Origin of the sequence: Methylomonas sp. LWB (assembly GCF_001856095.1) — a bacterium.
GTDB lineage: Bacteria > Pseudomonadota > Gammaproteobacteria > Methylococcales > Methylomonadaceae > Methylomonas > Methylomonas koyamae_A.
Genome location: NZ_MKMC01000010.1, coordinates 1 through 57,671 on the forward strand (window position 1 = coordinate 1; position 57,671 = coordinate 57,671).

Annotated in this window: 56 protein-coding genes (1 of these 56 running past the window's edge); 29 read left to right on the forward strand and 27 right to left on the reverse strand. The window is 56.1% G+C overall.

Going from position 1 to position 57,671, the window contains the following annotated elements; all coding sequences use genetic code 11:
• Window positions 1-37: 37 nt before the first annotated feature.
• On the reverse strand, window positions 38-1,669 hold the full coding sequence (locus BJL95_RS05020) for an IS1182 family transposase (protein WP_175463649.1): 1,632 nt from the start codon (window positions 1,667-1,669) through the stop codon (window positions 38-40).
• Between the two features lie 45 nt (window positions 1,670-1,714).
• Between BJL95_RS05020 and BJL95_RS23640 the strand changes: the two genes are divergently transcribed.
• The 6 genes from BJL95_RS23640 to BJL95_RS24480 all read left to right on the forward strand — a co-directional run bounded on the left by BJL95_RS23640 (window position 1,715) and on the right by BJL95_RS24480 (window position 7,021).
• A complete protein-coding gene (locus tag BJL95_RS23640) occupies window positions 1,715-2,599 on the forward strand; it encodes a TonB-dependent siderophore receptor (protein ID WP_254786689.1) in 885 nt (294 codons plus the stop codon).
• A gap of 199 nt (window positions 2,600-2,798) precedes the next feature.
• Window positions 2,799-3,323: an RNA polymerase sigma factor gene (locus tag BJL95_RS05030; protein WP_083385665.1), complete on the forward strand. Its 525-nt coding sequence runs from the start codon at window positions 2,799-2,801 to the stop codon at window positions 3,321-3,323.
• A gap of 53 nt (window positions 3,324-3,376) precedes the next feature.
• Window positions 3,377-4,354 carry a FecR domain-containing protein gene (locus tag BJL95_RS05035; protein ID WP_071155993.1) on the forward strand — a complete coding sequence of 326 codons (978 nt, stop codon included), beginning with the start codon at window positions 3,377-3,379 and terminating at the stop codon, window positions 4,352-4,354.
• A gap of 304 nt (window positions 4,355-4,658) precedes the next feature.
• Window positions 4,659-4,949: a DUF1778 domain-containing protein gene (locus BJL95_RS05040; protein WP_071155995.1), complete on the forward strand. Its 291-nt coding sequence runs from the start codon at window positions 4,659-4,661 to the stop codon at window positions 4,947-4,949.
• Window positions 4,946-5,446, forward strand: coding sequence for a GNAT family N-acetyltransferase (locus BJL95_RS05045; RefSeq protein WP_071155997.1), 501 nt, complete (start codon window positions 4,946-4,948; stop codon window positions 5,444-5,446). Before BJL95_RS05040 ends, BJL95_RS05045 begins: the two co-directional genes overlap by 4 nt.
• Window positions 5,447-6,058: 612 nt before the next feature.
• The gene (locus BJL95_RS24480) at window positions 6,059-7,021 is read left to right on the forward strand and encodes a hypothetical protein (protein WP_139306138.1); all 963 of its coding nucleotides are present in this window, start codon (window positions 6,059-6,061) and stop codon (window positions 7,019-7,021) included.
• Window positions 7,022-7,100: 79 nt separating this feature from the next.
• Here the strand turns inward: BJL95_RS24480 and BJL95_RS23645 are convergent, their stop codons facing one another.
• The 3 genes from BJL95_RS23645 to BJL95_RS05055 form a co-directional block, all read right to left on the reverse strand.
• Window positions 7,101-7,760: a hypothetical protein gene (locus BJL95_RS23645; protein WP_083385669.1), complete on the reverse strand. Its 660-nt coding sequence runs from the start codon at window positions 7,758-7,760 to the stop codon at window positions 7,101-7,103.
• 586 nt (window positions 7,761-8,346) lie between these two features.
• On the reverse strand, window positions 8,347-8,661 hold the full coding sequence (locus BJL95_RS24485; protein ID WP_139306139.1) for a hypothetical protein: 315 nt from the start codon (window positions 8,659-8,661) through the stop codon (window positions 8,347-8,349).
• Window positions 8,662-9,016: 355 nt separating this feature from the next.
• Entirely contained in the window at window positions 9,017-9,382 is a 366-nt protein-coding gene (locus BJL95_RS05055; RefSeq protein WP_139306140.1) for a hypothetical protein, read from the reverse strand.
• An 890-nt stretch (window positions 9,383-10,272) separates the two neighbouring features.
• Between BJL95_RS05055 and BJL95_RS05060 the strand changes: the two genes are divergently transcribed.
• Both BJL95_RS05060 and BJL95_RS05065 read left to right on the forward strand, forming a co-directional pair.
• On the forward strand, window positions 10,273-12,810 hold the full coding sequence (locus BJL95_RS05060) for a TonB-dependent receptor (protein ID WP_083385672.1): 2,538 nt from the start codon (window positions 10,273-10,275) through the stop codon (window positions 12,808-12,810).
• Window positions 12,811-13,123: 313 nt separating this feature from the next.
• Complete coding sequence (locus tag BJL95_RS05065; protein WP_071156005.1) at window positions 13,124-14,401, forward strand: PepSY domain-containing protein; 1,278 nt, start codon at window positions 13,124-13,126, stop codon at window positions 14,399-14,401.
• A 52-nt stretch (window positions 14,402-14,453) separates the two neighbouring features.
• Here BJL95_RS05065 and BJL95_RS05070 read toward each other — a convergent pair whose 3' ends face one another.
• Window positions 14,454-14,735 carry a type II toxin-antitoxin system RelE/ParE family toxin gene (locus BJL95_RS05070; protein ID WP_071156007.1) on the reverse strand — a complete coding sequence of 94 codons (282 nt, stop codon included), beginning with the start codon at window positions 14,733-14,735 and terminating at the stop codon, window positions 14,454-14,456.
• Window positions 14,732-15,016: a type II toxin-antitoxin system Phd/YefM family antitoxin gene (locus BJL95_RS05075; protein ID WP_071156009.1), complete on the reverse strand. Its 285-nt coding sequence runs from the start codon at window positions 15,014-15,016 to the stop codon at window positions 14,732-14,734. Before BJL95_RS05075 ends, BJL95_RS05070 begins: the two co-directional genes overlap by 4 nt.
• Window positions 15,017-15,130: 114 nt before the next feature.
• Between BJL95_RS05075 and BJL95_RS05080 the strand changes: the two genes are divergently transcribed.
• The 6 genes from BJL95_RS05080 (at window position 15,131) to BJL95_RS05105 (ending at window position 24,391) form a co-directional block, all read left to right on the forward strand.
• Window positions 15,131-15,856, forward strand: coding sequence for an ABC transporter ATP-binding protein (locus BJL95_RS05080; RefSeq protein ID WP_071156011.1), 726 nt, complete (start codon window positions 15,131-15,133; stop codon window positions 15,854-15,856).
• Window positions 15,856-17,280, forward strand: coding sequence for a DUF3526 domain-containing protein (locus BJL95_RS05085; RefSeq protein WP_071156013.1), 1,425 nt, complete (start codon window positions 15,856-15,858; stop codon window positions 17,278-17,280). The genes BJL95_RS05080 and BJL95_RS05085 overlap by 1 nt, the downstream gene beginning before the upstream one ends.
• Window positions 17,277-18,740 carry a DUF3526 domain-containing protein gene (locus tag BJL95_RS05090; RefSeq protein WP_071156015.1) on the forward strand — a complete coding sequence of 488 codons (1,464 nt, stop codon included), beginning with the start codon at window positions 17,277-17,279 and terminating at the stop codon, window positions 18,738-18,740. The genes BJL95_RS05085 and BJL95_RS05090 overlap by 4 nt, the downstream gene beginning before the upstream one ends.
• 86 nt (window positions 18,741-18,826) lie before the next feature.
• A complete protein-coding gene (locus tag BJL95_RS05095; protein WP_175463650.1) occupies window positions 18,827-19,864 on the forward strand; it encodes an efflux RND transporter periplasmic adaptor subunit in 1,038 nt (345 codons plus the stop codon).
• A 2-nt stretch (window positions 19,865-19,866) separates the two neighbouring features.
• On the forward strand, window positions 19,867-22,956 hold the full coding sequence (locus BJL95_RS05100) for an efflux RND transporter permease subunit (protein WP_071156019.1): 3,090 nt from the start codon (window positions 19,867-19,869) through the stop codon (window positions 22,954-22,956).
• Window positions 22,946-24,391, forward strand: coding sequence for a TolC family outer membrane protein (locus BJL95_RS05105; protein WP_083385678.1), 1,446 nt, complete (start codon window positions 22,946-22,948; stop codon window positions 24,389-24,391). The genes BJL95_RS05100 and BJL95_RS05105 overlap by 11 nt, the downstream gene beginning before the upstream one ends.
• 243 nt (window positions 24,392-24,634) lie before the next feature.
• Here the strand turns inward: BJL95_RS05105 and nirJ are convergent, their stop codons facing one another.
• The 13 genes from nirJ to BJL95_RS05170 all read right to left on the reverse strand — a co-directional run bounded on the left by nirJ (window position 24,635) and on the right by BJL95_RS05170 (window position 32,794).
• Window positions 24,635-25,810 (reverse strand): heme d1 biosynthesis radical SAM protein NirJ, encoded by a 1,176-nt coding sequence (nirJ, locus tag BJL95_RS05110; protein ID WP_071156021.1) that lies wholly within the window; start codon window positions 25,808-25,810, stop codon window positions 24,635-24,637.
• 3 nt (window positions 25,811-25,813) lie between these two features.
• A complete protein-coding gene (locus BJL95_RS05115; RefSeq protein WP_071156023.1) occupies window positions 25,814-26,311 on the reverse strand; it encodes an AsnC family transcriptional regulator in 498 nt (165 codons plus the stop codon).
• Window positions 26,308-26,574, reverse strand: coding sequence for a hypothetical protein (locus BJL95_RS05120; RefSeq protein WP_071156025.1), 267 nt, complete (start codon window positions 26,572-26,574; stop codon window positions 26,308-26,310). The genes BJL95_RS05115 and BJL95_RS05120 overlap by 4 nt, the downstream gene beginning before the upstream one ends.
• Window positions 26,571-26,780 (reverse strand): ribbon-helix-helix protein, CopG family, encoded by a 210-nt coding sequence (locus BJL95_RS05125; protein WP_064031144.1) that lies wholly within the window; start codon window positions 26,778-26,780, stop codon window positions 26,571-26,573. Before BJL95_RS05125 ends, BJL95_RS05120 begins: the two co-directional genes overlap by 4 nt.
• A gap of 104 nt (window positions 26,781-26,884) precedes the next feature.
• Window positions 26,885-27,328 carry an Lrp/AsnC family transcriptional regulator gene (locus tag BJL95_RS05130; protein WP_071156027.1) on the reverse strand — a complete coding sequence of 148 codons (444 nt, stop codon included), beginning with the start codon at window positions 27,326-27,328 and terminating at the stop codon, window positions 26,885-26,887.
• Between the two features lie 2 nt (window positions 27,329-27,330).
• Window positions 27,331-27,897: an AsnC family transcriptional regulator gene (locus BJL95_RS05135; RefSeq protein WP_071156029.1), complete on the reverse strand. Its 567-nt coding sequence runs from the start codon at window positions 27,895-27,897 to the stop codon at window positions 27,331-27,333.
• A complete protein-coding gene (locus BJL95_RS05140) occupies window positions 27,890-28,345 on the reverse strand; it encodes an Lrp/AsnC family transcriptional regulator (RefSeq protein WP_071156030.1) in 456 nt (151 codons plus the stop codon). The genes BJL95_RS05135 and BJL95_RS05140 overlap by 8 nt, the downstream gene beginning before the upstream one ends.
• Window positions 28,346-28,348: 3 nt before the next feature.
• On the reverse strand, window positions 28,349-29,521 hold the full coding sequence (locus tag BJL95_RS05145) for a cytochrome D1 domain-containing protein (RefSeq protein ID WP_071156032.1): 1,173 nt from the start codon (window positions 29,519-29,521) through the stop codon (window positions 28,349-28,351).
• A gap of 15 nt (window positions 29,522-29,536) precedes the next feature.
• A complete protein-coding gene (locus tag BJL95_RS05150; RefSeq protein WP_071156034.1) occupies window positions 29,537-30,142 on the reverse strand; it encodes a Uma2 family endonuclease in 606 nt (201 codons plus the stop codon).
• A gap of 51 nt (window positions 30,143-30,193) precedes the next feature.
• Window positions 30,194-30,592, reverse strand: a complete 399-nt coding sequence (locus tag BJL95_RS05155) for a DUF3465 domain-containing protein (protein WP_064031138.1) — start codon at window positions 30,590-30,592, stop codon at window positions 30,194-30,196.
• Window positions 30,589-30,909, reverse strand: coding sequence for a cytochrome c (locus BJL95_RS05160; protein ID WP_254786690.1), 321 nt, complete (start codon window positions 30,907-30,909; stop codon window positions 30,589-30,591). Before BJL95_RS05160 ends, BJL95_RS05155 begins: the two co-directional genes overlap by 4 nt.
• A complete protein-coding gene (locus tag BJL95_RS05165) occupies window positions 30,906-31,214 on the reverse strand; it encodes a c-type cytochrome (RefSeq protein WP_071156036.1) in 309 nt (102 codons plus the stop codon). Before BJL95_RS05165 ends, BJL95_RS05160 begins: the two co-directional genes overlap by 4 nt.
• Window positions 31,211-32,794, reverse strand: coding sequence for a cytochrome D1 domain-containing protein (locus tag BJL95_RS05170; protein ID WP_071156038.1), 1,584 nt, complete (start codon window positions 32,792-32,794; stop codon window positions 31,211-31,213). The genes BJL95_RS05165 and BJL95_RS05170 overlap by 4 nt, the downstream gene beginning before the upstream one ends.
• A gap of 212 nt (window positions 32,795-33,006) precedes the next feature.
• Here BJL95_RS05170 and BJL95_RS05175 point away from each other — a divergent pair, with 212 nt between their 5' ends.
• The 5 genes from BJL95_RS05175 (at window position 33,007) to BJL95_RS05190 (ending at window position 35,913) form a co-directional block, all read left to right on the forward strand.
• Window positions 33,007-33,570, forward strand: a complete 564-nt coding sequence (locus tag BJL95_RS05175; protein ID WP_064031135.1) for a MarR family winged helix-turn-helix transcriptional regulator — start codon at window positions 33,007-33,009, stop codon at window positions 33,568-33,570.
• A gap of 27 nt (window positions 33,571-33,597) precedes the next feature.
• Window positions 33,598-34,590 (forward strand): 4-hydroxythreonine-4-phosphate dehydrogenase PdxA, encoded by a 993-nt coding sequence (pdxA, locus tag BJL95_RS05180; protein WP_071156040.1) that lies wholly within the window; start codon window positions 33,598-33,600, stop codon window positions 34,588-34,590.
• Window positions 34,591-34,730: 140 nt separating this feature from the next.
• Window positions 34,731-34,889, forward strand: coding sequence for a hypothetical protein (locus BJL95_RS25065; RefSeq protein ID WP_168033175.1), 159 nt, complete (start codon window positions 34,731-34,733; stop codon window positions 34,887-34,889).
• 209 nt (window positions 34,890-35,098) lie between these two features.
• Complete coding sequence (locus tag BJL95_RS05185; RefSeq protein ID WP_071156041.1) at window positions 35,099-35,380, forward strand: DUF5710 domain-containing protein; 282 nt, start codon at window positions 35,099-35,101, stop codon at window positions 35,378-35,380.
• Entirely contained in the window at window positions 35,377-35,913 is a 537-nt protein-coding gene (locus tag BJL95_RS05190; RefSeq protein ID WP_071156043.1) for a YgjV family protein, read from the forward strand. The genes BJL95_RS05185 and BJL95_RS05190 overlap by 4 nt, the downstream gene beginning before the upstream one ends.
• Window positions 35,914-36,179: 266 nt before the next feature.
• On the opposite strand, the gene nifS is transcribed toward BJL95_RS05190, so the two are convergent.
• Genes nifS through BJL95_RS05205 form a run of 3 tightly spaced genes read right to left on the reverse strand, consistent with a single transcriptional unit; the run spans window position 36,180 to window position 38,676 of the window.
• A complete protein-coding gene (gene nifS, locus BJL95_RS05195; RefSeq protein ID WP_064031131.1) occupies window positions 36,180-37,394 on the reverse strand; it encodes a cysteine desulfurase NifS in 1,215 nt (404 codons plus the stop codon).
• Complete coding sequence (gene nifU, locus BJL95_RS05200; protein WP_064031130.1) at window positions 37,387-38,301, reverse strand: Fe-S cluster assembly protein NifU; 915 nt, start codon at window positions 38,299-38,301, stop codon at window positions 37,387-37,389. Before nifU ends, nifS begins: the two co-directional genes overlap by 8 nt.
• Before the next feature lie 18 nt (window positions 38,302-38,319).
• Entirely contained in the window at window positions 38,320-38,676 is a 357-nt protein-coding gene (locus BJL95_RS05205) for an iron-sulfur cluster assembly accessory protein (protein ID WP_064031129.1), read from the reverse strand.
• Window positions 38,677-38,873: 197 nt separating this feature from the next.
• Here BJL95_RS05205 and BJL95_RS05210 point away from each other — a divergent pair, with 197 nt between their 5' ends.
• The 4 genes from BJL95_RS05210 to BJL95_RS05225 all read left to right on the forward strand — a co-directional run bounded on the left by BJL95_RS05210 (window position 38,874) and on the right by BJL95_RS05225 (window position 46,428).
• A complete protein-coding gene (locus BJL95_RS05210) occupies window positions 38,874-39,152 on the forward strand; it encodes a nitrogen fixation protein NifZ (protein WP_064031155.1) in 279 nt (92 codons plus the stop codon).
• Window positions 39,153-39,306: 154 nt separating this feature from the next.
• A complete protein-coding gene (locus BJL95_RS05215) occupies window positions 39,307-40,905 on the forward strand; it encodes a SagB/ThcOx family dehydrogenase (RefSeq protein WP_071156045.1) in 1,599 nt (532 codons plus the stop codon).
• Window positions 40,906-41,133: 228 nt separating this feature from the next.
• Window positions 41,134-42,393 (forward strand): ATP-binding protein, encoded by a 1,260-nt coding sequence (locus BJL95_RS05220; RefSeq protein WP_071156047.1) that lies wholly within the window; start codon window positions 41,134-41,136, stop codon window positions 42,391-42,393.
• 3 nt (window positions 42,394-42,396) lie between these two features.
• Entirely contained in the window at window positions 42,397-46,428 is a 4,032-nt protein-coding gene (locus BJL95_RS05225) for an NACHT domain-containing NTPase (protein WP_071156049.1), read from the forward strand.
• 107 nt (window positions 46,429-46,535) lie between these two features.
• On the opposite strand, the gene BJL95_RS05230 is transcribed toward BJL95_RS05225, so the two are convergent.
• From BJL95_RS05230 to BJL95_RS05240, 3 genes are all read right to left on the reverse strand, one after another.
• On the reverse strand, window positions 46,536-46,943 hold the full coding sequence (locus tag BJL95_RS05230; protein ID WP_064031125.1) for a hypothetical protein: 408 nt from the start codon (window positions 46,941-46,943) through the stop codon (window positions 46,536-46,538).
• Window positions 46,944-47,318: 375 nt separating this feature from the next.
• Window positions 47,319-49,136 carry a hybrid sensor histidine kinase/response regulator gene (locus BJL95_RS05235; protein WP_071156051.1) on the reverse strand — a complete coding sequence of 606 codons (1,818 nt, stop codon included), beginning with the start codon at window positions 49,134-49,136 and terminating at the stop codon, window positions 47,319-47,321.
• Window positions 49,136-49,789: a response regulator transcription factor gene (locus tag BJL95_RS05240; protein WP_071156053.1), complete on the reverse strand. Its 654-nt coding sequence runs from the start codon at window positions 49,787-49,789 to the stop codon at window positions 49,136-49,138. Before BJL95_RS05240 ends, BJL95_RS05235 begins: the two co-directional genes overlap by 1 nt.
• A gap of 451 nt (window positions 49,790-50,240) precedes the next feature.
• Here BJL95_RS05240 and BJL95_RS05245 point away from each other — a divergent pair, with 451 nt between their 5' ends.
• Window positions 50,241-50,654: a hypothetical protein gene (locus tag BJL95_RS05245; protein WP_071156055.1), complete on the forward strand. Its 414-nt coding sequence runs from the start codon at window positions 50,241-50,243 to the stop codon at window positions 50,652-50,654.
• 272 nt (window positions 50,655-50,926) lie between these two features.
• Complete coding sequence (locus tag BJL95_RS05250) at window positions 50,927-51,469, forward strand: hypothetical protein (protein ID WP_139306142.1); 543 nt, start codon at window positions 50,927-50,929, stop codon at window positions 51,467-51,469.
• Between the two features lie 32 nt (window positions 51,470-51,501).
• Here the strand turns inward: BJL95_RS05250 and BJL95_RS05255 are convergent, their stop codons facing one another.
• Both BJL95_RS05255 and BJL95_RS05265 read right to left on the reverse strand, forming a co-directional pair.
• Entirely contained in the window at window positions 51,502-52,137 is a 636-nt protein-coding gene (locus BJL95_RS05255) for a DUF998 domain-containing protein (RefSeq protein ID WP_071156057.1), read from the reverse strand.
• Between the two features lie 324 nt (window positions 52,138-52,461).
• Entirely contained in the window at window positions 52,462-52,854 is a 393-nt protein-coding gene (locus BJL95_RS05265; protein WP_071156059.1) for a hypothetical protein, read from the reverse strand.
• A gap of 350 nt (window positions 52,855-53,204) precedes the next feature.
• Here BJL95_RS05265 and BJL95_RS05270 point away from each other — a divergent pair, with 350 nt between their 5' ends.
• From BJL95_RS05270 to BJL95_RS05285, 4 genes are all read left to right on the forward strand, one after another.
• On the forward strand, window positions 53,205-53,915 hold the full coding sequence (locus tag BJL95_RS05270; protein ID WP_071156061.1) for a DUF1566 domain-containing protein: 711 nt from the start codon (window positions 53,205-53,207) through the stop codon (window positions 53,913-53,915).
• 60 nt (window positions 53,916-53,975) lie between these two features.
• Window positions 53,976-54,554: a hypothetical protein gene (locus BJL95_RS05275; RefSeq protein WP_071156063.1), complete on the forward strand. Its 579-nt coding sequence runs from the start codon at window positions 53,976-53,978 to the stop codon at window positions 54,552-54,554.
• Window positions 54,555-54,679: 125 nt separating this feature from the next.
• Complete coding sequence (locus BJL95_RS05280) at window positions 54,680-55,108, forward strand: hypothetical protein (RefSeq protein WP_071156064.1); 429 nt, start codon at window positions 54,680-54,682, stop codon at window positions 55,106-55,108.
• 521 nt (window positions 55,109-55,629) lie between these two features.
• A protein-coding gene (locus BJL95_RS05285) for a dockerin type I domain-containing protein (RefSeq protein ID WP_071156066.1) crosses the window boundary here: on the forward strand, window positions 55,630-57,671 show its 5' portion. The gene runs 607 nt beyond the window's last position; only the first 2,042 of its 2,649 coding nucleotides appear in the window; it begins with the start codon at window positions 55,630-55,632; the stop codon falls past the right edge of the window.

A 57,671-nucleotide genomic window follows, 5' to 3' on the forward strand; every position in this document is an offset into this window, starting at 1 on the left:
GAGGCCGTCGTAAAACCCCAGTTTTTCGTTCCAACCCTCAAAAACCGGCCCTATTTTCCTGGACCAGCCGAGATCCGTGGTGGGTTGCGGGCAAATGCCAAAAATGCAATATGCGCGCAAACCAGCCCGCCATCCAGCGCAGCCATTGATATAGAACGCTAAAAATGGCAACAGCCAAGGCGCGACCCAGGTTGTATGCCATGGCATGCAAGGCGAACTCGACTTTGACGCCGGCCAAGCCCTTGCGGCGAAAGCGGTTTAAACCCTGCCGGCCCCGGAGCTGACTAAAAACGGGTTCCACCATCGCTTGGCGCTGCCGGTAGCGCTGGCGCGGTTCGGGCTGGGTCATTTTCCGGCGCAGGGCGTCTTTTTGGTCATCGCTGGCATAGCGCTTGAGTGTGCGACCGCCCTTGCCACGGATACATTGGCTTTTCAGCGGGCAATCGTTACAGGCGTCACAGGTGTAGACGGTATAAGCCCGGCCGCGTTTGCCGCCGTTGCAGGTGTGATGCGGGGTCAGCCGTTGTTGGTTCGGGCACAGATAGCTATCATCGTCGGTTTGATAGATGAAGCGGCTTTTGGGGATTTGTTTGTCCGATTGTTTGTTCCAGTCTTCGCCTAGGCTTTGGCCTTCTGGACAGAGCAGTTCGATGCCGCGTTGCTCGGTCGCGTCCAGGATGCCGTCGCTGAAAAAACCAGAGTCGAACAGGGCGGTTTCGACCAGGCCCAGGGCTTGGGCGCGATCCAATAAGGCCGGGATGACTTCGGTTTCGCTGGAGGGATGCACGTCGCAAGCGACGATGACCCGGCTATCGTTGGCCAATACCGTTGGCTTGTAACTGCCACGGAAGTCCTTGGAATTCTTTTGCGGTTGCAACACCGCCTCCGGTTCGTTGCTTTGCACTTGAGTCTTGGCGGGGTCCTTGCCCTTGGCGGCCTGTTTTTGCTGACGCGCCGTGAGCTCGACTTGCGCCTGTTCCAGCACGTTCAATCGCTGCGCAGCGGCGGTATCGCTTGGATGGGCCCGTACCGTTTCCTGTGCTTGGACCAAGGCTTGCTGGAGCGCTTCTTCCCGCATCAATTGAAACCGCGAGGACATGGCTTCGATGATAGTGCCGTCGCCGGCCAGCGTGGTCGTCCCGGAGCCGGTGACTTTCAAGACCTGACGGGTCACGCCATCGAAAAACTCGGTCGTCAACAGGGTTTCGTGTTGACGCACAAACCGGCCGATGACCGAATGATCCGGCATGATGCCGCCGCTCAACCACCAGCAACCCACGTCGGACCGGGCCAAGCGCTCCAGATCGCGCAAACTGCTCAAGCCTTGCAAAATCCCATACAGAATGATGCCGACCATCGCCCGCGGCGCATACGGCGGACGCCCGCCGGGCTGGTAACGGACTTCAAAGTCCGCGAAGGACAACGATTCCAACAGAGGACGCAATTTCAGCGGCGTGGTTAAGCCGGTCTGTTGCAGATGTTCGCGCAACGGCTTGCCATTGATCGACAATCCGCGTGGATCGGGGGCTTCGAAACGGATGTAGGGCTTTCCAGAGGCGGATGGGGCGATAGACTCGGGCACCTCTTCAATCACGACGTCATCGAATAGCGAAGATTGCCGGCTGCTACACAAGGTTTTGACGGGTCTACTGATCGATTCGGCTGTCACGACTGATTTCCGGCGGGTTGGCGTGCGGATATTTTATCGTATCTCGTGTGGGCTAGCTTTTACGACAGCCTCCATCAAAAGCAGTCATCGCAAAACTACACCGGCACGGTGACTTCACAAGATCCAACGACCCAAGATGCGGTGACACCGCGCGTCGGGATCCTGTGGCAACCGCAAAGTTGGCTCAGCCTTTACGCCAACTATGTTGAAGGTTTTGGCGCCAACTCCGGCAGAGCTTATGTCAGTCCAGGTATCAGTAAAACAATTGACCCAACCAGTGCTACTCAATATGAAGGAGGCGTAAAAACCGAGTTCTTCGACGGTCGTTTGCGTGCAACTTTGGCGTATTACGACTTAACCAAAACAAATCTCGCTTCAACCGATCCGAATGTGTCGCATATATGTGGTGGCGGACCCTGCCAACTTGCAGTTGGTGAAGTGCACAACCGAGGTCCAGAACTGGATATTCAAGGCGAAATCTTGCCGGGCTGGAGTGCGATAGCCACTTACTCGTATACGGACACCACTATCAGCAAAACCAATCCGGAAAATGAAGCATTTTTGGGCTTGTATCCGGTCGGGACTCGCTATTGGGGCGTACCGCGCAATACCGCCAGCCTTTTCAGTACTTATGAATTTCAGAGCGACACACTGAAAGGCTTCAAATTGGGTGGCGGAGTTAATCTGCAAAGCAGTCAATTGACGTGCTGTCTCGCGCCGCAATTTACGATCCCTGGCTATGCAACCGTTGATTTGCTGGCGGCCTACAGTATCAAGGTTGGAAAAACCAAAGTCAGTGCTCAGTTGAATGTGAATAACTTATTGGATAAATATTATTTCACCGGCGCCGGTTTTGACAGTCCAAGCATCATGTTTCCAACCTTCGGTCAACCACGATTTTTTATGGGATCAATCAGCATTCAATATTAGACCTAGCAAAACGGAACGCCACGTTGGTCCCGCCCTTGGAAGACGGCGGGCGTTCTGCGCCATAGTATGCCGGCAGCTAGCAAACAACAGCACCGCGGACATCGATTGCGAATCGGCGTATCTCGTTGGCGCGGCGACAATTTGCGGTGTACCATGCGTCGAGAATTCACGCATTCACTAGCCGCATCCATCCCAACCCATGAACGACTTGGCAAGGCACAGGGTTCAGTGCCTGATAGAAACCCACCAGAAGGATTTGCAGGCCATGTTGCGGCGGCGCCTGGATTGTCCGCAGGATGCCGCCGACGTGGCCCAGGAAGCCTATCGGCGCCTGTTGAAGATCATCCCCGCTCAAGACATCCAAAGCCCCAAGGCCCTGCTGTTTCATATCGCCGGCCAATTAGCCGTCAACGTACTGAACCGCCGGGACTGGCACGACGCCAAACACGACGGCGACGCGGCACTCGAGGAGCAAACCAGCCGGGACCACAATCCCGAACAACAATTAAGCCTGTCGCAAACTCAAGCCGTGATCCGCGCCGCAATCGACGCCATGCCGCCGCGCCGGCGCGAAGCCTTCGTACTGCATCGCTTTCATAATCACACCTACCCGCAAATTGCCGACATCCTTGGCATTTCGGTCGCTATGGTGGAAAAGCACGTCAGCGCCGGCCTGCTGACTTGTCGGCAGTACCTGCAAGATGCCGGCTTGCTGGAACCATGACATGAATCGCCACGGCATTTTAGCGACGCGCAATGACTCGACGGCGGCCGGCAATGTCTGACCACCCCAGCGCGCCATCGCCAGCCGAGGCCGCCAGCGTTTGGTTTGCCCGACTGCGTTCGCCGGGTTGCTGCGCGGCGGACCGGCTGGAATTCCAGCGCTGGCTAGCCGCCGATCCGCACCACCGCCACGAATATCAAACCCTGGAAACGCTGTGGCAAGCCATGAGTCCGTTGCAGTCGGTCTATGCAGGTCCGCTGAGCCGTAAACCCGTCCGCCGCGCCGCCGCCAACCGTTTTTATCCTGTCGGTATCGCGGCGGCGCTGCTGTTGGCGGTTGGCCTTCTCTGGCGAAGCCCTTATTTCGGCGAGCACTATCAACACTACCATACCGACATCGGCGAACGGCTCAGCGTGACCTTGGCCGACGGCAGTTTGTTGGAATTGAACACCGCGACCGACGTCACGGTTCGATACGGCAAAGGCCGGCGCGAGTTGGAACTCGAACGCGGCGAACTGTTCGCGCAAGTCGCCCACCAACCCTGGCGACCTTTCGTGGTCAAGGCCGACGGCGGCGAAACTCGCGACATCGGCACCCAATTCGCAGTGTATCGAGGTCCGGAATCCACCACGGTCAGCGTGTTCGAAGGCGAAGTGGAAGTCCGCTCCGGCGCGGATGCCCAAGCGCTCGCCACCTCCTCGCTGCGCAGCGGCGAGCAACTGGCCTATAGCGCATCCGGGCGCCAATCCGCACCGATCGCCATCGACATTGAAGCCCGTCAAGCCTGGCGGCGCGGCGAAATCATCTGGCGCGACCAAAGCTTGGCCCAGGTGGCCGCCGAAATCGAGCGCTACCATCCAGTCCGCATCCAACTGGCCTCGCCCGGACTGGCCAGCCAACGCATCAGCGGCGTGTTCAAGGCCGACGACCTGAACGGCATCGTCTCCGCCATCGCCGCGTTGCTGAACGCCGAGGCGCGCCGGCCATCGCCGGAGGTCGTGGTATTTACCGAAAACCGACAACGCTTGTAACCGCTTAACGCAAAGCGCAATTTTGCCTCTCGGCGGAATTCAATTTTAGCGATCGCAATTTCAGAGGCGGACGTCGAATCGGTAGTGGTGTTCGCGCTGCTTTATTTAAAGCAGAGTTGGATGGCAAATAATGGCATGGACTGGTTTCAGCGAAGGTTGGATAATGCGGTTTATCAGCGATAAGAAGGGCCGTTCGTCACCGACGAACATCCGGCGTTTTCAGACCTCGTGAATCCACTTTGGATATAATTGTCATGACAACGTCTGACGGCTATACTGCTCTCCTCTGTGTATAGGAGGCATTATGGCTATTCAATCGACTCGCACCACCAAACTTGACCTGCGATTATCGCCCGAAGCCAAGCAGACCTTGAGCGCGGCAGCCCAGGCAGCCCATTGCTCGGTCAGTCAGTTTGTATTGGCGAGTGCCTTGGCACGCGCCGCCGAAACGCTTACCGAGCGACAACGCTTTGAACTCAATGCCGAGCAATGGGAAAAATTTATGTCCGCGCTCGATGCGCCGCCACAACTTGTACCCCAGATTCAACGCTTGCTTCGCGAGCCGAGCCCCTTTGATCTGCCGACGACCGAATGACGGGGTTTCGGATTGAGAAGCTACGGCGCGATCATCCCGTTGATCGCTTTACCTGTGGGCACGAGGAGCTTGACCGCTTTCTGATTCGCTATGCCCTCGGCAACCAGCAAGCCAACGCTTCGCAAACGTATGTCGGTCTACATGACCAGGACGTCATTGGCTTCTACAGCCTGGTTGTGGGCGAAGTCGCTTTTAACGATGCGCCGGAGCGCTTGACCAAAGGCTTAGCCCGTCACCCTGTGCCGGTCATGTTGTTAGCGCGGCTGGCCGTGAGCACCGCCTGGCAAGGCCGTAAGATTGGTTCAGGCCTGTTAAAAGACGCGATGCTGCGCACGTTGCAGGCTGCCGACATTGGCGGTATTCGTGCTTTTGCGGTTCACGCCAAGGACTCCCCCGCAAAACGGTTCTACGAGCGGTTTGGTTTTGCCCCCTCACCGACAGATTCATTGCACCTCTACCGTCTCATCAAGGATTTGCGCCGTTCTCTCGAACAGTAACAACGTATTCCGATTAAAACCGCCAGTCGTTCCGATCGCAAAGCCGCCACGGGTTACAATTCAAACCCCGCCAGATTTTGAATGTCTGTGATCGGCCAATAAGCGACATTCAATTATTTCATCAAATGGGCAGTTGCTAGCCATAAAGCTGTCAAACAAGGTCGATTTATGAATAGACTTTGTGAGTTTAAAATCGCAAACTATAGCTACATGTTTTTTAGGGGGCAATCTGCAGATATTTCTGCTTACCCGCATGAATCAGAAATGTTTAATAAAAGCTAGAAAGCAAAAGAGATAAGAGAGTGTATTTTTGAAAACTTTACAACTTCAGCCACTATGGATTCAGCGGTTATTTGTTAACCTAGTGGAGATGCTTAATGTTCTTCAGAAAATTTAAAAAATATAAACCGTGAAGTTATTCAGGTTTTTTGATTCTAACAGGTTAGTGCAAAACTATTTTTCAGTCTTAAGAGAAATTATATTTAGTGCAGGCAAAACATAACTGACTACTAGATATTGATTAAATTCTGAAATATTGTTTTTAGCTAACCAAATAATGAACAGTAATTGTATTCAGTGATATATTGATCATTATTTCCGTATAATTATTAAATGCTTACATTGCAACATAAAAAAATGATTTCAAAAAAAGTATTGTTCTTGCTGTTGTTTGGATTTGGATGTTCTAAGCAACATATCAATTCACAATATGCTGCAAATGACTATAGTCAAAATAAATATAAGTACTATTCACAAGCACAGCCAAACAGTACATTGAAGAGCGCTATTTCACCAGTCAGTATCGATAGATGGGAAAGTATTCTTCCTTTGAATCGTTATGAAAGGACAGCAACATGGATGCTGGATAAATCGACTGATCTTTCAAAACAAGCAACAGTGCTATTGAAAAATGGAGCAGATGAATCAGTATTGAATTTATTAGTACAATCCATGACGCTATCAATTTATGGTTCAGAGTTAACTACAAATGAAGATAAATCAAAGCTTGCCGATGCACAAGCAGCCATGAGAAGTGCCTTGGAAAGCAAAGGGGTTGATTTTAAAATAATAGCATCATCACTTGATAATCTGAAAATTGCTTTTAAACGTGAAATTCAATACATACTTGAAGCCGAACCAGTCACAATCGAAGGAGCTAACCAGTATTTTGACACAAAACTAATACCGAACTGCAGTGCTGATGGAATTTGTAATTCTTTTGTTTTAGAAATAAAAAATAAATCTGATAAAAATATCGAGTTAAACTGGAACAAAACACTTTATATTCATAACGGCCAAACCTCTGGTGGTTTTATGTTTGAAGGTGTTCTTTATGCTGAAAGAAACAATCCAAAATCGCCGGATATCCTTTTTTCAAAAAGTACTTTTTTAAAGGAAATATACCCAAATAATCTTGTTGAATATGTTTCAGGAAGGCACGGTAGTTGGAATAATAAAGTTTTCCCATTAGGTGAGAACGGTATATTTTTGACTTTGGTAATAGATGATAAAGAAGTTACACAAAAACTTACTACACGGGTACTTGAACGACAGGTTGTAGTTAATGTGCCATAATCTTTGAAGAAAAAAATCAAAATAATATTTTAAGATATGAGGAATACGTTGATCTATGTTGTCGTATTTAGCGTTTTAACTAATTCAATAACTTGTTTAGAATCTTTATTTTTCGATCCAGATTATATTCTCTAATTTTGTTAACTAAAAATATAAGTAGCCAGATAGCAATTACTATGAAAATGATAGAAAAAGCAACCTCTGAATATGCTCCTGAAAAGTAATGAAAATTTTGAATCAATGAATAAATTGAGGTTTTTCTAATTATAAGATAAAAAATGCACCAAATAAAACCCATAACTGATGCGAACAACAAAAGGTTAGAAATTGGTGATCTGGCTTCATTTTTTGCCCTTTCCCAATCATGTTTAAGCAAAAGCGAAATTTTCGTTTCCAAAACGGTGAAACGTTCATAATTTGGCTCGGAGCATAGTTCGGTTATGCACGTTAATATTTGCTTATCTAAGATATGATTGGGGTCTGGATTCAGACTAAGCTTTAAATAAGTTGATGTCATCCTTGTTTTATTTAGACGTTCTCCATTTAATTTTGGCAAATTCACTGCTTCACTCAATAAGCACATCGTTTCCTTTATCTTCTCCCTCCATTTGGCTCTTTCTTCAGTTATGTATTTAAGTGCAATCGTTTCTTGATGCGATTTTCTGGTAAAAAAAACAGTTACTAGTGCTGCTAAAACACTAGAGCTTAAAAATATTGTTACAATATTAACTATTTCCAATTATTATATCCCTAAGGCATTACTTAAGTTAAAAAAATATTATGCTTTAAAACAGCAAAAGATCTGATAGATAATTAACTCAATAGCGACAAAAATAATTCATTTATAACGACTTATAGTATGTACGAAAAGTACTTATAAAATAGAATTGCTTTTTATAATTGAATTGGAGAAATGTAAAATTTATTGCCTTACTTTCACTATCATTAACAGATTAGTGAAAAACCATGCACTAGACAATAAATTTAACTGAAAGAATTTTTTACTTAGTGCCAAATCTAACCTTGCAGCGCTAAATATAGTGCTATATTGATTGCAAAAAATAGTTTTTCACCAACCTGTTAACAGGTTGTTGAAAAAATGAACTTATCCGTTAGCCAGGTACTATATACAGTACAAATCATAGATGTAGACCGCTATATCTAGTGATGGAAAATTTGATTTTTGCAAAAATCAACAGCCTGTTAAAGACTTATTTATTTCTTAGGCAGGTTACCTAATTATAAAATTTAGGGCGAAAATATTTAAATCAACAGCACAGCTGTTTCAATCCACTAACTATATAACACACTCAAGGCATTAAAACTCACCTACGATATCGATAAGGATCTGAATAAGAAACGCTACTCACTCTGCCATCCATAAAGGTTATCATTATTTGACTAACCGTGTTTGCAAGAACTTTATATTCCAAATGATTATAGGTCCAAACATCAATTTTATTTGCTCCCATATAGCTTGTATGTGTCGAATCTGGCTTTCCATAGCGTTCGACAATAGTATTTTGAGAAAATCCAACCAAATTTGGCCGTTCCTTTGCTAAATTTTCTAATTTTGGGGTAATCGCGCAAGCCGATAATGTAAATGCGATGAAAATATAATATACTAAGGTCAGTCTCATTTAATCTCCATTTTGATTGAGTAATTACCTGTATGGGTTCTTAGATTGGTTCAATCTCTACAACCCCCTGTAAGCCCGCGTAGATCCGATTAGCTACCCCGGAATCTTAACTTCGAATTGTGCAATTCGCAAGCTAACCGCACCAATATACTGAATGGCAACTTAGGAACCCATTTCTGTCACCGCAATTTACACCTCATCTGACAACAATGGGTCGATCTCGCTCATTGCGCCCACGCCGTTGCTCCGTCGGAGCGCCAACGCTATCCACCAAAACTTCGACGAACCTTACCGGCACCGTAACTTGTCGATCGCGGCGCTTGGCGAGGCGAGCGTCGGCGCGACGGACCCGGAGCTACAGGTTGCCGAGCCAGAAGGTTGCCACCGATCTGGCGGATTCTTGCTCGATCCTTCGCGGTTGGGGCGAATCGAAGCTGTTCAGGGTCTTTATCACTCGACGAGTTACCATTACAACACCGAACAATCCATTGCGGACACGGACCGAGAACATCGAGCGACGCCTGATCAACAGGCAAGCTTCTAATGCAAACACCGAGTGACGCGTGTTTAACAGCGGCGCTCCGCAACTCGACACCGGACATCCGCCGATGAACAGGCGACGATCTCGATTAAACATCGAGCCGTCGCTGATTAACAGGCAGCCGTCTCTGCCAAACAGCGGCGCGTGTCCGATCAACAGTGGCGCTTGCGTGTTAAACAAGCGGCGCCCACTGTCCATATTAGAAGACCGCGTGTTCAGCGTGAAGGTCTACACCTTCGTCGCGGAACCCTGGATGTTTAATTGGCGACACTGCGTGTTGAGATAAGAACGCTGCCGGTATCAACGGCAACATAGCCTGTCGCGACGACACCGCTGCCGATCGAACGCGGACACCTGACTGCTCAAACCGCACTGCGGCGGGTTTCGATGGGAACGGTGCGATTTATCGGCGGCACCGGCAATGAAGGTCATGCAAGCCCGGAATTATTTCCCCATCAAGACGGTGTCGTAAAAGTCGAAACAGAACCCTCTCCCGCAAGGAGAGGGGCTTTTACGACACCCTCATCAAGCGGGTGTAAATTCGGCTGGTCCGGCTGCCGCTGGTTTTCGGCTTGCCGAAAACTCAAACCCAAAGTCCCGAATTTTTGCATCGATTGCTTCAGTGAATAAGCCAGCCCGCTCCGATTAGCAGTAACGTAATCGGAGGAATTGTTGGCTTCGAAATGTGCGATTACAGAAGCTAATCGCACCTAAATTTTGAGTAACTATTCAGCGCGAAGTAAAAACGCCTTCTCCCAACGGAGCAGGGGAATGAACACCTCAACGTCAGCTACGCCGCTCGCTGAGCGGAGTCGAAGCGAAATCGCTGGCTTCGGCTCCGCTCAGCCAACGCCTTATTCCTACTCCGCTTAGCCAAACCGTTACAATTTTGAATGACAGCGTATTGCCTTATTCCCGTCTCCGCAAATTTCATCTCATGTGATTGCAAAGCGTCGTCAGCGTCCGATGCATTCTTTTTTTCACGCTTGAGGTAGGGTAAGCAGCCACTTCGTTTGGCTTAGTGCGCATAGGGATCGAAAACCGAGTCCCGGTCATCAAGGAGATAGCCCATGCCGAACCACCATCGCCCATCAAACCATCAGCCATCCGCTCGGGGCAAGTCCAAAACAATGCGCTGGGCGCTGGCGGCGGCCCTGGCCGGGTTGCAGTTGGCTAGCGCCCACGCGGTGGAAGCCGATCTGGATTTGCACATGCCGGCGCAACCGCTGGCGGCGGCTTTGGAAGCTTACTCACGCGCTACCGGCCTGCAACTGATCTTCCGCCCGGAAAGCGTAACCGGCCTGAGCAGCCCGGCCATCGACGGCCGCTACAGCCGGGCGGACGCCCTCCGGCATTTGCTGAAAGGCACCACTTTGAACGTGCAAACGGTTGACGACCATACCTTGGCAATCAAACCGAGCCAGCAAAATCCGGACAATCCCGAGACGCCCGACGCGGCGGCTACCTTACCGGCCGTCAAGGTGGTCGGCCAAGCCGCCTACGACGCCACCGATCCCTACAATCCCGATTACGCGTTGCCGAACGCCAGCTCCGGCACCAAAACCGATACGCCGATTATGGCGACGCCGCTGAACGTGCAGGTGATTTCCAAGCAAGTCTTGAAGGACCAGCAAGTGATACGCCTCGATCAGGCCTTGAAGAACATCAGCGGCGTCAGCGTCGCCAACGGCAACAACAATTCAGCCGGCCCCAGCAACGCCGAGCAATACACGCTGCGCGGCTTTGCGACCAGCACCTTGTTCCGCAACGGTTTTCGGATGGATGGGGGCAGCACCTGGTACGGCAACGGTCAACAAATGGCCAACGTGGAAAGCGTGGAAGTCCTGAAAGGGCCGGCCGCGATTCTGTTCGGCCGGGTCGAGCCCGGCGGGATGATTAACGTCATCACCAAAAAACCCAGAGCCACGCCCTACTACGCGATCAACCAACAGTTCGGCTCCTACGATTTGTTTCGGACCAGCGTCGATGCGACCGGCGCGATCAACCCTGACGCGAGTTTGCTGTACCGGGTCAACGCCTCGTTTCAAAGTAATCATTCCTACCGCGATCTGGTCGAAAGCGACGACAAATTCATCGCGCCGGTCATCCAGTGGCAAATCGGCGCCAAAACCCAGGCGACGCTGGAAATGGAGTATCAGCATAAGCGGGCCAGCGAGGATTTCATGATTTTGCCGATCGACGGCAACAACCGCTTTATCGACCTGCCCCACCAGCGCAACCTCGGCGAAAAAAACCTGGCCACGACCGACGGCTACTTCGCCGGCTTCAACTGGACGCATCAGTTCAATGAAGATTGGAGCATCAAACATCAAGTCAACTTCCGGCGCCGCGAGGTGCGGCAAGGCCCCAGCACCTTGCCGTTTTTCCTGGCGGGCAACACCTTGAGCCGGGTGGTTTACGGAATCAATCCGGAGACCAACGACACCTTGGCCAATATTCTGGACCTGACCGGCCATTTCACGACCGGCGCGTTGAAACACACCTTACTGATCGGCGGCGACCACTACGCCACCGATTATTTTCAGGACCTCACCTTTGGCGGCATCGGTTTCACGCTTTCCGACATCAACATCAACCAGCCAGCCCACCCCGGTCCGGGCGTGGTATTGGACCCCAGTTTGCGCCAGCTGTTCGCCCAAAAAACCGACAATTTCGGCGCCTATTTACAGGACCAAATCGAGCTTCCGCATAATATTCATCTGCTCGGCGGGTTTCGCTACCAGTATGTGCATTCGAAAATATTTCGCGGCGGCGCGGACGGCGTGCTGCGGCCGGACGAATTCGGCCTGCCGCAAACCGACGACGACGTGACCCCACGCGTCGCGGTGCTGTGGCAACCCGCCACATGGCTCAGCGTCTACGGCAATTACGTCGAGAATTTCGGCGCCAATACCGGCCGGTTTGCGTTCGTGGAAGGCGCGGCCTTCGGCAAGGCCTTGGCGCCGGAAACCGCCCAACAATGGGAGCTGGGCGCCAAATCCGAATGGTTCGACGGCCGGCTGCGCCTGTCTTTGGCGTATTACGATTTGACCAAACAAAACGTTGCCACGTTGGACGTAGGCCGCGGCACGGCGTGCGGCGGCAATTTTTGTTATCTGTCGGTCGGCGAAGTCAATAGCAGCGGTCCGGAGTTGGACATTCAAGGCGAAATTCTGCCCGGCTGGAATGCGATCCTGACCTACGCCCACCAAGACGTGCGCGTCACCAAAAGTTCGGACATCTCCGGCCAGATCAAAGTCGGCAACCGCTTGCAGTTTGTGCCGGAAAATACCGCCAGCGCCTGGACTACCTACGAAATCCAACAGGGGCCGGCCAAGGGCTTGAAATTCGGCGGCGGCGTAAGCTTGCGCGATTATGTCGTGAATGCCAATAACCAAACCCGCTCGGTCGGCAATACCTTGGTCGGCCTGATGACCGGCTACAGCTTCAAAGTGGGCAAATCGAAAGTGACGGCGCAACTGAACGTCGACAACTTGCTGGACCAACGCTATTTCACTGACGCGTCGCCGGTGACCGACTCCGGTTACGGCTACGTCAGTTTCAGCAACCCGCGCAGTTTCATCGGCTCGGTCAACGTCGAGTATTGACGGTCCTCGTTGCCGATTCTCCCGGCCGTGTTGGCGGGTTTTCCGTTCGGCCGTGCCGGGAGAACACTGCCGAGGATTAACGGGGCTTTCGAGGCGAAGTTGCTTTATCGAGCATCAAAAGTCGTAGGGAAAATTACGGACACACGCCTATCCGAAGGGGCTTTCGATCGCGGCTGAAGCCGCTGCCGGGCCCATCTGTTCCTGCTTCGAGACAATGACCGTTAGGTCGCTAGATGCGATAAATCGCAAATTTCTGTCTGGATTTAACGCCGAGATTCGTCTTATGGATTAAACGACCTTTAACAAACTTTATATGACGCGACACTTCTGGGTTTTGGTACACCGTTACGCCGGCTTGTACATGGCGTTCTTTTTGAGCGTGGCCGGTCTGACCGGTTGCGTGCTGGCCTTTTACCACGAATTGGACGACTGGCTGAATTCCGACCTGTATCGGGTGGAACTTCGCGATCAAGCGATGCTAGACGAGTTTATATTGCGCGACCAAGCCTTGGCACTGGAACCGCATGCGTACATCAACCAACTGATGTTAAGCCGGGAATCCAACCGGGTTTTCGAAGCGGGGTTGACGCCGCGCACCGATCCGGCCACCGGCAAACCCTACGAACTGGCTTATCAAAACCTACGGCTGGATCCTTATACCGGCGAGTTGCTCGGTTACGGCAAGGACGAAGGCTTGTGGCCGCTGACCCGCCACAACATCCTCCGGGTAATCTACAGCTTGCACTATTCGTTGGCCTTGGACGAAGTCGGGGTCTGGTTGTTCGGCATCGCCGCGCTGATCTGGACCGTCGATTGCTTCGTCGCGTTTTACCTGACCTTCCCGGTGCGCCGCAAATCCCCTCACCCTAACCCTCTCCCTGAAGGAGAGGGAACAACTTCGCGCGGCTTTTGGTCGCGTTGGGCGATTGCCTGGAAAATCAAATGGCCGGCCTCGGCCCTTCGGCTGAATTTTGACTTGCACCGGGCCGGCGGTTTGTGGACCTGGCTGATGCTGTTCGTGTTCGCCTGGTCGTCGGTTGGCTTCAATTTGAGCGAAACCGTCTACCAACCGGTGATGGCCGCGCTGTTCGATATGCCGGATTTACGGCAATTTCCGGTCCCGAATCTGCCGGAACCGCGCCCGGAACCGCGCATTGCCTGGCGTGAGGCGCACGCGATCGGCCGGCGTTTGATGGCCGAACAAGCCCAAGCGGCGCACGTGCAGGTGCTGGCGGAAGAGGCGCTGGCCTATCAACCGGAGAAGGGCATGTTTTTGTACGTGGTAAAAAGCGACCGCGACCTCAGCCCGGACCACGCCGGCACCGCGATCTGGTTCGACAGCGACAGCGGCCGGTTTGGCGGTCTACTGTTACCGACCGGCGAAAACCTCGGCTTGACCTTGAGTATGTGGCTGTTTGCGTTGCACATGGCAAAAGTCTGGGGACTGCCGTTCCAAATCTTCGTTTGCGCGATGGGCTTGGTGGTCGCGATGCTATCGGTCACCGGCGTCTATATCTGGCTGAAAAAGCGGAGCGCTCTGCGGTCGTCCAAAGCCAGACAAGCCAACATCGCCGGGCGTGTCGATGCTTAAGTGTTTCGCCGTCTCCATCGAAGAAACTACCGAGCGAATGCAGCCAGGGAGTTTAGAGCTTAAGCACGCGATGCCCTTCGAATACAGTCAATACCGATATGCCGTCGTCTTCGACGCGATAGACGATTCGATAGTGCTCGACAAACACTTCTCGAATATCGGCTTGGCCCAGCTCCGGCACAATCCTGCCAATCAATGCCGAGTGAGCGGCATCTCGAGCACGCTTTCGGAGTTTGTCCACCCACTGCTTGGCGTTTTGGGGATTGTTACGCGCGATATACCAGTAGATCTCGGCCAGATCGTCCGTGGATCGATCGCTCCAGCGCAACTTCACAATTTGGCAATTTTATGTTCCAGAACTTCCGCCAGTTGCTCGTCCTCTATGACCCGTCCCGCCTGAATGTCATCCAAACCTTGCCTCACGGCGGAGACAAATCGGGCTTGGCTATTAAGCCGGTCGAATTCGCTAGGCGACAGTACCACGGCGGCCGGCTTGCCGTTCTGGGTAATGACGATGGAACGGTTACTGGAATTAATGCTTTTAATCAATGCGGAAGCCTGTGTTTTGAACTGCCCCAGCGGCAATATATCTTCGGAAACTTGTATGGTTGACATAACGATAAACGCTCGAAACGGATCGAAATTAAGCGTCGAATATAGGTTTTATATCTCCGGGAAGCAAGGCCTTTCGCGGCAGTCTTTTTTTCATTGCCGAGGTGCCACGTTCCGATGATAGAAGCCCGAGAACTGACCAAACACTATGGCGCGATCCGAGCCCTGGACGCGTTGAATCTGCAAGTTGCCCCCGGCGAAATCTTTTGTTTGCTCGGCGCCAACGGTGCCGGCAAAACCACGACGATTCATCTGTTTCTGGACTTTATCAAGCCCAGCACCGGCGTGGCCAGGATAGCCGGCCTGGACGTCAACCAAAACCCCGATCGGGTTCGGCAACGGGTCGCCTATTTGCCGGAGAACGTCGCGCTGTATCCCAGGCTCTCGGGCCTGGAAAATTTGGACTATTTCAGCCGCTTGTCGGGCCATCGCTATGACAAAACCCGCTTACGCGACTTTCTGTGCCGGGCCGGCTTGCCGGACGAAGCCGTCGACCGTCCGGTCGCCGCTTACTCGAAAGGCATGCGCCAGAAAGTCGGCATTGCAATGGCTTGCGCCAAGGAAGCCCAGGTTTTATTGCTGGACGAACCGACCTCGGGCCTGGACCCGCAAGCCGCCTACGAGTTTTCCAACCTGCTCGTCAAACTGGCGGACGCCGGCGTGGCCATCTTGATGGCGACCCACGACTTGTTTCGCGTCAAGGAAACCGGTCACCGGGCCGGTATCATGAAGGCCGGTCAACTGCTGACGGTACTTAAAACCGCCGACACCAACGCCGCCGAACTGGAGCGGATTTACCTGGACTATATGCGGGCCGGTTTGCGCGCCACGGAGCCGGCCTGATGATTGCCGCCATCGCCGAAAAAGAGTTCACCGAATGCCGCCGCGACGGCCGTTTCAAGCTAGCGGCTGCGTTGATACTGGCATTATTCATCGCCGCCAGTTGGTTTGGTTGGCGCAACTACCTGGATTTGCTGAATCAAGCCGACATCGCCGCCGAGCACGACTATCGGCGTTTCGGCCAACAAGACCCCAAACACCCGCACGACGCCGCTCATTACGGGGTGTACGCCTTCAAAACGCCGCGGCCGCTGACCATTGTCGATGGCGGGATCGAGCCGTACGTCGGCGCCTCGATCCTGAATGGTGCCCACATCCAAGGCGAAGTGGAATATCCGCCGGCCCAGGACATGAGCGCGCTGCAGCGCTTCGGCGACTTGAACCCGGCCAATGCCGCCCAAACCCTGCTGCCGCTGTTGGTGATACTGCTCGGTTTTTCGGCTTTCGCCGGCGAACGCGAGCAAGGCACCTTGCGACAATTGCTGAGTCTCGGACTGCGGCCTTCGTTGCTGCTGTGGGGCAAGGCGGCCGGCATCGCGCGGGCGCTATTGCCAATACTGTTGCCGCTTGCCGGATTCGGTATCGCCACTGCCGGCTATCTAGCGCCGGCCGAATCGCGCGGCGACGAACTGGCCCGCGCCGGTTTACTGGTGGTGTTGTACGGACTGTATCTGACTCTGCTGTTGTTTCTGACACTCGGCGTGTCCGCCTGTTGCCGCTCGGCGCGCACCGCGCTGGCAGTGCTATTGGTGTTCTGGGGCGTCACGGTGTTCGCGCTTCCCCGCATGTTGCTGGATGTCGGCGGCTACGTTTATCCGGTCCCGTCCACTCATCAGTTTTGGGTCAATTTCATGACCGATCTGAGCCAATCCTGGGAAAGCGCCGAACAGACCTTGCAAAAGCAGTTGCTCGCCGAGTACCGGGTCGAGCGCGTTGAGGAGCTGCCCTTCGATTACACGGGCCGGAGTATGCAAGTCGGCGAGGAAGCGGCCTGGGCGGTGTGCGAACGTTACGACCGCCAACGCTACGATATTTACGCCCGGCAAAACCGCTTGCTGGAATGGGGCACGCTGATCGCGCCGAGCGCCGGCGTCTCGCTGTTATCGATGGCCCTGACCGGCAACGATCCGGCGCAGCATCAAGCCTTTACCCGGCAAGTCGAACACTATCGTCGCCACTTGAACCGCCTCCTCAACGATTACGTCTCCCGCCATCAAACTCGGAACGCCAACGGTTGGGACAGCACGTTAATCAAAGCCGACGCGAGCTTCTTCCAACGCGTTCCGGCGTTTCGTTATCGGCCGCCCGATTGGCGGGAAGCACTAAGCCCCTATCCCAGAGCCATCGCTTTATTACTAATTTGGACGGCCGCGGCGGTAACGTTTGCCCGCTACGCGGTTTCCCGGCTATCGGGGGCCTCGGTATGAAAAGCTTGAGCTTATGCCGCATCGAGTGCCGGCAACTGCGTCACGACCGGGTATTTTGGGCGACTAGCTTGCTGTGCGCGGCGGCCTTACTGTTCGGTTTCAACAACGGCAGGCAATGGCAAACCGGCCAGGATGCCTTGATCGCCGAATACGCCCAACAGAGCCGCCAAGATTTCGAGGAATTGTTGAACATGGCCAAGGAGCTGCGCGCTAAAAACCAGCCGCCGGCCAAAACCGTCGCGGAGCGGGAACGCGATCCGCGCTACGCGCTGACCCTGGGCGGCATGGCGCAACATATCTGCCGGCAAAACGGTGACTTGGCGGCGCTGACCGTCGGCCAAACCGATCTGTACAACGCCTGTATTCTGGTCAACGCCTGGGAAGTCGGCGGCGCTTACGACGAGCGTTTGCATCGCACGCTGGAAAACCCGCTGCGCTTGCTGTTCGGCCGCTTCGACGCCGCGTTCGCGATCCTGACGCTGTTGCCGATCGCGATTTTGCTGCTGACGTACAATCAACTGTCCGCCGAACGCGAGCTAGGCACGCTGGCCCTGCTCGGCTGCCAACCGGTTCCGCCGCGGCGCATCATAGCCGCCCGCTTCGCGGTCAGGGCCGCGTGGTTCGTCGCGTTAACGCTGCTCCCGTTGAGTCTGGCCCTATGGCTGGCGGAACCGCCCGCCGATGTGCCAAGCTTTGTCGCGGCCTGGGGCGGCTGGCTGCTGCTCAGTAGCGTTTATCTGTGGTTTTGGTTTGCCTGCGCCTTTTGGATCAATTCGCGCGGTAACGGCAGCGCCGAGAACGGCTTGCTATTGGCGGGACTGTGGCTGTTCTTGGTGGTTGTGTTGCCGGGCTGCCTGAATCTAGGTTTGAAACAGTGGTATCCGCTGCCCTCGCGGATGGCGTTCATCGACGCCAGCCGCGAAGCCACTATTGAAGTCGGCAAGCGCAAGAGCGAATTGTTGGGCAAATACTTGATCGATCATCCCGACCGGGTGCCGCAAACCCGGAGCGTCAATGTCGACGACTACATCCAGACCCGCCTGGCCTTGGACGAGGAAACCCAGCGGGTACTGGCACCCGGCCGGGCCGAATTCACGGCCCAGCAAGGCCGCCAACTCCAGTTGGTCGAACGGCTGGGCTTTTTGTCGCCGGCCATCGTCTATCAGCACGCGGTTCAGCAACTGACCGGTCAGGGCCAGGACTACCAACAAGCCTTTCTGGAAGCCGTCGCCGAATATCACCAACGGCTGCGGGCTTTTTATTTTCCAAAATTTGTTCAGGACGGGCCTGAGTTCAGCGATTACCAAGCCATTCCGCAATTTCGGCACCCGCCGCCGGCCGATGCCTTTCGACGCTCCAATCTGCTGGCGGCTTGCGTCGGCGTGGGCTTGCCAAGCTTGCTGTTGGTCGTTGCCGGCTGGCGGAACATGCGCCGAATCCGTTTTAAAGTCGGCGCATGATGGGCATGACCGTTTTCCCGACTCCCAACCAACCACCCCGCCGCGCGGCGCACGCTAAGGCAACGGCCCGCGCATCCAGGTTTACATTGGAAAAGCCGATTGCCGCGTGGTTGGCGGCGTCGTGGTTAACCCTATCGGCTGCCGCATGGGCGGACGATCCGGTTGCCGTGCGGGTCGCGCCGCTCGCCCAAGTCGCCATTTACCCCGAATCCGCCGCGCCGGCGCTGGTCGTCAGTTTGAATCACTCGCCGATCGCGGCAGAAATCGACGCCTCGGTCGTCGAGCTGCCGGTCAGGGTCGGCGACACGGTCAAGCCCGGCACGGCCCTGGCGCAACTGGCCTGCCGGAACTTTGAACTGGAACGCGCGCGCCTGCAGGGCGAAAGGCTAGCCGCCCAAGCCAAACTGGAACTGTCGCAATGGCAGCTCAAGCAAGCGGAAACCCTGGCCCAACAACAGACTCTGCCCGACGAGCAGGTCCAGGAAAAACGCGCGCAATTGGCGGTCTTGCGCGGCGAGCTGGCCGCGAATAGCGCCCGTCTGGAAACCACCGACCAACAAATTAAGCACTGCACCGTGCGTGCGCCGTTTGCCGGGGTGGTGACCGAACGTTTGATCGCCATCGGCCAATTCGCCGCGCGCGGCACGCCGTTGGTGCGCTTGCTCGACACCAGCCGGCCGGAAGTGTCGGCGCAAATCCCCGATCAGGAAACCCAGGCCTTACGGCAGGCGAGCGACTTGAGTTTTGAACACAACGGCAACCGCTACCCTCTAAAACTGCGCAGCGTTTTACCGGCCATCCGCACCGAAACCGGCACGCACGACGCCCGGCTGGATTTTGCCGCTACCGCCGCCGAAGCCGGCAGCGCCGGCCGCGTGCTATGGAGGGATAAACGAATGCACGTCCCGGCCGAATTCGTCGTCAAGCGCGGCGAACAATTGGGCGTGTTTTTGAACCGGCAGAGTACTGCGCAGTTTCACGCCTTGCCGACCGCGCAAAGCGGCCGGCCGGCGGCCATCGCGTTACCGGGCGACAGCCAGCTCGTCGTCACCGGTCAATTTGCGCTACGAGACGGCGCCGCGATCACGGTCGAAGCAGCGCCCGCCGCCAAGAGCAAGCCTTGAACATGCGGCTGGATTCGCTGTACCGCAACCACGTCCTCGCCAATCTCAGCTATTTGATGGTGCTGATTCTGGGGGGCTTGGCCTATCCGCAACTCCCCAAGGAAAAAGCGCCGGATACGCCGGTTCACGCCGCCAGCATCGCCGTGGCGCTGCCCGGCGCCGGCGCCGAGGACGTCGAGCGCTTGATCGTCGACCCGATCGAACGCACGCTGCGCGGCAAAATCCGCGACATCAAGCACGTCAGCAGCAATGCCCAAACCGGTATCGCAACGATCACGGTCAGCTTCGAGGAACTCGACAAACCGGTCTACGAACGCCGCATGATGGAGCTGCGGCGCGAATTGCAGACCTTGGCGCAGTCGGAATTGCCGAAGTCGGCGGCGGCGCCGGACATTTTCGAAGGCAATCTGGGCTCGGACTGGTTCAAGATCTTGGTGTACGGCCCCGGCGAAGACGAAAACTTTCGCCGCCAGGCCCGCCAAGTCAAACTCGATTTGCAGCGCCTACCCGGCGTGGCGACGGTGGAGACCAAGGGCCTGGAAGATCCGGAATTACAAGTGACGTTTCATCCGGAACGTTTGGCCGGCCTGGGCATCAGCCCCACCGCCCTGGCCGATACGGTCGGCGCGTATTTCCGAGACATCGCCGCCGGCATCGTCAAGGTCGACGACCGCGAGTGGCTGCTGCGCCTGACCGGCACCGAGGACGCGGCAAGCCGGCTGGCACAGTTGCCTATCCTCGGCGCCAAGGGTGAAGTCAGGCTGGGCGATTTGGCCGACATCAGCCGCGCCAGCAAAGCCGTGAAACTGGGCGCGCGGTTTCGCGGCCAACCGGCGGTGGCGGTGATGCCTATCAAGCAAGCCGGCGCCAACACGCTGACCTTGATCGATCGACTGAAAGCCTATATCGATGCCCGCAACCGGGTCGGCGCCCATACCGGCGTGCAACTGTTTTTACTGATCGACCAGTCCGATCAAATCAGGAGCGCCATCGCCACGATGGAGGAGCACGCCTGGTCCGGTATGTTGCTGGTGTGGGCGGTGACCTGGCTGCTGTTGGGTACCCGCTTGTCGCTGCTGACCACGTTGGCGGTGCCGTTCTCGTTGGCCGGGGTCTTCATCGCGCTGCAGATGACTCACCAATCGCTCAATCTCAGTGTGTTGCTGGGGGTCATCATCGTGCTGGGGATGCTGGTCGACGATGCGGTGGTGGTGATCGAGGCAGTCGGCCAACAGTTGCGGCGGGGTCTGCCGCCCTTGTCCGCGACGGTGGCGGCCTTGCGCGAAGTCTGGCTGCCGGTCGCCACCTCCTCGCTAACCACGATCGCCACTTTTGTGCCGCTGATGTTGATGAGCGGCTATCTGGGCATTTTGATGGGCGTGGTGCCGCAAGTAGTCTGCCTGGCCTTGCTGATCAGCATCGTCCAGGCCTTGTGGATTTTGCCGGCCCATGCTGCCGCTACCGTCAGGGCCGAAGCGCCAAATTCCGGCAAAGCCGCGACACATTGGCGAGAACGGATGCGTTTAAGCCTGCAACGCCGCTACGGCCATGCCTTGGTTTACGTGTTACGCCGCCCCATTCAGGCCTTGCTGTTGTTGCTGGCCTTCTTCGCGGTGGCCGGCTCGGCCGTGGCTTTTTCCTGGGTAAAATTTAATTGGTTACCAACGCCACCCGATTACGGCTTTGTCGTCACGCTGGAAATGGCCAGCGGCACGCCGTCCGCGAAGACCCTGGCCACCTTGGAGGAAATCGAACGACGCATCGCCCCGTTATTCGAGCCGGGAGAATTGCGAGCCAGCGCGGCCGAAAGCGGCGCTATCGCCAAGGAAGGCCAATATTTGTACGGCCACCAATACGGCGATTTGTGGTTCAGCTTGAACCATGGCAGTCGCGATGCCGCCAGCTTGATACCCTCGGTGAAACCCCTGCTGACGAATCTGGACGGGGCGATCGAGGCTTGGGTCGAGGGCGAAGGCTCGGCATTGGGCGGCGGCGTCGGCAAGGCGATTAACCTCAACATCCAAGGCGGCGCCGGCGCCCAACTGGATGCTGCGGTCGCCGAATTGAAAAGCGTGCTCGCCGCGACGCCCGGCGTCAGCCAAATCCGGTTGGACCGGATCGCCGGACTCAGCGAATTGAAATTAAGACTGGATAGCGCGGCGATTCAACGGACCGGCCTAAGCCCGGATACCGTGTCCCGCACCCTGCAATTACTGGCGGACGGCGAGAGCGTCGCCAGCTATACCGAGCAAGGCGAGCCGGTCGGCGTGCGGGTACGCGCGTATCAAAACGACATGCGCGACATCGGCGAGCTACTGCGTTACACGGTGGCCCGCACCGACGGCTCGAGCGTGCCGCTCGGCCAATTGGTCAGCGCCGAGCCGCGTATCGGCCCCGCCAGCATCAATCATATCGATTACCAACAGATGCTGACCCTGCAGGCCGATCTCGATAAAAGTCAAATGGATACCCTGGCCGCCAACCGCGAGATTCAGCGCCGTTGGGAATGGGTCAAGGATCGTTATCCGGACATCAAGGTGAGCTTCGGTGGCGAAATGGAAACCGTCGAAGAAGGCCTAAAACAGCTCTGGCAGTTGTTGGCGCTGGGTTTGGGACTGATCTTCATCATCGTCGGCGCGCAATTTCAAAGCTACGGCTTGCCGCTGCTGGTGTTGCTGAAAATCCCGATGGCCTTCGCCGGCGTCATCCTGGGGCTGATGCTGTCCGGGGAAGCGGTCAGTTTGTACACCTTTTACGGCGCCGTGGCTCTAGCCGGCATCGCCGTCAACTCGGCGATCCTGATGTTCTCGGCGGCCCACGATCGCTTGCAATCCGGCATGGGCGTGGTACATGCCAGCATCTGGGCGGCGCGGCGGCGATTACTGCCGATTCTAATTACCTCGTTGACCACCACGGTCGGTCTGTTGCCGCTGGCGCTGAGCGAGGACCAGTCCGCGACCGCATGGCGGCCGGTGGCGACCGCGATCGTCTGGGGAGTGGGCTTTTCGACGCTGTTTACCTTATTCCTGATGCCTTTGCTGTACCGCTTGGGGATGGCGTGGGCCTTGCGGGGTAAAACGCATGGCGCTTAACCGCGCGGCTCGGCCGGCGGCTGCCCCAAGCCCATCCGGCCAGCGCCATGCCAGGCCGGCTCCGCGCCGGGCTTGCTCAATCGGCTGGCTGCTGGCCGCCGCGCTAGCCGCTGTTCCGGCAAGCGCGCAAAATTTGCTGGCGGTGTATCGCGACGCTCTGCAAGACAATCCCAGTCTGGAAAAAGCCCGCGAAGGCGTGGAAGCCGTCGTCGAAAGCCAATCCCAGGCGCAAGCCGCGCTGTTTCTTCCGGAGGCCAGCTTTAGCGCCAACGTTGCGCGCGACTACCAAAATATTCGTTACGGCGGCGCGGCCGCGATCGGCTTGGGCGGTCGTAGCGAATTCATGACCGGCGCCTACAGCTTATCGATCAGCCAACCCTTGCTGCATATCGACCGCTGGGTCGCGCTGGAGCAGGCCGACAATCGGGTCGCCCAAGCCGAGGCCGACAGCAGCGCCGCCGAAATTGCGCTGATGCTGACGGTTTGCGAACGTTATTTCGACGTACTGGCCGCCGAGGAAAACCTGAAATTCGCCCAGGCCCAACAACAATCGTTGCAGCGCAAGCTCACCGAAGCCGAACAACGGCGAGCGGTCGGCTTTCTGGCGTTGACCGATGTCCAGGAGGCTAGAGCCGGCCACGACCGGGCCGTGGCCGACGCCATCGCCGCCGATCACCAACTGCGCGACGCTCGCGAGGGGCTGCGGGAAACGGCCGGCCAGCACTATCCGCAATTGGACGCACTCAGCGCCGACATGCCGTTGTTGGCCCCGGAACCGGCCGACGAACAGCGCTGGGTCGAGTTGGCGCTCACCCAAAACTACGGTTTGCTAGCGCAACAAAAAGCTGTTCAGGTCGCCCAAGATGAAATCCAGCGACAGCGCGCCGGCCACCTGCCGACGCTGGATGCCAGCGGCAGCCACGGTTTTGCCACCTCCGGCGGCCGATTCGGGTCGGCGGATGTCGAGGACGACGTGATCGGCCTGAATCTGAACCTGCCGCTCTACCAGGGCGGCCGCACCGAATCCCGGACCCGCGAAGCCGAACACCGCTACCGCCAGGCGCTGGCCGATCTGGCCCAACAAAAGCGCGCGGTGCGGCGCGGCGCCAGCAATGCCTATCTGGGCGTAGTGGCGGGCATCAGCCGCGTCAAGGCATTGCAGCAAGCGCTGAAATCCGCCGAAACCGGTCTCGCCGCCACCCAGGCCGGTTTCAACGCCGGCCGGCGTACCGCGTTGGACGTCATCGTCGCCGAACGCGAATTGCTCGGCGCTCAACGCGACTACGCCCGCGCCCGTTACGACTACTTGCTTGACAGTCTACGCCTGAAACAAGCCGTGAGCAGTCTGTCGCCGGCCGATCTGGAACAAGTGAACCGCTGGCTGATACCGGCTAAAACAAACGAGCGCGAGGATGTAGGCACGCCGCTGCCTTAGCATGTGTCGCGGGAAAAAAGGTTGGGGCCAAACCTTGGTTACGTTTTCAGGACGACTGACGGGGAATCAAGGGTTGATGGCGCTGAAAGGCAGCGGCCGCATAGGCGAGACACCGGTGTCGGAACGACATCGATCGCGGCTAAAGCCGCTCCTACACCAGTGATTTTTGATTTTCCGGGCTACCCGTTTGCCGATCGCCAGGCTAGGGGCATTGGTTGCTCCCGAAGTGCGGAGTGTTTCGCATCAGCCGTTTACGGCCGCTCTATTCAGCGGATTCGCTGGGTCGGCGATCTCCGCGTCGGTCAGATAGCAACCGGGATCCTCGGCCCAGCAATCGCCGGTCAATTGCTGGGCGCGGACCCGTGTGTTGCCGTTGCAGATGGCTTGGTAGTCACAGGTACCGCAACGGCCTTGTAGCGGCCGAGGCGAGGCTTTCAATCCGGCCATCAGCGGATCGGACAGATCCTGCCAAATCTCGGAAAACGGCCGTTGCCGGACGTTGCCGAGCCCGTAGTGCCACCAAAAAGTATCCGGATGGACATTGCCCAAGTTGTCGATATTAGCCACGTTGACGCCGGAAGCGTTACCGCCCCATTGCCGCAGTTTGGCCTGGATATGGCCGGCGCGCTCCGGGAAGCGGCGTGCGACCCAATGCAGAAAATACACCGCGTCGGCATCGTTGTTGCCGGTAACCACTTCGCGGTGCAGGCCTTGCGCCTCCCAGCTCAACGACTTTTCGAACAGCGCATCCATGATCCGGCGCGTCAGTTGAAACTCGGCGTCGTCCTTGCGATTTTTGTTACCGCGCCCGCCGTAGTTCAGATGCGACAGATAAAATTTGTCGATGTCTTCGTCATCCATTAATTGCAGCAGGGCTTCGAAATCGTGGGCATTGTCCTGGGTTAACGTAAACCGAATCCCGGCCTTGATGCCGTGCTCGCGGCACAGGCGAATGCCGGCCAACGAAGCGTCGAACGAGCCTTGCTTCCGGCGAAATTTATCGTGGGCCTCGCGCATGCCGTCCAGACTGACGCCGATATATTGGTAGTCGATCGCGGCAATCTGAGCAATGTTGGACTGGTCGATCAAGGTCCCGTTGCTGGACAAGGCGACGTAAAAGCCCATGTCGCGGGCCCGCCGCGAGATCGCGAAAATATCCGGGTGCAGCAAGGGCTCGCCGCCGGACAGGATCAATACCGGCACCTTGAACGCCTTCAAGTCGTCCATCACCGCGTAAATTTCCGGCGTGGCCAGTTCGCCGGGGAAATCGATGTCGGCCGACGTGGTATAGCAGTGCTTGCAGGTCAGATTGCAGCGGCGGATCAGATTCCAGATCACCACCGGACCCAGCGGCTTGCGCGCCGGTGTTAACGGCGTCGGCGCCAGCACTTCACGCATGAATTGACTCAGTCTGAACATGGTTTAGCCGCCAATCCTCAAGCCGGTTTTTTTTAAAATTTTGGTGCTGTACAACACCTCGTGGGCGCGGGCATGTTCGCCCAAGCGTTCGGCAATCATCGCCACCTGCCGCTCGGCATCCTGCTCGGTTTTCGCGTGCACCATCGCGAACAGGTTATAAGGCCAATCCGGCAAATGCCGGGGGCGCCGATAACAATGGCTGACAAACGGCAGCTTCGCTACCTGTTGTCCAAGCGCGTCGACTAGACGATCCTCGACGTCCCACACCGTCATGCCGTTATAGCGGTAGCCCAGCTTGTAGTGATTGGGCACCGCCGCGATACGCCGAATCACGCCGGTCTGTTGCATTTCGGCCAGACACAACATCACGGTGCGCGCGGACAATCCCAGTTGCTCGGCAACGGCTTGGTAAGGCTCGGCCACCAAGGGCAAGCCGGATTGGGTAGCCTGGATGATTTGGCGATCGATAGGATCGAGCGCGCTGGGACGGGACACGGTCATTTGCGGATCAGATAGCCGATCAAGCCACCGGTGGCCGCGGAAAGAATCGACATCGCCCATTTCTTTTCCTCGGCACTGGCTGAAGCGGACAGCAACGTGGAGTAGCACAAGGTAGCAATCGTGATCACAAAGCCCAGCGCCACCACGAACAGGGCCAAATCCTTGAACAATCTTACCCGCCGCTCGCCGTCGGTTTCTTCCCGATTGACCGAAACGCTGAAAGTATGGTTGGGCGGCGGCTGGTTGAGATCGATATGGTTCATAAACCAATGATTTCGGTTTCCAATTTTTGGGTGGTCGGCTCGACCAAGCCCAGCTTCAACCCACGCCGGCGACCATCTTGCGCGGCCAGATACAAGGTCATGGCCTTGCGCATGATCTCGCTTTTGTTGGTCTCATTTTCCTGGGCCACGCGATCGAGCTCGCGGTTGAGATCGTCCGACAACACGACATTAAAACGTACGGACATGGCAGACTCCTATTTAATAAATGATGTGTATTTTATACACTCATTCCACACACCAAACAACGTTACCCATGACTCGGATATTCGTATTTCGAGACTCGGCCACGCTAAGCCTCCAACTGCAAACCCACGAAATATTCGTTGATCTTCGGCATGTTGTAGACGACAAGACCGGTGCGGCGCTCGATTTCGGCGATCACGTCCGCCACTTGCTCGGGTTGTTCGGTGGCCAGCACGAACCACATGTTCAAGACATGGTTGCGGGCGTAATTGTGGGCGACTTCCGGGAAGGCGTTGACGATCTCGGCGACTTCGTCGAAACGCTCCTCTGGCACTTTCAGCGCCGCTAAACTTAACGCGCCACCCATTTGCTCGGCGTGATACATCGGTCCGAACCGCGATAACACGCCGTCGGCCAACAAGGCTTGCAAACGGCTCAGTAAATCCGCTTCCGCGATGCCCAATTCGTCCGCGATCCGCCGGTACGGCGACGCGCAAATCGGAAAACCTTGCTGCAAACGGTTGACGATGGCTTTGTCGGTGGCGTCCATATTCAAGCCAATTGCAGGTCGAAGTTCAACGTGGCCGCGGCCGCTTCGGCTCGGCCCTCGCCAGCCAAAACCGGGCTTTGCCGATGAGCGGCGTGACGAGCATACAAGGCCCCGCGCTGCTTGAAGCACTGCCGGCTAAACAACACTTCGAAGGTGTACTCGTCCAAGCCGCAGGCATCGCGCAACGCCGCCCACTGCGCCAACACCACGTCGCGGCTCTTGCCGTGAATCATGCAATACAGGTTATACGGCCAGACCTCGCCTTGCCGCGGCCGTTGATAGCAAAGATTGACGCAGGCCTGCCGGCTGACCAAGCCGCCAATCTCGGCAACCCGCTGGTCGGGCACGTTCATCACGATCATTGCATTGGCGCGATAGCCCAACTGCCGGTGTTTGACGACGACGCCCCAGCGCTTGATCAGACCCTGCTGTTTCAGTCTGGCCAAGCGGCTGAGCACTTCGTTTTCGCTCAAGCCCAAGCGCTCGGCAATCAGCGCATACGGCCGGGCGGCAATCGGCAGACCGGCCTGTACGGCGGCAATCAAACGGTAATCGACGGCATCAATCATGCAAATTCAACTCGAAGCCCAGGTTGATGAAGTAATCGGCCAGCATCGGCAGCACCATGGCCGGATAGCCGGCTTGCGCTTCGATAGTGGCAATCACCGCGTTAAGATGGTTTTCGTCATCGGCGATCAGCACAAACCACAGATTGAAGCGATTCTCGCGCTCGTAGTTGTGATTGACCTCCGGATACGCACTGACCAATGCGGCGACGCGGGCCAGATCGGCGCCCGGAACAGCCATCGCCACCAACGCACTGCTGCCGATACTGTTTGGCGCGATCACCGGGCCGATACGGCTGATCATTTGCTGCCCGGCCAACTGTTCGAAGGCCTGCAACACTTGGTCCTCGCTGACGCCAAGCTGCGCGGCGATGTCGCGATAGGGTGTCGGGCTCAACGGAAAATCCTGTTGGTAATCGTTGAGCAGACGTTGCTGCAAGGGGGTCAACATGCGCTACCAGCCTATCCGATTCGCGCGGTCCGAGAAGAAAATGCCGCTGGGCTTTTGCGCCGGCAGACGGGCGGTTTCGGCGAAGGTTTCGGTGTCGTAAACCATCACCCGGTCCTCGTCGCGCACCGCCAGCCACACCGCTTCGCCGCGCGGGCTGAATTCCATGTGCAACACCGCCTTGCCCGGTTGCAGGGTTTTGACGAAATTGAAATCCTTGACGTCGATGACTTGCACGGTCTGATTATCCGGAAAGGCAAAATTCACCCAAATCTGCCGGCCGTCGGGCCGGCCGCTGACGAACACCGGCTGGCCGGCCACCGGAATCCGCTTGACCAATTCCCAGTCCTTTTTATCAATAACCAAGACTTCATGCGCACCGATTGCCGGCACGAACAACCAATCGCCAGCCATGGTCCAGCCTTCCAGATGCGGCATTTTGTAAACAGGCAGTTGTTCGTCGTCCTTGCCGTAGTCTTCGAGGATATGTTCGACGCCCTTATCCGGCTGCCACAAGTCCAGCAAGGCCAGGCCTTTTTCGCCGAACAGGCCGGCGGCGTAGAAACGGCCGTCCGGACTCAGTAAGGCATCGTAGGGTTGTTTGCCGATGTCTTTAAACTTTTTGACCACGGGTTGGCGAGGATTTTTGGCGTCGATCAGCCAGATTTCGTTGGCTTCGAACAAACTGCAAACGAAACGCTGACCCGGCGCATCGACCAGACCGACCACCTTGGAAAGCTTGTTATCTTCACCGTAGACGGCCGGAATTTCGGCTAGCAGTTCCAGCGTTTCGGCATCGAACAGTTTCACGCCACCCGGCGTGTAATTGGATGCGGCGATGACCTTGCCGTCCTGGGAAATCGCGCCACCTATGCTGTTGCCGGCTTGCACAATGCGCTTGGCTATCTGGTCTTGCAGCAAATCGAGCTTGGTCAATCCGCCGTCGCGACCGAACACGTAGGCGTAGCGCTGATCGCGCGAAAACACCACCGAAGCATGCGACAGATCACCCAAGCCTTCGATGCGGCTCAGCATCGCCGGCTTGGTAGTGTTGACGATTTGCACCGTACCGGCCTCGCGCTCGATGACTACACCCAGATCGCCGGTGGCGCGCAAATCGGCGCTAGCGGACAGGGTGTAAAAAGCGAAAGCGCCAGTCAAAGCAATGAGTCGTTTCATGAAAAACCGTAAAAATTATTCGGCAAATACTTCCTGCAAATCGACCATACAATCCGGAAACATATGCGGTGAAGCGGTATCCTCGCCGGCAAACATCGCCAACAACCGGTATTGATCCTGCTCATCGTCGAGCACGAATTGATGCACCGCTTGCTCGAACGGGTAAACGATCCAGTATTCCTTGACGCCGCTTTCCCGGTACAGCTCGAATTTGGTCTGGATTTCCTTCTTGGAATTACCCTTAGACAAAATCTCGATGATCCAGTCCGGCGCTCCCAGACAGCCGCGCGGGTCGAGTTTTTCGACATCGCAAATCACACACAAGTCGGGTTGAACAACGGTGTAAATATCCTGGTTGGCGGCTACCGATTTACGGCGGTCGTATAGACGCACGTCGAACGGGGCGGCAAATGCCCGGCAAGGTTTCTTCCGAAAATACTCGAAAAGCAAACCATTCAACTGCCAGGAAACTCGTTGATGATCCAGACTCGGCGCCGGACTCATCAGGCTGATCTTGCCTTTAATCAGCTCTATGGTTTCGTTCAGGCTCCAGCTCAGGTAATCGGCATAGGAATAATGACCGTTCGGGTCCAGTTGCGAGAGTTCGGTAATCGTGGTCATGGCTGTTCCTCTGAAATCGAAAAGCAAGGTCCGATTGTAAATGGCGAGGTCTTATTGATAAACCCTGCCGCCATGCTTCAACCATCCAGCTGCGTGCCGCCCACCCGGATCGCGATGGGTCCAGTGCAACGTGCCGCCTTTATCGCTCCACTCGTATTCGCCGGCAAAAGCCAGCTTGTCGCCAACCTTGAGGCCTTCGATTTTCGGCGCCAGGTCAATGTTATGCGCCACCAACAGGGTTTGTCCGGACTCCAGGCGAATGATGAAACGCTGATGACGGCTACCTCGATTGTCGTCGGCCAGCAGCTTGATCACCGTGCCTTCGCCTTCGATTTGCAGGTCGCTACGCTGCTGGCGGTAAGCCTGTTCGATTTGCGCGTTGTCCGCCCAAGCCAAGGGCTGGACGGCGAGAAATAGCGCGCAGCCCAGAACCAGCGCATTGCGTGTCATGGCAGCCAACCTTGCCTCAATCGCGCGATCAACCAACGGCTTTCATTGATGCTCAAAAACGGCTGCCAAGGCGGCATCGCCGTGCCGGCTCGACCTTTCTGGATCGCGTCCAGCAATAGATCGTCGCTCTTGTCGGCCAATGCGTCCGGCATCAACGACGGCCCCAAGCCGCCTTTCGGCGGCAGGCCGTGGCAGGAACCGCAATCATGCTTGAGCATGTTCAGCAATTCCTGCTGGCGAGCCGGGCCGGGTTGGTCCGCCTGCGCGGCAACGCCGACGCTCCAAGCCAGACAGCAAGCGGCCGCGCGCGCGATCAAGGCTTGACGCTAGCGTAATACGCGGCGATGTCGTTGATCTCGCTATCGGTCAACGAGCCGGCAATCGCGTTCATGATGTCCGATTTCCGGGTTTTATCGCGGTATTGCTTGATCGCGGTTTTCAAATACTCGGGATCGCGGCCGCCCAGCGGCGGAAACGGTGCGTCGGCGCTCGGCATCCGAATACCGTGGCATTGCGCGCAAACCGCGCCGGCCTTGTTTTGGCCGACGTACAAACTGGTGGCCTGTCCGGGACCGGCCGCGATTAAGCCGCCTAGCAGGATCAAGAAAATTTTCGCTCTCATTTGCCTTGCTCCATTTCGTCGGGCGACAAGCCACGAGTCATGTATTTGACCCGGCCTCTGGAGAAAATGCCGGCCGGGCTTTCCATCGGAATGCTCGCGACTTTTTGCAGGCTGTTGGAGTCGTAAACCACCACTTCGTCGCCGTTATAACCGGCGCTGATATACAGAAACTTGCCATCGGCGCTGTATTCCGGGAAGTAGGCGTGGCCGCCGACATCCAGGGTTTTGACGACTTCAAGCGACTTTTTGTCGATCAACTGTACTGTGCGGGCGCGTCTGTCCTTGCTGATGATGTCCACCGCGACGTAAGGCGCGTTGGCGTGCGCCGCCGGCGATTCGGTGCCGCCGGAAACCGGTACTTGCTTCACGACTTCCATTTTGTCCAAGTCCCAAACGCTAACCACCATCTTGTCGCAATCGCCGAAGTTGGTGCCGAAGCCCAAGGTACGGCCATCGACCTTGACCGCCGAGCCGCCGCCAACGTGCGGCACGCAACCGGCTTCGAGTTTTTTGATCAGTTTGCGTTCTTCCAGATCGATCGCGGCGACGATGCTGTCGTCATAGGACGCGACCATCAATTTCTTGCCGCCGTGGGTCAGGAAGGCATCGTGCAAGTGACGGCCGACGTTTTCAATGCGGGTCACCGGAAAACCGTCTTTCTTGTAATCGACCACCCAAACCTGGCCGGCGTTTTCCAGTGCGATCGCGAAGATGTCGGCATACGGGGTGCCAATGATCATGCCGGAGTCGGAAGAAACGTGTTTGCCGTCGGGATCGGTGCCTTCCAGTTCGAAGGTTTTCAGCGGCTCTAGCGTGTCGGCGTCGAGGATCACGGCGTTATGCGGCACGAAGGAGCCGGCCATGATGTATTTGCCGTCGCGCGAGACGCCCATGCCGGGCCCGTTCCAACCGGTTTTGATGCTGCGCACCGCCTTCATTGAATACAGATCGACCTTGAAAATCTCGGCGGTATCGGTTTTCACGTAAGCCCAACGCGGATTGGCCGGGTTGAAGTCGATAATGTGGGCGGCGGTGCCGGTCGGCACTTCGCCGACTTTTTGATGGGTCGCACTATTGATGAAAATGGCTTTGGAGCCTTCGCCTCGGCCGTATTTACCGCGCGCCGCGACGCCGATCAGATTTTCGAATTTATCGTCAATTTGAAAGGTCGGCTTGGCCGGCAAGGTGCTTTCGTCCTTGACGTAGACTCTCAGCGAATTCTTCATGTCGTCCATGGTCCAGGCCGGATTCGCTTGCTTCGGCGTGGCTTGCAAATATTTGATGACACCGCGAATTTCGTCGTCACTGAGTTTGCCGTAGAACGGCGGCATCAAGGTATCGAAACTGCCGGCCATCACGATGGTGCGCAATGCGGTCGGACTGCGGCCCTTCAGCGTGGTAGCGTTAATCGCCGGAGCCAAGTAACCGCCCAAATCGGAGCCGTGGCAGCTGGCGCAGTTATCTTGAAAAATCTGGTGCATGTCGTCCGATTTTGCGTTCGCCAAACCGGATGACAACAGTGTCGCGACGGCGCCCGCCAATAGGGATAGGTTCAGTTGTCTTTTTCTAGTTGTTTTCATTGAAATTCCTGGTCATCCGCTGGTGAAAAAAAGAGTCAACGCGCGGCATTAAACCATAAAAGGTCAGGCCGGACAGCCTTGGGACCCGCATGGTAAAATAAGCGCTTGTTGACTCCAGGCCGAATGTTATACATTAATGTTTCGATTCGCTATCAATTTAACGCTCGATGCACGCTCTTGTCAACCTTCCGCATCCAAACCGAAAGCAACGTATGCAACAGACTGATATTTATGAACTTATCGAGTGCATGACCACGCTGATCCGTTCCGAGGAACGGAAGAAATGCACGGAGTTGGGCTTGCAACCGGTCCATTTTCAAGTTTTAAACTACCTGTCTCGCTGCAACAAATACAGCGACACCCCTGCGGCGGTCGCCAATTATCTGGGAATGACACGCGGCACCGTATCGCAATCGCTGATTATCCTCGAGAAGAAAGGCTATATCGGCAAGACTCAAGACACCCGCGACAAGCGAGTCGTGCATCTGCAATTGCTGGCCGACGGCGCGGACGTGCTGAAACAAGCCAGACCCTCCGACTTGTTTCAAAGCGCCACCCAAATCCTGATCGCCAGCGACGCCCCGCCGTCCGACGCCAACGTGTTTCAGCAAGCGCTGACCGCGCTGCAGAAAGCCAACCAGTCGCAATCGTTCGGCGTCTGTAAAACCTGCCGCAATTTCAGCGAGAAAGACGGCGACTATTTCTGCCTGCTGACCCAGGAAAAACTCAGTAGCGCCGATAGCGAACAAATCTGCCAGGAACATGCACCGCGCTAACCTTGGTGGCCGCAAACGGCGTTCCGCATGACTCCGGCGGTCCGCATCGCGCTGACGCCGGGCGAACCGGCCGGCATCGGTCCAGATTTGTGCGTGCGGCTCGCGCAGTCCGCCCATCCCTGCCAATTGGTAGCCGTCGCCGATCCCGAACTGTTACGACGACGCGCCGATACACTCGGTCAGCCGCTGACAATAGACTTGTTCGACCACCAAGCGGCTTTCGAACCCAGCCAACCCGGCCGCCTCACCGTCTTGCCGGTCGCAATGAAAGCCCCGGCCGACTGCGGCCGACTCGATCGGACCAACAGCGCTTATGTGCTGGAAACGATACGATTGGCAACGCTGGGCTGCCTGGACGGCCGGTTCGCGGCAATGGTCACCGCGCCGGTGCATAAGGGCATCATCAACGATGCCGGCATCGCGTTTAGCGGCCATACCGAATTCATCGCCGACATCACCGGCGGCACCCCGGTGATGATGTTGGCGACCCCCGGATTGCGCGTGGCGCTGGCCACCACACATTTGCCGCTGGCGCAGGTCAGCGCGGCAATCACGCCGTCAAGCTTGACCGAGGTTATCCGCTTGCTGGACCGCGACTTGCGCCAACGTTTCGGTATCGCCCAACCTAAAATTCTGGTCTGCGGCCTGAATCCGCATGCCGGGGAAGGCGGTCATCTGGGTCGAGAAGAGATCGAGACCATCGAACCGACCCTCGCATCGCTACGCGCCGCCGGTTTGAACCTGATCGGCCCGCTGCCGGCCGACACGCTGTTCACCCCCAAATACCTGGACGATGCCGACGCGGTGTTGGCGATGTACCACGATCAAGGCCTGCCGGTGCTGAAATTCAAAGGCTTTGGTCAGGCCGTCAACATTACGCTGGGATTGCCCATCGTCCGGACCTCGGTCGATCACGGCACCGCGCTGGAACTGGCCGGCACCGGGCTGGCCAATCTTGGCAGCCTACAATTCGCGTTGCAGACCGCTCTACAAATGACAGCTAACAAGCAGCCGGTCTAAGTCTGCGTCTAGGGGGCTTTTTCACAAAGTTCCGGCAAATTTGCTTCCTAAAAAGAAATAAGCCATGTCAAGTTTCACCCATTGTTAATTAATTGCTCAAGCCCTATTGTGTCAGCGTGTTAGATTTTTAGGAGATCGACATGAGTAATTTACAACGCGACATTTTGACGGGCTTGATTTTCGTCACCGGTCTCGTCGGATTTTTCTCCGGCGAATACATTATTTCCTCGGCGCTGTTCGCGGCCAGCACCTACGCCAGCAATCTCGGCGGGGACGATAGAAAAAACCACTCTAAGTAAACGCGACCGTGGTTCGGGCTTCGTGGCGACTGGACCAAAGCGGCATCAACCCGGCACGTCAGTATCGGCGCAGGCCAGCAACTAAGGCGGAGAAGGTTAGCATTCCGTGCCCACGGAACGACAAACGCGGCTGGCATGGACTGTCGATCGGAACGGCGATGCACTAAAATGCCGGCGCGGGTAGGTGCCCGCGCAGTCTTTGATTCGAAATGACCGACAGTAAACTCTATCTGAACGTGCCTTACGCGCAAAAGGATGCCGCCAAGGCGCTGGGCGCGCGCTGGGATGCCGCCGCCAAAAAATGGTACGTGCCGGCCGGCAAGGATCCCGCCACCTTCGCGCAGTGGACCAGCGCCGAGCTTGGCGCCTCCCCAGCCAAACCGGCTAAGTCATCGCCGCCCAAGTCTTCGAGCGGCAACGCTACCGTCACGCTGCCGACAATAGCCGATTTCGTTCCCTACGACGGCGACGAACCGCCCTGGAATCCATGACCGAACTGGCCGGCCTGTTGGCGGGCATTCCGATTCAACACGGCTGGGCTTATTTGGCGGGCGGGATCGGCGTGCTCGTGGAATGGCGGGCCTATTTCGCCCAAAACGGGTTGAAGTTCCGACGCTGGTCCGCCGCCGGGGCGCTGTTGTGGGCCTTGCAGTACGTTTTGCTGGCCGCCTGGACCGCCGCGCTGACCATGGCCTGTACCGCGTTGCGGACAGCACTGTCCGCCAAATGGGACCAAGCGCCGCACAAGCACTGGGCGGCAATCGGCTTCGTCGCATTATTCATCGGGTTGACCGCAATGTCCTGGCAAGGCGAAGTCTCGTTGCTCCCGGCGTTCGCCGTCGTCAACACCACGCTGGCCTTGTTTTATCTGGACAACCGGCGCATGCGCATCGGACTTTTGGCATCCAGTCTGGCCTGGATTGGTAACGACTGGTATTGGCAAGCCTGGCCGGCGCTAATCGCGGAAAGCGTGGCGATGTTGATCAACCTACGCACCCTGAGCCGGCTACCGGTACATCGTTGATCGCGAAAAGGGCTATTTTTCTACCTTGTCAGATTCTCGGTAGTGCCCGTCATTTCGGCGGGGATTGCCGAAATCCAGACTCCACGGACGGATCGAAGCTTGCCATCCATGGCACTGGATGCCCGCTTCCCGGCGGGCATGACGGCGTTGCTCAAATCTGACAAAGTAGAACTATCGCCTGAAACGCAAAAAACCCCAGCCGCAGCTTTCGCCAACGGCTGGGGTTTTGATGGGAGCAGCGGAACCAGCCGCCACGCCGGCCGAACTTAGGCGTAAGTCGGTTGAAACGCCTGCTCCGGATTGGCGACCGGGCAATTGTTGACGCTGTCCCAATACGGCGACAGTTTCCGCAAAGTTGCGACAATGTTAGGCATTACCTTCAACACTTCTTCCACATCGCTCATCGTGTTGTAGCGCGAGAACGAAAAGCGGATCGTGCCGTGAGCGGCGGTGTAAGGAATGTCCATCGCCCGCATCACGTGAGAAGGCTCCAGCGAGCCCGAAGTACAGGCCGAACCGCTCGAAGCCGCGATGCCCGCCTTGTTCAGCAACATCAAAATCGCCTCGCCCTCGATGTATTCGAACGCGATGTCGGTGGTGTTCGGCAAACGGTTTTCCAGGTCGCCGGTCGCGAAACAATGCGGAACCGCCTCGACGATGCCTTTTTCCAAGCGGTCGCGCATCGCCTTGACCTGAACGTTTTCGAACTCCATGTGCTGCATCGCCAACTCGCAAGCCACGCCGAGACCGACAATCGATGCGGTGTTCTCGGTACCGGCCCGCCGACCGCGCTCCTGATGACCGCCGCGCAACAACGGACGGAAACGGGTGCCCCGGCGCAAATACAACACGCCGATACCTTTAGGCGCATGCAGCTTGTGGCCGGACAGGCTGAGCATGTCGATTTTGGTGTCCTGCAACATCATCGGAATCTTGCCGACCGCCTGCACCGCGTCGGTGTGAAACATCACACCGGCCGCGTTAGCCATTTCGGCCATTTTTTCGACCGGGAAAATCGTGCCGGTTTCGTTGTTGGCCCACATCACCGATACGATCGCGACTTGGTCTGACAACAGCTTTTGATAGGCATCCAGATTCAAGCGGCCGCATTTGTCCACCGGCAAGCGGTGTACCGTGTAGCCTTCTTTTTCCAGATTTTCGACCAGATTCAGGATCGCCGGATGCTCGACCGTCGTGGTAATGATTTCCTTACGATTCGGCTGGCACTTGATCGCCGACAGAATCGCGGTGGAATCCGACTCGGTACCGCACGAGGTAAAGATAATCTCGGAATCGTGCTCGGCGCCCAACAACTCCTGAACCTGACTACGGGCTTTTTTAATGCCCCGCGCCACGCCGTCGGCGAAGCGGTGTATCGACGATGGGTTACCGAATTGTTCGGTGAAATACGGGATCATCGCATCGACGACCACGCTATCCACCTTGGTGGTTGCGTTGTTATCCAGATATATATCAGGCATGACCCGCCTCCTGGATGCTCACCAGTTTAGGCATTTGCGAAGCCGGCACGACTTTAATGAATTCGCCCATGACTTCCATCAGCCTTTGCTGAATACCGGCGATGGTCATCGCCGACATTTGGCAACCGTTGCAAGCGCCGGTCATGTTGACGTAAGCGGTTTTGTCGACCACTTCCACCAACTCGACGTCGCCGCCGTCGGCCATCAATTGCGGACGGAAGGACATGATCACTTCCTCGATTTTCTTGATGCGTTGCAAATTGGTCATCGGACCTTTTTCGGCGACCACCGGTGCCGGTTTAGCGATTGGCGCGGCGTTCGGATCGAAGGTCTCGCCGCGTTCCTTCAGGACTTTTTCCAGAATCGCTTCGATGTCTTCGTGGCAAGCCGCGCAACCGCCGCCGGCTTTGGTGTAGTTGGTCACGTCCTCGACGGTACGCAATTTGTTGGCCCACACCATCTCTTCGATCATCACCGCATCGATAGCAAAGCATTTGCAGACCAGCGCGCCTTCTTCGTGATCGTCTTTCCACTCTTCGCCGCGATAGTTGGCGACCGCCGCTTGCAGGGCTTCGCGACCCATCACCGAGCAGTGCATTTTTTCCGGCGGCAGGCCGTCCAGCTCGGCGGCGATATCTTGGTTGGTCACTTTCAACGCTTCGTCCAGCGTCAAACCCTTGATGATTTCGGTCAACACCGAAGAAGAGGCAATCGCCGAACCGCAACCGAAGGTTTGGAAACCGGCATCTTCGATGACCTCGGTATCTTCATTGACTTTCAAGGTCAAACGCAACGCGTCGCCGCAACTGATCGAACCGACTTCGCCAATCGCGTTGGCATCGGCAACCGCGCCGGCGTTTTTCGGGTTGAAAAAATGATCTTTAACTTTATCTGAATAATCCCACATGACTTTAACCTCGCAAACTTAAGAACAGGATTTAGGAGCACCGCCGTTGTCGCCGGTAGTGAACGACGAACCGCAGGCGCAGCTCTTCACTGCGTTGGGATTGGTAAACTTGAACCCGGAGCCTTCCAGGCTATCGACGAAATCGATCGACATGCCGTCCAGTTTTGGAAAGCTGAGTGGATCGACAAACACTTTGACTTCGCCGCAATCGATAATACTGTCATCGGGATTTTCCTTGGCTTCCAATCGCAAGCCGTAAGACAAACCGGAACAACCGCCATCGGTAACTTCGATGCGCAGTCCGCCGGTCGGCTTGTCGGAACTGCTGATAAAACGACCCACGGCCTTAATTGCGCTTTCTGTTAATGTAATCATGTTCTTGAGTCTCCTGAGAACGGTTTGGCATTGATCTTGTAACTCGTTAATGCAACCAGCATGCCATGCCCGCCAATTTCGGCAAAAAGGCTGATTTTGCTGGATAGCAGGCCGCCGAAAACCTCGATTCGGCGAGCCGTTTCGCAACAATGCCGGCCTATTTGTCGGCTTTGCTACAAACAAGATTGGAGAAAAAAATGAACGTAGAAGATTTGGATTTGGGCGACGTGGTTTATGCGGCTCATAGCATCATAGACGACGGCAGCATGCCGGAAGGCGAGGAAGGCGCGGTCCTGGCCGAAGCCGGCGCTCGCGGCGTGATCGTCATGAAGGGCCACGTCGAGGAAGACCCGTCGCTGACCGTTTTTCTGGTGCGCTTCGAGGACCAGGAAATGAATTTGGGCCGCCCGATAGGCTGCTGGAGCGAAGACTTGGTCGTGCCGGAATCGGAGGCCGAAGCGGTCACCCATCACTAGAACCGCAACCATTCCATATCGTACCGGCGAATGAAATACATCGGCGTAGCAGCGGCTCCGGCCGCGATTGACGGCGTTCCGACACCGGATTGGCGATTCCGCGCCGCATGACTTTCATCGCCACTCGTTAACCGAACCGAGCCCTTACCGCCCCATGTCCAACGCCACCGCCGTCATTGCGTACCACAACCGCACCAAACACCAACTCAACGCCTACGCCAAAGGCCCGGAGTCGCTGGACTGGGACGACCAGCCCAGCCCGTTTCGGCGTTTTGCCAATTGCGATATCGTCAAACTACCGCTACCCGGCGCTGAGTTGGCGTGCCGCTTTGCTGAGTTGGACCGCCCCGAAGCCATAGCCCCTCGGCCGGTCTCACTGGAAAATGTCGGACTATTGATGGAACTGGCCTTCGGCTTATCGGCCTGGAAACAATTCGGCCCGGACCGCTGGTCGTTGCGCTGCAATCCGTCCAGCGGCAACCTGCACCCGACCGAAGCCTATCTGGTCAGCACCGACCCCGAACTGCTAGGCCCCGGCGTCTACCACTACGTCAGCCACGACCACGCGCTGGAACGGCGGGCGGCGTTTAGCGCGGACGGTTGCGAGCCGGCGCTGTACCTGGGCTTGTCGTCCGTCCATTGGCGGGAAGCCTGGAAATACGGCGAACGCGCCTTCCGCTACTGCCAGCACGACATCGGCCACGCCCTGGCGGCGCTGAGCTACGCGGCCGCCGGGCTGGGCTGGCGCGTGGAATTGCTGAGCGAGGCCGGCGACGCCGACATCGCCGCTTGGCTGGGCCTGGATCGGGCCGACGACTTCGTCGCCAATGAGCGAGAGGCGGCCGACCTGTTTTGTCGCATTCACGCCGACGCGCCAAGCACGGCCGATTTCGATCCGGCCGCTTTGTCGGGTTGCCTGCAAACGGCGGAATGGTTCGGCAAAACCGGTCGGCTGAGCGGCCGGCATTTTTATCGCTGGCCGGTGATCGACGAAGTCGCCGAATACGCGTTGAAACCGCCGACGCCGCCCGAGCGGCAAACTTGGCCGGCCGCCGACCTGCCCGCGCCCAGCCGTGACGATTCGGCCAGCCGGCTGATTCGGGACCGCCGCAGCGCCCAACACTTTAACGGCAAATCGGCGCCGCTGCCGCTCGCCGATTTTTACCGCATCCTCGCCGCACTGCTGCCCGGCGCCAAACCGCCGTTCACGGCCTGGAACTGGCCGGCGCAAGTGCAATTGTTTTTCTTCGTGCATCGAGTGGATGACCTGGAACCTGGACTTTACTGCCTGCCGCGCGCCGGCGAACTCGACGCGTTGAAACAAGTCTGCTCCGCCGACTACGTTTGGCAGCGCGTCGAAGCGCCGTTCGAGTTTTACTTGCTGACCGCCGGCAACGTCCGCCAAGCCGCGAAAACCCTGTCCTGCCACCAACCGATTGCCAGCGACAGCGCCTTCAGCCTGGGGATGTTGGCCCGCTTCGCCGCCAACGTCAATGCCGAAGCCTGGCGCTACCGTCGGTTGTTTTGGGAATGCGGCCTGCTCGGCCAAATTTTATACCTGGAAGCCGAAGCCGCCGGCGTACGCGGCACCGGCATCGGCTGCTTCTTCGACGACGCCGTGCATGGCGTTCTGGGCTTGCAAAACGACGTTTGGCAAAGCCTCTACCACTTCACCGTCGGCGAACCACTGGACGACAACCGCCTACAAACCTTTCCGGCGTATGCGCATTTGAGTGATCCGGGGGCGCTTTAGAGATTTTCGGGATCGCGAAAATGCTGTTTTAAACGATCAAAGATGCTATCTGACAGTCGAGAAAGGATTTTCTCCTCGGAGAATAAAAAGACGGACAGAACACTTTAACCGCGATTGAGGACAGTCCTTCCCCATAAATCCGGGTTTTGCCGAAGACCTTCATAGGGAAGTTAGACAACCGATAATAGAGATGTTACGTTACTGAGTAAATTTACTCAGTAACGTAACATGAAATATACCCGCCCCCAGGAAGCCCTGCTCAAAACCCGCCTTGGCGACCCGGTTCACTTCATCAATTTACTCGCCGGCCCTAGGCAAGTCGGCAAAACCACCATTATCCGCGACATCGTTGCATCCGCGCCGACGCAAGGTTATTACGTGTCCGTGGACGATGAGCCAAGCAACGTTTCGTATGAGATAAGCAGCGTAGCCGCAGCTATCTCTCCGCCCCAGAGGAAGGATAAAGCCTGGTTGGCATTTCATTGGCAGGAAGCCAGAAACCGCGCCGCCGTCTGGCTTAAAACCACACAACGCGACGAAGCCTTTGTGTTTGCGATAGACGAAATCCAAAAAATCGAACACTGGTCCGACATCGTCAAAGGCTTATGGGACGCCGACCGCGCCAACGGCGTGCCGATGCATGTGGTTCTGCTGGGTTCCGCGCCGTTGTTGATGCAAAAAGGCTTGTCGGAGAGTCTGGCCGGTCGCTACGAAACTCTGCCCGTCAGTCATTGGGGCTTTGCCGAAATGCAAGAAGCCTTCGGATTGACGCTCGAACAATACGTCTACTTTGGCGGATATCCCGGCAGTGCCTGCCTGATAAAAGACGAAACCCGCTGGCGGCACTATGTGCGCGACAGCTTGATACAGCCCAATATCGAAAAAGACATCCTGCAAATGGTGCGTATCAAAAACCCTATGCTGCTGAAACAGTTGTTCGAACTGGGTTGCCATTATTCTGGACAGGAGTTGTCGTTGACCAAAATGATTGAAAGCATCATTGAAGCCAAGCATACCGAGACTCTGGCCGATTATCTGCATTTGTTGGCTGAAACCAAGCTGTTGGCCGGCCTGCATAAATATGCCGGACAGGAAGTGCGCAAGCGCAACTCCGCACCCAAGCTACATGTGTTCAACACCGCGTTGATGTCTGCGCTGCAGGATTACAGCTTTGCCGAGGCTCAAGCCGACCGCAGCTATTGGGGCCGCTTGGTGGAAAGCAGCGTCGGCGCGCATCTCTTGAATACCCGTGACGAAGATACCAAGCTTTACTACTGGCGCGAAGGCAATCAGGAAGTCGATTTCGTGCTGGCCAAAGGCAAGAAACTGACGGCGATTGAAGTCAAAAGCGCGCCCAAGCCGGTGGTGTCGGCTGGTTTGAACGTGTTTGCCCAAAAATACCCCCACGCCAGAAAAATTCTGGTCGGTGCCGGCGGCGTGCCGCTGGCGGAATTTCTATCTCAACCCGCCGAAGACTGGCTGGAATAGTTCATGCTGTTTCGCGTCCCCCGCACTGTTACCGAAAAAACCACGGAAGACATTCCAACCGAAAGCCGTCCTATCGCCGACTACAGGGACCGACCGGCCTATGTATTGCTGGGCGAACCGGGCGCAGGGAAATCCACGTTGTTCGAAGACGAAGCAGACAATACCGACGACGGCTATTACATTTCCGCCAGAGACTTTATCGATTTGGATAATGACGAATGGCGGGAGAAAACCTTGTTCATCGACGGCCTGGACGAGGCCCGAGCCGGCAAGGACGACGCGCGAACGCCATTGGGTGCCATTCGAGGCAAACTCAATAAATTGGGTTGTAAACGGTTCCGCATTTCCTGCCGCGAAGCCGATTGGCTGGGTGCGCTGGATAGCAGAGATTTATCTAAAATCAGCCCTGTTAGCGTTCTGTATTTAGACCCATTAAACAGCGGCGACGTGGAGGCGATACTCGCCAACGATAACCGTGTCGGCGATGCGGACGGTTTCATTGAAACAGCGGAACGCTCCGGCCTGTCCGGTTTGCTCGAAAATCCGCAAACACTGGATATGTTGATCGACGCCGTCAAGGGCGGCCAGAATTGGCCGTCTACCAAGCAGCAGCTATACCGGCTGACATCGGAACAATTGGCGGCGGAATTTAACGACGAACATAGGGTTGCCGAAAAATCCACGGTTAATATTCCAGCGTTGCTCGACGCGGTAGGCTTGCTATGCGCGATTCAACTGCTCGCCAACCTGTCGGGCTTCAGCGAAGGTTACGCCCAGCCGGGCCGCGTCAGTCTTGCTTCCATCGATCTTCCTGCGCCAACTCGTGCAGCCTTAAAGACCCGCTTGTTCAGAAAGGTGGGAGACGAATATAGCTATGTGCATCGTAGCGTCGCGGAGTATCTGGCAGCGCACTTCATCGCCGGCAAGATCAAGGATGACTTATTGGTCAATCGGGTATTGACGCTCACGACCGGCGTGGACGGCGGCATCGTCGCCGCGTTGCGTGGCTTGATGGCTTGGTTGGCGGTATTGTCTGAGTCCGCGCGCGACCGGTTGATCGAAATCGATCCCTTGGGCTTGGTGGTGTATGGGGATGTGCAGTTGTTTTCTACGCAAACGAAATCCAGATTATTACGCGCATTGATTCGGGAAGCACAAACCACAGGTTTTCCCAGCCGAGATTGGCATACTACTGCGTTTGCCGCATTTTGGACAACTGATCTAAATCAGGAAATATTGGCATCATTTGACAAATTGAGGTTTAGCGATAGCGAACAATATTTGCTTTATTGCCTAATGCAAGGACTGTGCTATACGGAAAGTGCGCCAAATATCAAGCCTCAATTACTAGCTATTATAAGGAATAAAGCGTATTGGGAGACCACTCGAAGTTACGCCTTGAATGCTTTTTGTCACATATATCCAGACGATTACGAAAGCTTATTGGCCTTGGCCGAAGATATTCACAGTAAAATCGTTGAGGATGAACGTAATGATTTATTAGAAGTTTTATTGAGAAAACTATTTTTGTCGAAAGTTAAAGCTGCCGAAATAATTCGGTTTATTGGAAAACGGCCTGATAGCAATAGAATCTCCTGCGTTCGGTTTTGGAGAAAAGAATTTATTCAAGGAGTAGTCGATAGCGAACTACCAGATGTCTTGGATGAATTTTTTAGCATTGGAACCGAGAAAATACATGCTGCGGTAGATGATTTATTCGATGTCGCTGGCGATTTGTTGGTGAGCGGGATAACTTTGCATGGTTCGTCTATTTCTGATGAAAGGCTTTATTGTTGGTTATCGATCGGTATTGACGAATACGATGAATGCAGATTGCTGCAAGAGCACAAAACGAAAATTTCGGTATGGCTGGAGGCAAACCCTGAAAAAGTTTTTAATCTTATCTCGGAGGGTTTGAAACGTATAGCAAAAAAGGAAAATATCGAATATGAGATCAGTCTAATTTTTGAGCGTTTCCGAAAAGCTGTTCCGCCGAAAAACTTGGGTGTCTGGTGGTTAAACATGGCATTGACCGAAATCGATCCAGATAAAAGAATTTTTTTCTTCAGACAGGCATTCTCGACTCTCTATAACCAAAACAGCGTTTTGACTCTTGAAGAAATTAGCGAATGGGTCTTTCAGCACCCTGAGTTTAGCGAGGTGTTTAATGAGCTAAAGTTTCACCCCATTCCGGAATCGTGGAAAAAAAGGATCGAATCAAAAGCCAAGTGGCAGCGTCAACGCAAACGGGAATTGGATGAGAAATTAAGTTTTTTTTATGCAAATTTGGATGGCATTGCTGCTGGCACGGCTGAGCCTTTTGTTTACGACCAAATTTCACAATATTTTGATGATAGCGTTAGTGTAAGCGGGAAGTCTAATGAACAGCGATTAGCGGAGTATCTAAACGATGACGATATTCTGATTAAATCCGCAAAAAGCGGATTACGAAAAATATTGGATAGAACTGATATTCCTGGAGCGGAAGAAATATTGGCGGCTGATGTAAAAAATGAATATCACTATATCAGGCGACCCTTCCTGGTATGCATTGAAAGTTTGTATTTAGAGAACAATAAATTTTTAGAAACCTTAAGCGATAATTTAATTAATAGTGCGCTTGCATTTTGCTTTACGCAGAGTGCGTTCAAAGACGAATGGTTTAAATCACTATGCTATTCTCGGTCTGATTTTGTTGCAAAATCCTATTCGGCTTACATTACAACCTTGCTAAATGCCAAGGCTAGATTTATTCATGGAATTTCCTGTATTACTAGTTACGCTCACGGCGTACCGATAGCTCGTCGCATCGTATTACCGTTGCTAGAAAAATATCCTATACGCGGCTACAAAGATCACATTCACCATCTTAAATATTTATTGAAAGCCGCTATTGCCGAGGCCGAGAGGATTGAATTACGTGCGCTTATTGAGAAAAAATTGGCTTGTAAAGGCATGGATTTAGCGCAACGCATTTATTGGCTTGCCACGGGGTTGATTATTGAGCCAATCATTTACGAAACGAAGATCCAACTGGAAGTGACCGACAACGCTATCCGTATCAATCATTTGTCTTCGTTCTTATTGCCGAGGCATGGTAACGAACCCTACTTCGGTCTTGAAAGGATTACTACGATGGGCATGTTGATAGCGTTGCTGGCACCTCGCTGTCAGCCGAATTGGCCTAGGGGTGGTGGATTTGTTACGCGAGCGATGGAAGAGCGAGATTATGTTCGATATTTGATAAACAACTTGGCGGCGAATCCCGCAGAGGAAGCCGCAAAGGTTCTGGCCGAATTACTCGAACAGCCAAAATTGATTGCCTGGCACTCACTAATCCGCGACGCCCAACAAGCCCAACAAATCAGCCGCCGGGAAGCGCTGTATAAACGCCCTGACGCATTCCAAGTCATTGAAACGCTGAACGACCGAAAACCGGCTAACGTCGCTGATCTTGCCGTACTGGCGTTGGATTGTTTACAGCAATTGGCGGCGGAAATGCATGGCAGCAGCACCAATCCGTACCAGCATTTCTGGAATTTGAAAGGCAAAAACGTTGCAAGGCCTAAAGAACCTTACCTGGAGAATGACCCTAGATACGAAGAAGTTAGTCGCAATTACCTGGCCGATCGACTCAAGCCGATGCTGGCGAATTACGAAGTCGCCGTGGAATCGGAAGCATTGCAAGCCAATGAAAAGCGCGCCGATATGAAATTGTCCTTCATCCATGAAGGTCGATCTTTTTACCTACCCATAGAAATCAAGCGCGATTATCACCGCGATTTGTGGAAGACCTTACACCAACAACTAATACCACGCTACACCATCTCCCCGGAAACCGAAGGCCGGGGCTTGTATCTGGTGCTTTGGTTTAATTCCAAAAAACTGCCTACACATCCTCAAGGTCTGCCGCCACCCAAGTCCGCCACCGAATTGACGGAAATGCTGAAGGCCACATTGACACCGGCGGAACGAAAATTAATCGACGTTTTCGTGCTTGATGTTTCTGCAACAACGCCATCGAAACCGAGCTGAATAGGTCTGAAGCCGACTCCCTCCAATTCCCGGCTCTTAAATCTTAAACAATCCACAAGGCGGTTGCGGCAATCCGGTAGGGCAACGTTCGTGACCGGTGACTAACCTTAAGCCCTAACATCCAACCCGCCCGGCAACGGCATGCCGTCGATGCGTTTCAGTTTGGTCAGTACCGATTCCAGAAAATCGGTATTGGTGCCTCGACTTTTGTCGAAGGCGATGGCGCCTTCGATTTGGCCGAGATAATCGATCTTGACGTCGGCGCGGGCTTGGGGATCGGCGTTTGCGAACAGGTTGCCGTGCATCATCGGCGCGATGTCCAGCAAGCCGTCTACTCCGGCCTTGATCAGCGAGTTGATTTCGTTCAGCGACACGTTGCGTAGATCGACCGTACGCGTTGCGTTCGCAGCGACCGGCGTTGCGCCCGCTTCGCGGCTGGTTACGTTGGCCGGCCGGCTGTTGCCGGCTTGGGCGGTATAGGCGGCAAGGGTTTGCCCGATCGTGGCAATGTTCATAGTGAGCTCCGGTTAATGGACTTGCGGATCGTCCGGTCTGACGCGAATGTTGGCCGGACGGCAGCCGGCGCTTGGAAATCCGTCAGCCAATTGCATGCCACTTTCCCAGAGCAAGCGGCCCAACAACGGCAATTCCGCGCGGCACCGAGCCGCGAAACGGGAATAGCGAAGGTCATGCCGTCAGCGCCAGCCCGGCAATATCCGTCGCCGTCGTCATCGCACTTCACCTTTGGGTTAATCCCCCTCACCCTGCCCTCTCCCGCGAGGAGAGGGTTCTGTTTCGACCTTTACGACGGCCTCCACCGGGAGAGGGGCTTTTACGACACGCTCCGGTGGGCGAGGGAGCGGACGCGCCGAAATTTGAAATGCGCAAGACTATTCGGCGTCTACCGCGTCGGCCGCCGGCAGCCAGCGGCTCAACAAGGCGTACAGTGCCTCGGGATCGACCGGTTTATGCAACACGACATAACCTTCCAGGTCGGCTTGATGCAGCGCCGGGGAGTCGAATTCGCCGCTAATCATCGCCCCGACCGCGGCTGGGCAACGTTCCAGCAAGGCTTGCAGCAGTTCGAAACCGCTTTCGCCGGAGCGCAAGCGCTGGTCGCAAAAAATCACCTGTGGTTCGAAGCCGCCGGCCAGCGCGGCGAAGGCCTCGCCGCCGGACCCGACGCAGACGGTTTCCACGCCCCACGCCGCCAACATGGCTTGCCAGGCGCCGCGTACTTGCGGCTCGTCGTCCAACACCAGGCAGCGTCCGTTCAAGGCCCCGCCCCGCCCCGCCGGCGAAAAATCGCGGTCGCGGGTCGCCGCGCGCCGTTCGACGATGTCGGCGCTCGGCAATTGCAACCAAAACCGCGAGCCCTTGCCTTCCCGCGAACTCAAGCCTTGACTGGCCCCCATCAGATCGGCGCACCTTGCCACCACCGCCAACCCCAGGCCGTGGCCGGCGTTGTCGATGCGCCAAGCGTGCTCGGGCCGGAAGAACGGCGAAAAGATGCGTTGGCGGTCGTCCTCGGCAATGCCCACGCCGGTATCCCACACTTCCACTCGCCAGCCGCCGCCGCGTCGGCGCGCCGCCAGCAACACGCCGCCGTGCTGGGTGTAGCGCAGCGCGTTCTGCATCAGATTAATCATGGATTGGCGTAACAAAGTCGAGTCGGCCCGCACCAGCGCGTTACCGGCACCGACGCGCACCCGCAATTGGATGTCGCGGGCATGGGCTTCCTCGCGAAACAAGGTGGCAACGTCGTTCATCATCGGTTCCAGCGCCACGGTTTGCAGATTGACCGGTTGGGCGCCCAGTTCGATGCGCGACAGGTCCAGTAGCGAATTGAACATCTGCGTCACCGATTGCACGCTCTGCTTGAGGTCTTGCAAGGCCGGACTGAGCAGCAAATCCCGATTGCGACGAGAGATGGATTCGATCAAGAACCCCATCGCATGTACCGGCTGGCGCAGATCGTGGCTGGCGGTGGTCAAAAACTGGTTTTTGGCCCGTAGCGCTTCCTCGGCCTGCTCCATGGCCAGACGGTAACTTTCCGCGAGTCTGGCGCTATCTTCCTCCAGTTTGATCTGTTGCAAGAAAAAGCCGTGGGCAATCGACGAATGGCGGTGTATCGACAATACGTAGCTGAGGCATAAGGGTAGCGTCAACGGCCAGTGCTCGGGAAAGGTCCACGGCGTCAGCAGCGTACAAACGCCCCAACTGGCGGCGAAGAAGCGTTTGAAGGCGCTGAATACCGGCGATTGATGGGTAGCGTTGGCCGCCATCACCGCCGCCAAGCTCATGTATAGCGTAAGTGTGAATTCGAACGGCACCCGGCCAGCCACGACCAACACCAATGCGGTCAACCCGAAGCCGTGCAGCAGCGCCATCCTCAGGATTGCCGGCAACCAACCGGCCACCGCGAGCCCAGGATCGAGTTGCGCGCGATCGCGCAGATATTGGCGATGCAGCCGCCGAACCGCGACCACGGCAATCGAGTAGGATGCGGTCCACATCAACAACCCCCAGGGGTTCCGGTCCAGTTGGTATTTCCAGTAAGCGAAGGGCAAACCGACGAAAGGAATAATGGTAATGCTGTAGACCAAGCGGTTTAAGGTCATATCCAACAAGCGCGCCTGACCGTCGGGGCTGATGTCTGCAAAACGTAAAGGGTCGGCGGCAGTTGAATCAGAGAGTGCCGACTTCATTACGAACCTTCCAGCTTTCTGCCGCGCAGCATGGTAATCACCTCGATCCGATTGCGGGCACCCAGCCGTTCCAGAATACCGGTGACGTGCTCTTTGACGGTTTGTTCGGACAACGACAGGTTCAAGGCGATGCGTTTGTTGGGCAAGCCCTTCAACATCATTGCCAGTACCTGGCCTTGACGGGCGGTCAGACCCAGCTCGGCGGCGGTGACCGGCAGCTCCTTTAGCGGCTGATTGATACCGGTCGCGGCAAATGGACCGGTGTGAAACCAAGTGTCGCCCCGCAGCAACGCGGCCACGGCGCGGCCGAAAATATCCGGCGCTTCCTGCTTGTGCAGAAAACCGTCGGCACCGGCTTCGCGCACCTTGCCCGACACGGCCGAATTGTCGTCCGCGCTGATGGCCAGCAAACGCGTCGCTGGGCATTGCCGTTTCATTTGCACGAGTAAGGGTAGCGACGCACCTTCCGGCAGCCAAAAATCCACCACGGCCAACGACGGCGGCTGGGCGGTATCGAGAACTTCCCAAAACTCGGCGATGCTGGACACCGGCCGCGCCTGGCCGAAGCCGCAATGCGATAGCAAAAAATCGGCGATGCCGCTCGCCAACAGCGGGTGGTCGTCGATAACCAACGCGCTTGCCGAATTTGTCACATTCAATTCTCCCCAATGGTCGACAGTCTCGTTCGGTATTCTCCGCCGAGCAAGGCTGTCGCTAAAACATGCAAAATGATTACATCTTAACAATAGCCGGCGTGTCCCAACACCCTACTCCGGTAGGGTTCCGCCGCCACGCCGCGCTTCCGATAATGTCGCCCACTCATGTAGTCGATAGCCTGGTTTTCGGGTATCCGCATCCGTTCAAGACGGCTGTTTGGCGGAAGTTTTTTGACCTTGCTGTTTTATAAAACAATTAATTAGAGCAGCTAATACCGAAGGTACGACAAGTTACGAATTTTATAAGACATTCGATGCCGTATGCATCACTAAGGCCTATCGATTAAAAGGAGGCGCGGTGAAACCTTGCTTTCTATCGTTATCGGTTGTTGTTTTAACGATTAGTTGGATGTGCTTTAGGTTTTCACGCCAATGACAAGGCTAATTCATGAAAAATGTTATGACAACAATTGCCGCGTCCATGCTCTGTTCATGTGGTTTTATGACGCCGGCCAAGCAATATGCGGGCGACAGTCTGGGACCAGACGAGATTGCGGTAATCCAAAGTGTTGTGGGCTCCCCGTTTGCCGATGCTTATCATACGACCATCATCGGCTATTCGAAGATTGAACCCAACGGCTCCGGCGAACGGAAGGAATTTGGCTGGCCGGGTTTTACGGACTACCCCAGCGAAATTCATCTCCTGCCTGGAGAGTATGAAATTCAAGTCTATTGCTTTAAAGGGTTTTCGAGTCGTAGACCCAAGAAAACGCTGGCCGTACAAGCAGGTCGAATCTACCGGCTCAAATGCGATGTCCGAAACGATCAGGCACTCGTCACCGTGAGCTTGCAAGTCAACTAACCCGCTAGGGTAGTCGGTGTTTACGCAACATTTAACGCGATCTACGATTCTTGCTCAGTCGAAACCCATTTTCCGAGACCAACGCGCTGTTCCGCTTGACGTTACAAGACCGACGATAGCCGGCTCCGATGGTTGAAACAGCGCGGCGCAGGTTTGCCTCATGCCTGATCGTGTCTCTGTTGATACATCTTGGGCTAGCGTCGGCGTTGACCGATATATTTCGACCGAGGAAACCGGCGGACCGGTTGCCGGATCGCTTGGCAGTGCTACCAGTGGAATTCAAAATCCTACATTTAGCGGAAAATGGCAGGGACAATCAGTCGCCGCCAAGCTTGCCTGCTAAGATGGCGGGAGGCAGATCAAGGGCTCAACCCAAGCCTGCGCCGATTTTGACGGCCTCGCCACGGCAAGCGATTAACGTTGCACCGCGGACCGATAAGTCAGCTAACCCCGCACATCCTGAGCCTCCCAAACTCGACCTATCCAAGGTATTGAACGACGTGCGTCAAGTCGCCCGAGAATCGGCGGAGCATAATGGAGAACAGAAATTCGATCGCCGCAAATTGGCAGTTAACCCGGAAAATCTTCACGCTCCGGATAGCGGGCCTAAGGACGTAATAGAGACTTATACGCTTCCCAATGGTTACCAGCGCCGATGCGCCGTCACGGCGGACGGCAAAAAGCAATGTATGAGTAAAGAAGCGGATGACGACGGCATTTGGAACGCTAAGATTTATGTACCGGACTCGCTGCCGTCCGACGGCAAATCCGTCGAGTTTGCTCGACGTCTACAGCAGGCTGTCGGAAAACATTAGCGCTGTCGCTCGGCTTGATGAAAACTGATGACTTAGGGTCGCATCGTAATTTCGATTCGGCCGATGTAGGCTTCGGCCAATTGCACGGCGCTCGCTAACGCGAGCCAGCCGAACAACACGCCTTCGGCAACGCGTTGGATCAGTCCCCTGTAGTCCGCCAGACAGGGGATGGCAAGCGACACCAGAACCGTCAGTACCAGTGCGCCGGAAATCTTCAAAGGGATTGCGATGCGGGAGCCCGGAATGCGCCCAAACAGCAGCAAAGCCAAACCGCCTCCCAGGTATTCAAGCGCACCGAACAGGTTATGAATTTGCTGGCGCCAGGAGCCGATCAGCGGGGAGCCGGGATCGCACGGGAATAGCGCGCAGAATACATAAGCCGTTCCCACCCAGGAAAATGCCAGTAAACCCCGGCGCAGACCGGAGTGATTCTTGAGCGTTCGGTACTGGCAGGCCAGTGCTAGCCATTGCATCAAGCCCACCGGCAGGAAAAGTCCGTAATTGATTTGATCCGCCAATGGCGTTCCGAACGCAGCCAACTCGCTGATGGTCTGGCGCACTGCGTCGTAGTTGGGTAGCGTTTGGGCATAGTGCCAGTTTCCCCAAGCCAACAGGCCCGAGGATGCCAGTCCCAACCAGCCGGCATGGCTACTAAGTGGCAGTTTCATTTGTCTGGGCTACCCCTGTCGGCAGATCGGATGGCAATAGCCGGCTTAGCAGAGCATACGAAGCCACCGGGTCCGACCGCTTGTGCAACACCAGATAACCCTGCTGCTCGGCTTGGGCCAGGGTCGGCGAATCGAACTCGCCGCCGATCATGGCCCCGACGGCGCCCCTCCCGACCCAAACCGTGGCCGGCATTGTCTATCCGCCAGGCCGATTCGGGGCGGAAGAATGGCGAATAGAAGCGTTGCCGGTCGTCTTCTCCGACTCCGACTCCGACTCCGACTCCGACTCCGACTCCGACTCCGACTCCGATGTCGGGCATTACTTCAGCATTTGCCGGCAGCTCGTAGTAATGCATTACAGCTTGCATTGTTGGTTTTTCCGATGTCGCTCGATCCCCGAGTAAAATCCGTACACATGGCGTCCGCCCCGCTTGCCATCCCCCACGTCGCGAATTTACCGAGCCCCGACGGCTCCAAAATTTCGCATTTAAAGGTGGCCCCATCGTTCGTTTTAACGGTGTACTGCGTACCGTTATAACCAGTGGGCGCTTCCGTTGCCTGTGAATTAGTGATCGTGAAGTTGCCAATTTCACGGCCGATCGCCATTGATATTTTGCTCTCGGCTTTGTTGCCTCCTTGGGCGGGAGCGTTATTTGCCGTGGTTGCGCAGCCGGAAAGTACCGACAACAGCGTTACCGTCAGAAGTTTTTCTACCATTTTTGCTCTCCAACGCTCCGAGTTACAAAATACGCAAGGCATCGGAGCGTGAAGATATGCCTAACGTCGAGTTGCGGTATCAAGCCGCCAAACTAAGCATCCGGTGGGTTATTGCCACATGAGTCGATTGCCGGCACTGGCTGATTTTCGGCAGTTGGCGGGACTCATTCAGACCGGTTCAAAACATGCAAAATAATTACATCTTAACAAACCGCCCGGTTGGCATGACACCCTACTCCGGTAGGGTTCCCAGCCTGTATCTGTCTTCCGATAATGTGCCCAGCCTTGGAGCCGTTAGTCCGGTTACCGAGTATCGGCATCTGTTCGAGAACAGCCTTTTGGAGAAAACGATGAAACGTATAATTTTACGCGCGGCCTTGTCTGCGCTCGGCACGCTGGCAGTCGGCAGCGCGCAAGCCCAGTTGTTCGACCGGGGCGGCGGCCTGATCTACGACAGCGAGCAAAACGTCACTTGGCTGGCGGACGCCAACTACGCCAAAACCAGCGGCTACGACGCCGAAGGCAAAATGAGTTGGCAAAACGCCGTGGCCTGGGTGGATGGCTTGACCTTCTTCGACGATGTGCGCGGCGCGAGTTACGACGATTGGCGCCTGCCGACCTTCAACGACCTGGGCGTGCCCGGTTGCGACTATGGATACAGCGGTAGCGATTGCGGATTCAACGTCTCCACGGCCAGCTCGGAACTCGCGCATCTGTTCTACGGCGATTTCGCTAACAAAGGCGCCCTCGATTCGCATGGCGGACCGCAGTCCGGCTACGGCCTCGTCGACGATCCGGCCACGGCCGACGACGAAAGCCTGTTCAGCCATCTGCAATCCTTTGGCTATTGGCTAGGCACCAGTTACGGCGGCGACGCCAGTAAAGCCTGGTATCTGAGCACCGCGACCGGCATGCAAAATTACATCAGCAAAGGCACCAATTATTACGTCTGGGCAGTCCGTGACGGCGACGTCGCCGCGCCGGTGCCATTGCCGGGCGCGGTCTGGCTGTTCGGTAGTGCGCTGATCGGCTTGATATACGCGAAACGTCGCGGCGTATAACTTGATTTTTAATCCGGCGGGCGGCTTTCGTAGGCCGCTTGTTACTTTCGAGGAAATCTTATGAAATTGAAACAAATGGCTGGGGTTTGGGTTATGGCCTTATTAAGCGTATCGCAGGCTTATGCCTCGCAAACCGTGCTCACCTTTGAAAACTTGAACGATTGGGATTTGGTTGACGGTTACGGCGGCATTTCCGGATGGCAAGCCGGCGGAAGCTTGCGAGATTATTCCATTTACCCGTCCCATCAGCCGGACATGGGGGATCGTTATTTCGCGGTTTCTTACGGCGGCGCGGAGCTGAGTTTCGACTCGGCGCCGGTGGTATTCGAGGGCGTGCATTATAATTTTGTCGGCTTCGACAGTCATGTCAGCTACGACCTGTATTACCAAAACCAACTGGTTTATAGCGCACCGCTGGTTCCGGAAAATCAGCCGCCGGAAGTTTATTGGTTGGCATCTGGCTACGCTGGGCTAATCGATAAAATCTATTTTCACGGGACGTCGGACGGCGTCGTCGTCGACAACCTGACCTACTCGACCACGGCCCCGGTACCGCTACCCGGCGCGGCTTGGCTGTTCGCAAGCGCCTTGGCCGGCGTCGCGGTCCGCCAGCCGCGCCGGCAAACGAGGTGGAAATAAAATGCGTGCGGTCAAACCCGCGGCCTAGGCAGTCATTCCACCGGTCCCGCGCGATAAAGCCGTGCGCCGCCGGTTAGCTCTGAGTTAGACTCCGCGTCTATCTCTGATTGCCGCGGCCGCCGCTGATGAAACTCCTTAAACTTCTACTCGCGATAACCGTCGGCGCCGGTGCCTATAATCACTGGCTGCAGCACCGGCAAGATAGTCCCCCTGGGAGTTCCGAAACGCTCGCAAACGTATCCAGCGCGTTTGTGGAGTTACCCGCGATCAGCGGTCAGAGTCCGTCCTCGGTTATTGTGGTCGCGGCCGAACACTGCCTGCATGCGGATGCGCGGCGCGCAGATCGACTTGCGGAGGACTTGTCTCGAAATGGCGTGCCGGTGGTCCGAACGCACTCGGTAAACTTTGACATACCCAACGGCGGACAGGCCGATCTGGACAAAATCGACCAAGTGATGGCCGGTCCGCTCCCAGTCGTCTTTGTCCACGGCCGAGCGAAGGCAAACCCAACGCTGGACGAGGTACTTTCAGAATTCAGAAGCTCGGAACAGTGACTGCCTCGGCATTAGAAAGATTCGACATCAAGCCAGCCGTCAACTATTTCTTGCGGCCAAATAATCAAGGTGAAATTCTCGCTTAATCGCGATCGGTGACCGCGTGTTCAATGGGCATGTCTGCCTGTTCAGCGGAGAAGCTTGGCTGTTTACATGGCGATGCCGAGTGTTGGTATAAGAACGCCGCGCGTGCGAACGGCAACGTTGCCTATCTCTATTAGACCGCACCCGGTCTAATGCTAACGCTCGACTGTTAAAACGACAACACTGCCTGTTCCAACAGCCCCTACCGCGACGTATTGCGGCGATGGCGAGAAAGTTCCCTAATAAGCACAAAATTTATGTGATTTTAATCATAAATTAATTTTAAGTTAATTATTAAATGCTAATGTTCAGCCGGGAACTTTTCCGGTTCCGCCGTTCGTCACGACTCGCGTTGCGATCTTAGAATCCAAGCCAGAAGACAGGAAGCCTCGCGCGAGTACTCGTCACCGATTATTGAAGGTAATAGGTTGAACACCATGAGAAAAACCGGTTTTCTGATTTTACTGACCAGCCTTTTGGGCTTGATGAGCCACCAGAGCCAGGCCGCCAACGCGGTTTTGTTGGGCTGGAACAATCTGGGCATGCACTGCATGGATTCGCGCTACGCCGAATTCGCGATCCTGCCGCCTTACAACACCATCGAAGCGCAATTGATCGTCGGCGGCAAATTGATGAAGGCCAGCACGGTACCGAACGCCGCCGATTACACGCTGAGTTATCAAGCCATCGTCGATCCGGTCAGCGGCGTGATGAACAGCACCTCCAGCGGCAAGAGCGATTGGGAAACCTACGCGCCCACGCTGTTTCCGGTTTTGAAAACGTTCAATCCGGCCTACACCGCCGACATGGGCTTGGCGGGCTGCAACATGCCGGGGATCGATAGTCCTTACGTGCTGAACACCGCGCAGCCGATGAGCTTTCAACCGGCCAACTCGCCGGAAAATACCTACCAGGCCGAAGGCGTACCGATCACGCCCACCGACGATCAGGGCAACAAAAACACCTATCCGTTGATGCGCTTGGTAGCCCGAGATGCCAACAACGCCGTGGTCGCGCAAACCGACATCGTGTTGCCGGTCTCCGACGAAATGAGCTGCAAAACCTGCCACGCCGCCAATACTAACGACAAGGCCAAACCAGCCGGCGGTTGGATCAGCGATGCCAACCAGGAGCGCGAATACCGGTTGAACATACTCAAACTGCACGACGACACCGAATTCGCCGAGCATGCCGCGCTGTACAACGAAGCCTTGGCTGCCAAAGGCCTGGACCCGGCCGGCTTGTACGCCGCCGCGACCACCGACCAAGACCCGGCGACGCCGGGCGTACAAGTCAAACCGATGCTGTGCGCGGCTTGCCATTCCTCCGAAGCACTGGGTGCGCCTAGTTTTAGCGGCGCCAACGGCACCGTGCCGGCGCTAACCCAATCGGTGCACGCCACCCATGCCACCGTCACCGCGCCAGGCAGTTCGCTGACCTTGGATAGCTCCGACAATCGCGCGGCCTGCTACGACTGCCATCCGGGTTCCAAAACCCGCTGCTTGCGCGGCGCGATGGGTAGCGCGGTCGCCGCCGACGGCAGCATGGAAATGCAATGCCAAAGCTGCCACGGCAATATGAGCAAGGTCGGCGACAGCCATCGCACCGGCTGGCTCGAAGAGCCCACTTGCCAAAGCTGCCATACCGGCACCGCCACCAACAACAACGGCAAAATCCGTTACAGCTCGGTGTTCAACAATCCGCTGACCTACGACAGCCAACGGGTCGCGGTCAATCAAACCTTCGCCACCAACGCCGATACGCCGGCCCCCGGATTGTCGCTGTACCGCTTTTCCAAAGGCCACGGCGGCCTGCAATGCTCGGCTTGCCACGGCTCGACCCACGCCGAATTCCCGTCGTCGCACCAAAACGACAATATCCGCAACGAGCAACTGCAAGGCCATGCCGGCGTAACGGTGGAGTGCAAAACCTGTCACACCGCCGGCGTCCCGAGTACCACCGACGGCGGACCGCACGGTCTGCACCCGATCGACCAAAACTGGGTGGGCCGGCACGGCGACGCGGTCGAGCGCTCCGGTACCACCGGCTGCAAAGGCTGTCACGGTAGCGACCTGCACGGCACCGAACTGTCGCGAGTTCAGGGCGACCGCTCGTTCAGCGTGGAGAGTTTGGGTACGGTCAAATTCTATCGCGGCGGCACGGTCGGCTGTTATTCCTGCCACCGAGGCCCTAGCAGCGAGAGCATGAACACGGCGGCCTATCCGATCACCGCCGACGTTTCGGCCAGCACCGCCGCCGGCACACCGGTCAATTTGACCTTGCCGGTCACCGGCACCGGCGTGACGATGCGCATCCTGAAGCAGCCGCAACACGGCACGGTCGGCTTGAACAATGCGGTCGCCACCTACTTCCCGGAAGAAGGCTTCAGCGGCACCGATAGCTTCTTGTTCGCCGGCTACGACGGCGCCAAAAACACCGTGACCAGCACCGGCAACAAGGGCGCGGTTCCGGCCACGGC

Coding starts and splice junctions, on each gene's coding strand:
- BJL95_RS05215 (WP_071156045.1), top strand. CDS start 39,307: ATGTCCAACGCCACCGCCGTCATTGCGTACCACAACCGCACCAAACAC.
- BJL95_RS05170 (WP_071156038.1), bottom strand. CDS start 32,794: ATGAAAACAACTAGAAAAAGACAACTGAACCTATCCCTATTGGCGGGC.
- BJL95_RS05275 (WP_071156063.1), top strand. CDS start 53,976: ATGAAATTGAAACAAATGGCTGGGGTTTGGGTTATGGCCTTATTAAGC.
- BJL95_RS24485 (WP_139306139.1), bottom strand. CDS start 8,661: ATGAGACTGACCTTAGTATATTATATTTTCATCGCATTTACATTATCG.
- BJL95_RS05030 (WP_083385665.1), top strand. CDS start 2,799: ATGAACGACTTGGCAAGGCACAGGGTTCAGTGCCTGATAGAAACCCAC.
- BJL95_RS05150 (WP_071156034.1), bottom strand. CDS start 30,142: ATGACCACGATTACCGAACTCTCGCAACTGGACCCGAACGGTCATTAT.
- BJL95_RS05045 (WP_071155997.1), top strand. CDS start 4,946: ATGACGGGGTTTCGGATTGAGAAGCTACGGCGCGATCATCCCGTTGAT.
- BJL95_RS05235 (WP_071156051.1), bottom strand. CDS start 49,136: ATGAAGTCGGCACTCTCTGATTCAACTGCCGCCGACCCTTTACGTTTT.
- BJL95_RS05035 (WP_071155993.1), top strand. CDS start 3,377: ATGTCTGACCACCCCAGCGCGCCATCGCCAGCCGAGGCCGCCAGCGTT.
- BJL95_RS05125 (WP_064031144.1), bottom strand. CDS start 26,780: ATGTCCGTACGTTTTAATGTCGTGTTGTCGGACGATCTCAACCGCGAG.
- BJL95_RS05225 (WP_071156049.1), top strand. CDS start 42,397: ATGCTGTTTCGCGTCCCCCGCACTGTTACCGAAAAAACCACGGAAGAC.
- BJL95_RS05135 (WP_071156029.1), bottom strand. CDS start 27,897: ATGATTGATGCCGTCGATTACCGTTTGATTGCCGCCGTACAGGCCGGT.
- BJL95_RS05060 (WP_083385672.1), top strand. CDS start 10,273: ATGCCGAACCACCATCGCCCATCAAACCATCAGCCATCCGCTCGGGGC.
- BJL95_RS05190 (WP_071156043.1), top strand. CDS start 35,377: ATGACCGAACTGGCCGGCCTGTTGGCGGGCATTCCGATTCAACACGGC.
- BJL95_RS05155 (WP_064031138.1), bottom strand. CDS start 30,592: ATGACACGCAATGCGCTGGTTCTGGGCTGCGCGCTATTTCTCGCCGTC.
- BJL95_RS05230 (WP_064031125.1), bottom strand. CDS start 46,943: ATGAACATTGCCACGATCGGGCAAACCCTTGCCGCCTATACCGCCCAA.
- BJL95_RS05080 (WP_071156011.1), top strand. CDS start 15,131: ATGATAGAAGCCCGAGAACTGACCAAACACTATGGCGCGATCCGAGCC.
- BJL95_RS05245 (WP_071156055.1), top strand. CDS start 50,241: ATGAAAAATGTTATGACAACAATTGCCGCGTCCATGCTCTGTTCATGT.
- BJL95_RS05115 (WP_071156023.1), bottom strand. CDS start 26,311: ATGACCGTGTCCCGTCCCAGCGCGCTCGATCCTATCGATCGCCAAATC.
- BJL95_RS05040 (WP_071155995.1), top strand. CDS start 4,659: ATGGCTATTCAATCGACTCGCACCACCAAACTTGACCTGCGATTATCG.
- BJL95_RS05085 (WP_071156013.1), top strand. CDS start 15,856: ATGATTGCCGCCATCGCCGAAAAAGAGTTCACCGAATGCCGCCGCGAC.
- BJL95_RS05140 (WP_071156030.1), bottom strand. CDS start 28,345: ATGTTGACCCCCTTGCAGCAACGTCTGCTCAACGATTACCAACAGGAT.
- BJL95_RS05090 (WP_071156015.1), top strand. CDS start 17,277: ATGAAAAGCTTGAGCTTATGCCGCATCGAGTGCCGGCAACTGCGTCAC.
- nirJ (WP_071156021.1), bottom strand. CDS start 25,810: ATGTTCAGACTGAGTCAATTCATGCGTGAAGTGCTGGCGCCGACGCCG.
- BJL95_RS05175 (WP_064031135.1), top strand. CDS start 33,007: ATGCAACAGACTGATATTTATGAACTTATCGAGTGCATGACCACGCTG.
- BJL95_RS05100 (WP_071156019.1), top strand. CDS start 19,867: ATGCGGCTGGATTCGCTGTACCGCAACCACGTCCTCGCCAATCTCAGC.
- BJL95_RS05075 (WP_071156009.1), bottom strand. CDS start 15,016: ATGTCAACCATACAAGTTTCCGAAGATATATTGCCGCTGGGGCAGTTC.
- BJL95_RS05270 (WP_071156061.1), top strand. CDS start 53,205: ATGAAACGTATAATTTTACGCGCGGCCTTGTCTGCGCTCGGCACGCTG.
- BJL95_RS05120 (WP_071156025.1), bottom strand. CDS start 26,574: ATGAACCATATCGATCTCAACCAGCCGCCGCCCAACCATACTTTCAGC.
- BJL95_RS05210 (WP_064031155.1), top strand. CDS start 38,874: ATGAACGTAGAAGATTTGGATTTGGGCGACGTGGTTTATGCGGCTCAT.
- BJL95_RS05065 (WP_071156005.1), top strand. CDS start 13,124: ATGACGCGACACTTCTGGGTTTTGGTACACCGTTACGCCGGCTTGTAC.
- BJL95_RS05265 (WP_071156059.1), bottom strand. CDS start 52,854: ATGGTAGAAAAACTTCTGACGGTAACGCTGTTGTCGGTACTTTCCGGC.
- BJL95_RS05145 (WP_071156032.1), bottom strand. CDS start 29,521: ATGAAACGACTCATTGCTTTGACTGGCGCTTTCGCTTTTTACACCCTG.
- BJL95_RS05130 (WP_071156027.1), bottom strand. CDS start 27,328: ATGGACGCCACCGACAAAGCCATCGTCAACCGTTTGCAGCAAGGTTTT.
- BJL95_RS05255 (WP_071156057.1), bottom strand. CDS start 52,137: ATGAAACTGCCACTTAGTAGCCATGCCGGCTGGTTGGGACTGGCATCC.
- BJL95_RS25065 (WP_168033175.1), top strand. CDS start 34,731: ATGAGTAATTTACAACGCGACATTTTGACGGGCTTGATTTTCGTCACC.
- BJL95_RS05220 (WP_071156047.1), top strand. CDS start 41,134: ATGAAATATACCCGCCCCCAGGAAGCCCTGCTCAAAACCCGCCTTGGC.
- BJL95_RS24480 (WP_139306138.1), top strand. CDS start 6,059: ATGCTTACATTGCAACATAAAAAAATGATTTCAAAAAAAGTATTGTTC.
- nifU (WP_064031130.1), bottom strand. CDS start 38,301: ATGTGGGATTATTCAGATAAAGTTAAAGATCATTTTTTCAACCCGAAA.
- BJL95_RS05185 (WP_071156041.1), top strand. CDS start 35,099: ATGACCGACAGTAAACTCTATCTGAACGTGCCTTACGCGCAAAAGGAT.
- nifS (WP_064031131.1), bottom strand. CDS start 37,394: ATGCCTGATATATATCTGGATAACAACGCAACCACCAAGGTGGATAGC.
- BJL95_RS05165 (WP_071156036.1), bottom strand. CDS start 31,214: ATGAGAGCGAAAATTTTCTTGATCCTGCTAGGCGGCTTAATCGCGGCC.
- pdxA (WP_071156040.1), top strand. CDS start 33,598: ATGACTCCGGCGGTCCGCATCGCGCTGACGCCGGGCGAACCGGCCGGC.
- BJL95_RS05105 (WP_083385678.1), top strand. CDS start 22,946: ATGGCGCTTAACCGCGCGGCTCGGCCGGCGGCTGCCCCAAGCCCATCC.
- BJL95_RS05205 (WP_064031129.1), bottom strand. CDS start 38,676: ATGATTACATTAACAGAAAGCGCAATTAAGGCCGTGGGTCGTTTTATC.
- BJL95_RS05280 (WP_071156064.1), top strand. CDS start 54,680: ATGAAACTCCTTAAACTTCTACTCGCGATAACCGTCGGCGCCGGTGCC.